Genomic DNA, 57,671 nt, shown 5'->3' with positions numbered 1-57,671 from the left:
TGCGTGTTACTGACAGTCAGCTCGAAGTATTGCCTAAGGGCAGATTCTGGGTGCGCAGTATTTGCGCCTGTTTTGACGCCTACCTGCAGCAAGGACAAATGCGCTACTCCAAGGTGGTGTAACGGAATAACAATAATAACTAAGTCAACATCAGGAAAATTTCGGCCCGCATTGCGGGCCGCTTGTTTTTAGAAGGGCTGAATGCTGACTTGCTCACCCGTTGTGACATAACCGCGCTGTTGCTCCAGCACAATATAACAGTTGGCGTTGGCAATACTGGTCAGCACTCCAGAGCCCTGATTACCCGTACTTTTGACTAACAATTGGCCGTTTTCATCCTGCCAGTACCAACCGCGCTGCAAATCCATCCGACCTGGACGCTTTTTCAGATTATCCGCGGCTTTTGCCAGCAGTCTTACTTGCAAAGCTTGAGTTTGACCACGCAAGGTTGCCAGGGCAGGGCGAACCAATTGATCGAAGGTGACGTAAGCCGAGACGGGGTTGCCGGGCAGGCCGAAAAACACGCATTCACCTAAGTTACCGAAGGCAAAGGGTTTGCCTGGCTTAATGGCCAGCTTCCAAAAGCCAATTTGGCCAAGCTCAGCCAGAATGTCTTTGGTAAAATCGGCTTCGCCTACCGACACACCGCCTGAGCTAATCAGTACATCACACTCTGCGGCTGCCTGGCTTAATGCCAGACGCAGGGCCTGTTTGCTATCTGGCACTATGCCAAGATCCAGCACCTCAATGCCCAGTTGATTCAGCTGGGCACGAAGCACCGCACGATTGCTGTCAAATATCTGCCCTTCTTTGAGCTTGCCACCCGGTGCCACTAACTCATCGCCGGATGACATAATGGCCACCTTAAGTGGTGTATAGATGCTGACCTCTGCAATACCTAATGAGGCCAAAAGACCTAAGTCCACGGCGCGAATAAGATGACCTTTGGCCAACAGCACTTGTCCCTGACGGATATCTTCCCCAGCGCGGCGAATATTGCTGCCTGTGTCGGGAGTGCTTAAAAAACGTATGTTGGTATCGCTAGCTTGCACCTGCTCTTGCATCACCACCGCATCGGCACCAGTGGGAATGACTGCACCTGTCATAATGCGCACGGTTTCACCAGCCAGAAGTTCGCCTCTAAAAGGCGCGCCGGCAAAACTACTGCCGGTTAATGTCAGACTGTCAGTGGTTTGTAAATCCGCGGCACGAACGGCATAGCCATCCATCGACGAATTGTCATGGGGCGGAATATTCAGCTCGGCAATCACATCTTCTGCCAACACAGCGCCCAGGGCGCTCTCCAGCGCTACCTTTTGCACCTTTTGGCGGCAGGTCAGTGATGCATGCATCTGCGCTAGCGCCTGCTCAACGGGCAGCAAGGCAGGAGCCTTATCGGAAGGTGAGGGCTCCACAGGGTGATGTGACATAATGTTCTCCAACTATTCCAATGGCTTAAGGGTAACCAGTTAGCGCATTGAAGCCAATACAACCAAAGGAATAGAAGCTGGGATGGTGTTAAAAATGTCCGTTGCGTGTGGCTTTGCCGGGAATGTAAAAAGCCGGCGCTAGGCCGGCTTAATCATAGGCTTAGAATCGATAATCCACTTTGGCCCACAGGGTGCGGCCCGGCTCATGGACCCGGCCGCTAACCACATAACCAGGGATATCCGCGGCACTTTTACTCAAATATTCCTGATATTGTTTATCCAGTAAATTATCGATGCCCAGACTCACCTGCCACTGGCTATTGGGCTGCCACATGGCATTGGCTGACAGTACACCAAAGCCAGCGGTAGGCAGGGTATCCAGGCCTACAATGGTGCCCTGGTTTTGTGCCACCTTATCCTGACGTTGCACCAAGCGCCACAGCGCGCCAAATTGCCAGTCCTGCCACTGATAGGCGGTACTTAACCGCAACTCCACCGGCGGTTGCTGAGCAAGGGCAAGATTATCGCTATCATTGCTACCCCGACTGACCGCCAGGCTAGACTCTACTCGCCACTGGGTGGTGGCCAGCCAGGTCAGACTGGCTTCGCCACCAAAGGTATGGGCGTCGATATTACGCACGGTTTCCGGCAGCATGGGATTGTGTTTATCCAGCAAAATAAAATCACTGATGTCGGCGTAATAACCCGACAAACTCAGCCGTATGTCCTGCCAGTTTCGGATCCAACCCACATCCAGCTGATGGGTAATTTCTGCCTCGGTATTAAAGGCGGACGCGCTGTTTTCACCGCCGCGGTTATTACCCAGCAACTCCCAATAGTCTGGGAAGCGCGCTGCCCGGCCAATACCGGCATACCAGGTCTGATTGTCGCTTTGTTGCTCCATACGCACAAAGCCGCTGGTCAGCGTATCGGAACGTTTTTGCTCATAGCTGGGGTTAGGTATGGTCATCATCATGGTTTTACGCAAATTCAGGCGACTGTCCCAGGCTTGCCAGTCATCCACCCGCACACCGCCATGCAGGCTGAGGCTGTCTGAGTACGCGTAGCTAAGCTCGGTAAACAGACCCCATTGCTCAAAACGGCCATCTTCAACATAAGGCTTGTCCTTATAAGGCATCATCGGCTGATTCATGCTCATGCGGTTGCGATGGGTATTCTGGCTGGCATCCAGGCCGACTTTTGCCTGTAGCTTGCCAAAGGTCAGATCGGCCTGAATACGGCCGCCGCGGTTATAGCGATCCGGGTTCATGGCGGCTGGCGTTGGCATCATCATACTGGGGGTAAAGTCGCGCAGGCTGTAATTATCCATCACATGATCTACATGGTTGAAATACAACTGGCCTTCCAGACGGGTTAACCAATCGGCGAGGTTATCTTTACGGCCTTTTAAGCTTAACTGGCGACGGTCGAACAATGAGCCATCCATAGTGCGGTCCGCATAGGCAGCTTCGCCATCACTGCTACCCAGACTTAGCATCAACAGACTATCGGCATCCGGGGTCCAGGCCAGCTCAGCATTGGCGCTCCAGCGATCATAATGGCTGTTAATTTCATTACCTTCACCGTCCTTATAGTTGTCCGCTTTGGCTTTGGCGGCATTTACTCTGACAAAACCGGTGGTGTTGCCCAGGGTCATATCGGTGTTTATTTCGCGGCGCCCGGCACTGGCAAGGGTCAGGCTGGTGTCGGTGGTAAAGCCGCTTTCACTTAGCTGATAGCTGTTTCGCTCAAACAGCACAGTGGCATTGGCAGGCAGATGCAAAACCGATTGGGGGCCTTTGATCACGCGGATTTGGTCAAAACTTTGTGGCGATAAATAGGCCGTAGGCGGGTCCATACGGCTGCCACAGCCACCAAACAGCAGGTTGCCGTCGTTTAAAATGGTCAGGCGTGACGCAGCCATGCCTCTGAAGACCGGATCGCCGCTGGCCCCGCCTTTACGTACCATAGAAAAGCCCGGAATGGTTTTCAGATAATCGGCACCGTCGTGGGCTGGCAACGGCTGGCGCGGCTGCTTGGCATCGGTGATGACCTGGTTGGGTAGGCTAAGAGCTTCGCCACTGACGATAATCGTTTCTAACTCGTCATTTTGTTGTGTTTGTTCGCCGTAGGAAAGCGAGGAAAAAAGGGCCAGGCTCAGAGCGCTGGCTCGAAAAGTAGTGTGTTTGTTCATTGTTTGATTCCGTTTTACATAGGGGCACGCTGGCCTATGCCAAAGGCCCAAAGCTAAATATTGATTAACAGCAGGGGAATCAAACGGCCGGTGGGGCGCGGGATAAGGCTTTGGCGTATTGGGCTTGTAGGTAGGGCGCACTGAGGCGCTGGGCAATCAGGTCAGGGTAGTTTAGCTGCGCGGCAATCAGCTTTGCGCTAAAAGCAACGGTTTTTAGGTCCTGGGCAAATAAGTCGCCGCATTTAATGCTTTTGAGTTCTTGGGGAAGGTCTTCTGGTGCATCGACAAACACGAAAGTGCCAGCTTGCCAGGAGGCAGACATGGACACCCATTTCATATCCCGGCCGGTACAAATCAGTACCTTGTCTTCATCGCTGAAGCTGCGAGCCTGGGCCAAATGCTGGGACGTCGCAAACGCCAGGCTCAGGTTGTTGAGTATAAACAGCAACAACAGCAGCGGCGTAAACCAGATTTTGGTGCGGCGAATGAACAAGTGCCTGTCCAGGTTGGCAAAACTGACCTTAGTGTAAGGAAAGCTCCGGGGTACGGCAATATCCCTTTGGCGGTATTGCTTGCGCTGGATCAGGACGACGGCACTTTATCTGCGTAGTTGTTTCAACATCACATCCTGCCTGCTCGGCAAAATTACGATTTCTTTACGCCTGGTCCATCTTCATATCTAGAGACTTTACAGCCCTTATTTCTACAGTAGCCCGTCACTCACAAACAAAGGACAACAATCGTGAACTGGCTACTGCTGTGTTTATCTCTGGCGCTCTTCGCATATCTGGCCGTGGCAATGTTTGCCCCGGATAGATTCTAGGGGGCCGCATGCTGGATATTTTTATCATCTGTTTACTGGCGCTGGGCCTCGCCTGGCCCTTAGGTCACTATATGACCGGTATATTTTCCGGTCAGCGGCACTTTACCGATACCTTGTTCAACCCGTTTGAACGTCTTATCTACAAAGCCATTGGCGTTAATCCCAATCTGGGCATGACGTGGAAATCTTACGGTGCGGCGTTTTTACTCAGCAACCTGGTATTGGGGATTCTGGCCTTTTTGTTGCTGAAGTTTCAGCATTTACTGCCTATGAATCCCGATGGTATCGGGCCTTTATCCTGGGACTTGGCACTGCATACTGCGGTGTCGTTTCTGACCAATACCAACCAACAACACTATTCAGGCCAGGCGCAACTTAGTTATCTGTCTCAGGGCTTTTTGATTGTGACCTTGCAATTTGTCACGCCGGCAATGGCACTGGCGGTGTGTGTGGCCATCTTGAGGGGCATGCTGGGAGGCAGAAACAAACGCAGCGCGGCAGAAGGCGAGGCGCGGGACTTGGGTAACTACTATGTGGATCTGGTGCGCGGCGTGCTGCGCTTGCTGATCCCCCTGGCTACCATTGTCGCGCTGTTGCTGTCCTGGCAAGGGGTACCGAGCAGCTTCGAAGGGGCGCAAAAGGTACAGACCTTAGACCCGGCAGCGCCTATTGCTCAGCAGCAGGTACCTATTGGGCCTGTGGCGGCCATGGTCTCCATCAAACAGCTTGGCACCAATGGTGGCGGCTGGTATGGCCCCAACAGCAGCAATCCGCTGGAAAATCCAACCCCGGTCAGTAATGCCATTGAAACCATTGCCCTGGTGTTGGTGCCTATGGCCGTGGTGTTTATGGCCGGTGGTATGCTCAGACGTAAATCTTTCAGTTGGATGTCGTTGGCGGCCATGGGGGTACTGAGTGTGGTGTTTATTGCCGCCACTGTGTACAGCGAACTGCAGCCTAACGCGGCCTTTGCCGGTCAGGCCATGCACGGGCCCAATATGGAAGGCAAAGAAGTGCGCTTTGGCCCGGAACTGTCGGCCTTGTGGGGCACTTTTACCACCCAAACCTCCAATGGCTCGGTCAACGCCATGCACGACTCCTTTAACCCCATTGGCGGCCTGATGACTCGCTCCGGCATGCTGATCAGTGCCATCTGGGGCGGTATTGGCTGTGGTTTTGTCAATTTTATTGTGTATGTGTGGATTGCGGTGTTTTTATCCGGTTTGATGATCGGCCGCACCCCAGAGATCTTCGGCCGTAAAATTGAAACCCGGGAAATTACTTTGCTGGGTAGCCTTATTGTGCTGCCAACCCTGTGTGTTTTGGTACTGACGGCTATCACAGTGGCCATACCGGTCCTCACTGGCAACAGTAACCCCGGCTTTCATGGCATTTCTCAGGTTTTCTATGAATACACTTCGGCCTTTGCCAATAACGGCTCGGGTTTTGAGGGGCTGGGCGATAACACCCCCTGGTGGAATGTCAGTTGCGTGATTGCATTGCTCCTGGGCCGCTACTTGCCGCTGTTTATTCCACTGGTGATTGCCGGACGAATGGCTGCCAAGCGCGTCAGTCCTGTTGGTAATGGCAGCCTCAAGCTGGATAGCCCGACCTTTTGCATCACGCTGGTGGCCGTCATTCTGATCCTCAACTTCCTGTCTTTCTTACCTGCTGCGGTTATGGGGCCGATTGGCGAAGCCCTTGAACTGGCAACGGTCAGTGTGGAGCAATAATTATGAAGCATAAGACAACCCAGGCACTTGGCCAAAGCGCCTATCAACAAGCGGCGCTGGACGCCCTAGCCAAGCTGTCATTTAAAAGCATGGCGGGTAATCCGGTGATGTTTGTGGTGCTGATTGGCACCTTGTGTACGGCCTTAATTACCTTGCAAAAGCTGATAAGCGGTGCGGCTTTTGGCTTTGAGCTGATAACCACCTTGGTGCTGCTGTTTACGGTATGGTTTGCCAATTTTGCCGAGTCCGTGGCCGAAGCCAGAGGGCGGGGGCAGGCCGCCAGCCTGAAATCAGCCAGAAAGTCTTTGCAGGCCAGGCGTATTAATGGCGACAAAGAAGAGATGCTGGTGGCCACCAGGCTTGCCAAGGGCGATAGGGTCAAAGTGCTGGCCGGTGAATATATACCCGCTGACGGTGAGATTATCCAAGGGGTGGCCACGGTTAACGAGTCGGCAGTCACAGGTGAATCGGCCGCGGTGTTAAGAGAAGCCGGAACCGATCACTCCAGTGTGATCGGCGGCACTAAACTGCTTAGCGGTGAAATTGTGCTGCTCGTGGCCAATGATCCCGGCCATAGCTTTCTGGATAAGATGATTGGCCTGGTGGAAGGCGCTAAGCGCCAGAAAACCCCCAATGAAACGGCCCTGACTGTGCTGCTGGCAGCCCTGACCCTGGTGTTTTTACTGGTGGTGGTGACGCTGGTGCCTATGGCATCGTTTATGGGCGTAACGCTGAATATCACTATGCTGATTGCCTTACTGGTTTGCCTGATTCCCACCACCATAGGCGGCTTATTGCCGGCCATAGGTATTGCCGGTATGAACCGCGCCTTGGCAGCCAATGTAGTGGCAAAGTCTGGTAAAGCGGTGGAAGTGGCGGGGGATATTGATACTTTGCTGCTGGATAAAACCGGCACTATTACCTTTGGCGATCGCCAGGCAACTGCTTTTCTAAACGTACAGGGGGTATCCGAGCAGGCGCTGTTGAATGCCGCGGTGTTGTCGTCGCTGCAGGATCCCACCCCTGAGGGCAAATCTGTTATTCAACTGGCTGAGCAAAAGGGCTTTATTACTCCCGCCACGCCCAAAGAGGCTGAATTTCTGCCATTTTCGCCTAAAACCCGGGTGTCCGGCATTAAGTTGGGGGCGGGACAGTGCATTAAAGGCGCTAGTGACGCAGTGAAAGCCTGGGCCGGACAGCATCAGCTTACCTGGCCACATGATGCAGACGGCCTGGTACGCAGCGTGGCGCAAAAAGGCGGTACGCCGCTGGTGGTGGCTACCGAAACCCAAGTGCTGGGTGTAATTGCCCTAAGTGATGTAATTAAACCTGGGGTAGCGGCACGTTTTGCCAAACTGCGGGCACTGGGGGTACGCACTGTGATGGTTACCGGCGATAACCCGGTTACCGCCAGTGTGATAGCCGCAGAAGCCGGTGTGGATGACTTTATTGCCGAGGCCAAACCCGAAGACAAACTGGCACTGATTCGCGAGGAGCAAGGCAAAGGACGCTTGGTTGCCATGGTGGGTGACGGTACTAACGATGCCCCGGCACTGGCACAGGCCGATGTGGGCCTGGCCATGAACTCGGGCACTCAGGCCGCCAAAGAGGCCGGCAATATGGTGGATCTGGACTCGGATCCGGCTAAATTGCTGTCGGTGGTGGAAGTGGGTAAGCAGCTATTAATTACCCGCGGCGCCCTGACTACCTTCTCGCTAGCCAATGACGTGGCCAAGTATTTTGCCATTCTCCCGGCAGTATTTGCCGGTGCGTTACCGACCATCGCCGCCCTGGATTTTATGCAGTTGCATAGCCCGGTATCGGCGGTGATGTCAGCCCTTATTTTTAATGCCCTGATTATTCCCGCCCTGATTCCGCTTGCGCTTAAGGGCATCAAACTGCGCCCCATCAGTGCAGAAAAACTGCTGCGTAACAATATGTTGGTGTACGGCCTGGGTGGCTTGTTACTGCCTTTTGTCGCCATCAAGGTCCTGGATCTGCTGATTAGCACCTTAGTTTAGGAGAAAGCCATGAATGCCACTATTCAACATCCAACCTTTGCCCAGCATATGCTGACCGGTGTTCGGGCCGGGCTGACCTTACTGGTGCTGTGCGGCGGGGTATATACCGGCGTGGTCACCGGTGTTGGTAGCACTTTATTTAGCCATCAAGCCACCGGCAGTTTGCTTAATCAAGGCGAGCGGGTGATTGGCTCTGAATGGGTCGCGCAGCCCTTTGTTAGCGACAGCTATTTTCACAGTCGCCCCAGTGCGGTGGATTATGACCCTACCGCCACCGGCGGCAGTAACTTAGCTCCCAGTAACCCCGAGCTCAGAGCCCGGGTGATAGCACAAAGCGCCGACATTCAGCGCAAAGAGGGCGTAAGCGCCGAGCAGATCCCGGTGGATATGTTATCCACCTCGGGCGCGGGCCTGGACCCGCATATCAGCCCCGAGGCGGCCATGTTGCAGGCCCCCCGCGTAGCCAGGGCCAGACAGTTGCCGCTGGAGCAAGTGCAAAACCTGGTAGGGCAAGCTATTGAAGGACCGCAATGGGGCCTGTTTGGCCAGCATCGCGTCAATGTACTTAAGCTCAATCTGGTGCTGGATAAGCACCAAGCGTTTTAAACAAAGGAAGTATTATGTCTTGGATTAAATTTACACGTTTTTCGTTGCCGTTAAGCCTGACCTTGGCCTTTACCGCCCAGGCCCAGCAATGGCAAAGCCAGGCCAATCTGACCTTGGCCAGCGACTACCAATTTCGCGGCATTTCCCAAACCGACCAAGGCCCCGCCATTCAGGGCGGCATTGATATTAGCCACACCCAAGGCTGGTATCTGGGGGTATGGGGCTCCAATATCGAATTTGGTCAGGGCAGTATGGAGCTCGACTGGTATGCAGGCTGGTCCGGTACCTGGGAAAATGGTCTGCAAACGCGCCTTGGGCTGATTCACTACAGTTACCCACAAGGCAACGACGAGGGGGCTGAGCAGAACTACAGCGAGCTGCAAGGCACGCTGTCCTACGCCGGTTTCACAGCGGGGCTGGCAATCTCGCCTGATTACTTTGGCGCCGGGGTTGAAGATTATCAATACCTGCATTTGGGGTATGAAGCGGCCCTGACCGACTGGCTGGGGCTGGCTATGCATGTTGGCCACAATCAGTTTGAAAGTGCTGCTGAGATGGCACAGTTTTTAGGCGCAAGCGTCGCTGGCAGGGATGACAGCTATCTGGACTGGCAGGTGGCGCTAAGCACGGAGTTTGAACAGTTTGGCAGTGTGGCCCTAAGCTACGTGGATACTGACTTAAACGCCAACCAATGTCTGGACATTTGTGACAAACGCTGGATACTGAGCCTGTCCAGGAGCTTCTAAGTATGAATTCCCCCAATCCGACCCAGCAGGCCGACGCCATTCTTCATCGTATTCAGCAAAACGGCACAGGTAAACTGACCGTATTTCTTGGTGCTGCGCCCGGCGTAGGTAAGACCTACGCTATGCTCAGCGCCGCCCAGGAATCTATGCAGCGTGGCGTGGATGTGCTGGTCGGGTTGGTGGAAACCCACGACAGGGCCGATACCCAGGCCATGTTAGACGCGTTACCGCAACTGCCGCGTAAAGCGCTTGAATATCACCACACCAGCTTGTCGGAATTTGATTTAGACGGCGCACTGGCGCGTAAACCCGCCTTGATACTGGTGGACGAACTGGCGCATACCAATATGCCGGGCAGTCGCCATAAGCGGCGCTATCAGGATATTGAAGAGCTGTTGAACGCCGGCATTGACGTTTATACCACGGTCAATATTCAGCACTTGGTCAGCGTTAATGATCTGGTTTTACAGATCACCGGGGTGCGGGTGCGCGAAACCGTGCCCGATGATTTTTTTGATAACGCCTATGAAATTCGCTTTGTGGATTTGCCTCCGGCAACCCTTATAGAGCGCTTGCAACAAGGCAAAGTGTATCTTCCCGAGTATGCCAGAAGCGCCCTGGATGCCTTTTTCAGTGCCTCAAATCTCACGGCTTTGCGTGAACTGGCCATGAAGAAGGCCATAGAGCATGTTGATGCCAGCTTGCTTTGTGAGTTGGATGCCAGTGCCAAAGGCACAGATTATGTGCTCAAAGACAAGCTACTGGTGCTTATCAGCAACAATGCCGATCATCAGTATCTGGTGCGCATTGGCCGGCAAATTGCCGAGCGTCGTCAGGTGCCCTGGGCGGTGGTATGGGTGGACACCGGCAAACCTCAGACCCAGGCAAAACGCAAACGACTGAACGATACCCTGGCGCTGGCTGTTGAGTTGGGGGCAAAAACTGAAGTACTGCGTGGCAGTAATACCTACCAGAGCATTTTGCCTTATATTGAGGCGCGCAGGATAAATACGGTGCTAGTCGGGGCAGGGCAGCGACGACGGTTATTATGGTGGCAAAAACGCCTTTATCAGCGTCTGGTGGAGTGCGGCTTGCCGCTGGAAGTCACGGTTTATCACGCCCCTGGTACAAACATCTCGCCCTCACATAAGCCTGAGCAATTAGCCCGTTCTGGCTTGGGAGATTTTCGTGGCCATCTGTTTGGCTTACTGGCGGTGGCGCTGGCCAGTCCACTGGCCATTTTGCTGCAAAGCTGGCTAAGTAGCGGCAATTTAGTGCTGCTGTACGTGATGGCGGTACTGACCATAGGGCTAAAGTTTGGCGCCCGCCCGGCCATGGCCACCGCTATCTGGTCATTTCTAAGCTTTAACTTCTTTTTGACCGCACCCACTTACAGCCTGAATGTATATAGCCAGGATGATATCGCCACCCTGATATTTCTGGTTAGCATCGGTATCTTAAGCGGACCGGCCGCGTCGCGGATCCGCCATCAGTTCCTATTACTACGCGAGTCTAACCGTTTTGCAGAGACCTTGCGCGAGGTGGCCCAGGCGCTGTCGGTGGCCGATGATGCCAATGCTTTGTGGCGCACGGTGACCGGAAAAATTTCTGCCATAGTAGGGGTGCCTTGTTATGTGGTGTTACCGGGGCAAAACGGCGAAAAACACTATATCCCGGCGCTGGATACGCCTTTATCGGCGTTGGATGAAGGCGCGGTGGACTGGTCGCTAAAACAGGGCAAATCAGCAGGTCGGCACACTGACACCTTAAGCGGCGCGGCGCTTAGCACCTTTGTTGTGGAGCAGGATAACCAAGCCGCGGCGGTAATTATGTTGCAGTGGCGCGGCGCAGAGAGTCAGTTAAGCCCTTTTGATCGTGAGCTTATCCAGGCCATTTTACAGCAAAGCGCCAATACCTGGCGGCGGGTGCAACTGGTGTCTGATCTTGAATCGGCCAGGGTCAAAACCGAAATGGAGCAGTTACGCTCAGCCTTGTTATCTTCGGTGTCGCACGACCTCAAATCACCGCTTTCGGCCATGATGGGCGCCGCCGAGAGCCTTAAAGTGCTGAATAAACAGCTAACCGATGCGGACAGAGACGAGCTGCTCGACGCCATTATGCAAGAAAGCCGCAGACTGGATAGTTATATTCAAAACCTGCTGGATATGACCCGCCTGGGGCATGGCACATTGAAAATTGAGCGGGACTGGGTGTCTGTGGATGATATTATCGGCAGTGCCGTAAACCGCCTTAAACGCTATTTTCCTGCCGTGGTTACTGAATATCAGCGCCAGTTAGAAGAGCCACCGCTACTCTATGTGCATGCGGCGCTGGTTGAGCAGGCACTTTTTAATATTCTTGAAAATGCCGCGCGCTTCAGCCCCGAGGGCGAACCAATACGTATTAGTCTGACGGTTAACGAGCAGCGCAGTATCATTGCCATCGAAGACAGCGGGCCGGGGATCCCGCAAAACCAGCGAGAGCAAATCTTCGATATGTTCTATGTGGTGGCTGATGGCGATCAGAAAAAACAAAATACCGGCATGGGCCTGGCAATCTGCAAGGGCATGATAGGCGCGCATGGCGGCACAGTGCGGGTCGGGGAGCGCACTATGGGCACTGGCACTCGTTTTGAAGTGGAACTGCCGTTAGACTACCCGGCTTTGCAGATGTCTCAATAAGGTGTTTCCGTTGGCCAGCAAGATAGTTGTCATTGATGATGAAGTGCAAATTCGCAGGATGCTGCGTATTGCATTAGCCAGTGAAGGTTATGAGGTAACCGAAGCCGAAGACGGCAGCCGGGGTATCGCTGCAGTGGTGCGCCAGCAGCCGGACTTGGTGATCCTGGATTTAGGCTTGCCGGACAGAGATGGCCACAGCGTATTAGATGAGCTGCGAAGCTGGTCCACCGTGCCGGTTATTGTGCTCTCGGTCAGAAATCAGGATAAGGAAAAAGTCGCGGCACTGGACGCCGGGGCGCAGGATTACGTAACTAAGCCCTTTAGCGTGCAGGAATTACTGGCGAGGGTACGGGCCAACTTGCGCGATCATCTAAAACCAGACACCACGCCGGTACTTGATGATGGTGCTTTGTGTGTTGATTTGAGAAAGCGCCAGGTGTGGTTAAATCAACAGCCGGTAGACCTGACCCCCAAGGAATACGCGGTGCTGTCTAAGCTTGCCCATGCACCTAACTGCGTGATCACCCAAACCCAATTATTGAATGAAATCTGGGGACCGGCGCATCAGGAAGATACCCATTATCTGCGTATTGTGATCAGCCATTTGCGGCAAAAACTGGGGGATGATCCGGGAAATCCGCTTTATGTGCGCACCGAATCCGGGGTGGGTTACCGCTTTTGCATGGATGTGTAAGGTTGCATAAAAAAGCCCGCGAGATATGCGGACTTTTTCATAAACAACAGATAGCGTTATCAGGGCATTGAAAATGCCCCGGGCAGCAGCTCATCCACCCGCCAGCTCTGGCAGGACTCGCTATCACAAGCGGCAAAAATCTCAGCGTCAGGGGCAAAAAACTCCACTATTACCTGGCGACAGGCGCCGCACGGGGAATACAAAGTCTCACCCGGCATATAAATCAGTAAGCTGTCAAAATCCGCCGCTTGTTTACCCTGGGCTATCGCGCTGAAAATGGCCGTGCGTTCGGCGCAGTTGCATAAACCGTAGCTGGCATTTTCCACATTGCAGCCACTGATCAGACTGCCGTCTTTTAACCTCAGTGCCGCACCAACCGGAAAATGGCTGTAAGGCACATAGGCTCTGCTGGCGGCCTGTTTAGCGACGTTATACAGCGGCATAAATGCGCTTGGTAGTATTGGGGAAGGGCTCATAAGTACACCTCGTCGCCTTCATTTAAGATAAGCAAGGGCACCTGGCTGTCTAACTTATCGTACATGGCCAGTAATCGCAGCAGTGGTGAATGTGAGCTGATATCGCCCATGCCCCAACTGGCATTACCATAACCCCAGGGGATCATGCTTTTACAACCCAATTCCTCGGCGGCAATCAGCGCATCCTCCGGGGTGGTATGCACATAGCGATACCAAGCGCCGTTTTCTTCATGGTGGTAAGAGGCCACCGGAATCAAGCAGATATCTATATCGCCAAAACGCTGATGAATATCGCTAAGGTGTGGTGAATAGCCGGTGTCACCAGCAAAAAACAGGGTTTTGCCCTGATGCTCAATCAGCCAGGCACTCCAAAGCGCTTTTTCATTGTCGTCATATAAAAATGGTACCCAGATACGGCCATTGAAATGATGGGCTGGCACCGAATGTATCGTGGTTTCGCCCAGAGTTTTACTGGCGTACCAATCCATTTCATTGATGGTATAGCCGCCCTGGTCAAAATACTCGGCGCTGCCTAGGCCAACAAAGTATTCGGCCTGATTACCAATGGCCTCAATATCGGCTTTATTGAAATGGTCGTAGTGTAAATGCGAGTAAAGCACGGCACGGGTTTGGCTCAGCTGCTCGGCTTCAGGCCAAAATCCGGACTCCCGGCGGGCGTCGGCAAACCAATCGGCGGCCCAGTCTACCGGCCAGTCAAAGCCATCGCTGACAGGGTCGAACAGAATTTGCTGGCCATCTGGTGTTTGCACCACAAAGCTCGCATGGCCCAGCCAGCGCAGGGTAAAGCCTGTATCTGTGGTTACGGTTTGCGGGCCGGTATAACGACAATCTTGGCCCGGTGTTTCGCACAGCACCTGCTGATGGGCCGGATAGCAGTCTTCCTCACAGGTAACCGGATAGGTCTTTTTACCTGGATAAAGATTACCGTAACGGCCATCTGAGAGAAGTTTCGCAACTGGGGTGTCGCCGGTTATCTGTTGCACATGGTTGCTTGTGCAGGCCGACAGTAAGGCCGCCAAACCAATAAGAGACGTCTTATACTTCATTCATTGTTGTTTTAGTTTTTAACGGCCGGACAGTCTAAAAAGCATCCGGCGCGCTGCCAAGCAAGATGTTTAAAAAAGTGTAACAAGCAATGCAGGTAAAAAGAATCAGCCTTAACTGGCTTTGGGCCTGAAGGCATTAATCACTGACTCGTTGCATTGCAAGTAAGGGCCATCCATCAGATCCAGGCAATAGGGCACCGCAGGGAATACCGCATCCAGGCACTGGCGAATGGCCTTGGGTTTGCCGGGCAGATTGATAATCAAAGACTGGCCGCGTAAGCCTGCCGTCTGGCGTGACAAAATGGCGGTAGGCACATATTTTAGGCTTTCCATACGCATCAGTTCGCCAAAGCCCGGCATCATACGATCGCATACTGCTTCGGTGGCTTCGGGGGTGACATCCCGCTTGGCCGGGCCGGTACCACCGGTGGTCACCACTAAAGCACAACCTTCTACATCCACTAGGTTTTTTAGCGCATCTTCAATCAGCGGCTGCTCGTCTTGTACCAGGCGATACACTGGCTCCCAAGCGCTGGTTAAATAATCGTTTAAAGTGTCAATAATGGCAGGGCCGGATAAGTCCTCATACTGGCCGCGGCTGGCCCGGTCGCTGACAGTAAGTATGCCAATTTTGGCAGGTAGTGACATAAGATCTCCTTGAATATGCTTGCGAGCACTAAGCTTACCTGCACCGGCCACCCCTGCCAATATTGCGTTACTTGGACAATGCCATGGAGGTAATTTTGTTTGCCAACTGGGCGCTCGGAAAATCCTCGTCGTTGGACAATACCACCACAAAATAATCAAGGTCGTCGGAGCGGAGCAGGTAACTGCTAAATCCATCAATGCCGCCGCTATGCTGGTGGAATTCGTCACCCTTATTATTGGTGCTGATACTCCAACCTAGCGCATAGCCCGCCAGAAACGGAGTGAACATCAGGTGAGTTGATTGTTCTGAGATCAACTGTCGCTGGTTGAGGGCGATGTGCCACTTGTATAAATCTTCAGCGGTAGAGGCCAAGGCACCTGCAGCATATGGGATGGTCATATTGATCTTGTTAACCGGTTTTCCATCGCCATAACCCAAAGCAAACTCTGGATTAGTGGCCATATACCCATATCCGCTGTTAGCCATACCCAAGGGTAAAAAGATCTCTCGTTCTATAAACTCCGCATAAGATAGACCCGTAACGGACTCAATAATAAAACCCGCAATTACATAGTTTGAGTTGGAATACTGATACTTTGAACCGGGCTCAAATTCCAAATCATGATCACTGAATTTGGCAATCAATGCCTGCGGTGTCAGTTCGGTATATTTGTAATCTGCAAAGTTTGGCAGGGCTGTGTAATTAACAATACCACTGCTCATGTTGAGCAAATTCATCAGGGTTATTTTTTCTGCTTTGGGAAAATCCGGCAGATAAAGTGATAAGGGGTCATCAAGGGATAGTTGCCCACGTTCCTGTAAAATTAGCATGGCCATGGCGGTAAATTGCTTGGTAACAGACCCTATTAAGAAGCCGGTATTCGCACGATTTTCGGTGTTTTTCCCGCGGTCAGCTAAGCCAAAACCACGACTTAGCAGAATCTCACCGTTTTTGACCATCATCACAGAGCCAGAAAAAGGTTGAGACTCAACATAGTCTTCAATACTTTGTCCTTGCACTGGATCAGACAGGGTAAGGTGTTTATCACTGTTACAGGCAAATAAACTCAGACCAATGGCCAGAGCAGTGAAGATTTTAAAGATTGAATTGGTTTGCTTCATGTCATTCTGCATTAAGTAAATCAGTATGCTAGCAATCAAGACTGTACAGATTCTTGGGGGGATTTGTTAAAAGCTGTAAAACCATATGTAGTTAGCGCACTTGTTGGCGTTCTGTTGAGAATCTCCGGCGCGCAACGTAAGCTTAGGTCACATTTTTTCATAGCCCGAGACGCTGCCTGCCATGAGCAAAAGTGACAATATTAAAGCCTATTCGGCACCCGCTGCTGGTTGGGGGGCGCTGAAAAGTGTCACTAAAGCCTGGGTCAGCAGTGAGAAACCACTGAAAAATCTCAGGGCCATGCTCAAAACCAACCAGGATCAGGGTTTCGATTGTCCCGGCTGCGCCTGGGGTGAATCCCCAGACAAGCATATGGTCAAGTTTTGTGAAAACGGCGCCAAGGCGGTGAACTGGGAGTCTACCGGGCGGCTGGTAACCCCGACATTTTTTGCCAAATACAGTGTCAGCCAGTTACGTAAGCAAAGCGATTACTGGTTGGAGTACCAAGGCCGTATTACCCATCCCATGCGTTACGATGCGCTCACCGATCATTACATACCCACCAGCTGGGATGACGCCTTTGCTTTAATTGCCCGTCATTTAAACGGCTTGGAGTCGCCCAATCAGGCTGAGTTTTACACTTCAGGCCGGGCCAGTAATGAAGCGGCTTATTTGTATCAGCTATTTGTGCGAGCCTTTGGTACCAATAACTTTCCTGATTGCTCGAACATGTGCCACGAAGCCAGTGGCCAGGGTATGGCAAGTACCATAGGGATAGGCAAGGGCACGGTTGTATTTAGCGACTTTGCCCTGGCCGATGCCATTTTTGTTATAGGTCAGAATCCTGGCACCAATCATCCACGTATGCTTGAGCCTTTGCGTGAAGCGGTTGCCCGAGGTGCTCAGGTGGTGTGCTTTAATCCGTTAAAAGAACGTGGATTACAGCGATTTCAGCACCCGCAGCATCCTTTTGAAATGCTTAGCAACGGTTCAGAGCCGACGAATACCGCCTATTTTTGCCCGAAGTTAGGCGGTGATATGGCCGCGCTGCGCGGTATGGCCAAGTTTTTACTGCAGTGGGAGCGTGAGGCGCTAGCAGGTGGTCAACCTCCAGTATTTGACCATGACTTTATTCAAACTCATACCCAGGGGCTGGATGCGTATCTGGCCGAGGTGGATGGTACATCCTGGCAGCATATTGTTGAGCAGTCTGGGCTGTCTAAGGATGATATTGAACTGGCAGCCAGGATGTTTTGCCGCGCAGATAAGGTGATTATGTGCTGGGCCATGGGCATTACCCAACATAAGCACTCTGTGGCCACCGTACAGGAGATAGTTAACCTGCAGTTGCTGCGCGGTAATGTGGGTAAACCCGGTGCCGGATTATCGCCGGTGCGAGGGCATAGTAATGTGCAGGGTGACAGAACCATGGGCATCAATGAAGTGCCGCCCGCCTGGTTTTTGGATTCCATTGAACAACGTTTTCAGTTTCAGGTACCACGCCAGCGTGGCCACAATACGGTGCAGGCCATTCAGGCGATGGAGGCCAGGCAAGCCAAAGTGTTTATCGGGCTTGGCGGTAATTTTGCTCAGGCCACACCTGACACTCCCCGTACCCATGCGGCACTGCAAAACTGCGATCTAACCGTACAAATCAGTACTAAACTAAACCGCTCGCATCTGACAACCGGTCATGACGCCCTGATCCTGCCTTGTTTGGGCCGTACCGAAGTGGATATGCAAGCTGCGGGGCAGCAAGGTATTACCGTGGAAGACACTTTTTCCATGGTGCACCTATCATTCGGCCAATTACCGCCTTGTTCAGAGCAGCTTCGCTCAGAGCCCGCCATAGTAGCAGGTATGGCAAAAGCCACCTTGGGCAATCAGCCGGTGGACTGGGACTATCTGATTGCCGATTACAGCCGCATTCGCGATCTAATCGCCGATACCATTCCCGGCTTTGAGGACTTTAACGCCAGATTACAACACCCAGGCGGCTTTCATTTGGGTAATGCCGCGGCCGAGCGGCGCTGGAATACTCAAAGTGGTAAGGCCCAGTTTGGCCATAGCCTGTTACCCAGCCAATTGGTGAATGACAAAATCCTCGCCAGAGGCGATAAGCCGGATTTGATCCTGCAAACCTTGCGCTCGCACGATCAATACAACACCACCTTGTATGGGCTGGATGACCGTTATCGTGGTGTATTCGGCCTGCGTGAAGTGCTTTTCGTAAATGAGGAAGACATCCAGCGCCTGGGCTTTGCTGCTGGCGATAAAGTCGACATTATCTCGTTATGGGAAGATGGCCGGGAGCGGCGAATTTGCGGCTTTGAGTTGGTGGCTTACGATACGCCAAAGGGCCAGGCCGCCGCCTATTACCCGGAAACCAATCCATTGGTGCCGCTGGAAAGCTATGGCGATGGCACGTACACGCCGACCTCCAAATTTATCGCTATTAAACTGGAAAAAGCCTCACCCGATAAGCAAATCCCTGCAACCCAGTTATAAAGGGGAGCAGGGCGGGTAAAGGCCGTTGGCTCTAATGCTTACTCCTTTGGGGCCGGACTATACAGCCTGGGCGGACTACGACGGGGAAGATGGACAAAATTCAGCTGATGGCGGCGTGCCCAATCCACGGTTAACGCGGTGGGGGCTGACATTGTTACCAGGGTGCTAATGCCGGCGCGTATCGCCTTTTGCACTAGCTCCAGGCTACCGCGACTGGTCAGCACTACCATACCTTGCGTAGCAGAACGGTTTTGCCGTAGCAGCGCGCCAATCAGCTTATCCAGGGCATTGTGACGACCAATATCCTCCCGGCACAGCATAATATTTCCCCCAGCATCCAGATACAGTGCTGCATGCATGGCACCCGTGCTTTTTGTCGCCTGTTGAACCTCGGTAATCTTATCCCTAAGCCCGACAAAATGTTCCATGGGCGGCAGTGGTTGATGTGCGAGTGGCGGCAGCTCAGGCAGCGCTTGGGCTATAGCCTCAACACCACATAAACCACAGCTGCTGGTGCCGGCCATCTGGCGGCGGTATTTTTTCAGTTGCCAAAAGGCCCGGCTGGCAAGTTCCACCTCGGCAACTGCAGACTCATCCCCTGGTTGGATACTTATGGCATAGATTTGCCTGGCAGCATCAATAATGCCGCTGGTAAAGCTAAGGCCCAGCACAAAGTCGTCAAGATCTTGCGGCGATACCATCATCACCGCCTGACTGATGCCGTTGTAACTGATGGCAAGGGCAATTTCTGCCGCCAGAGGAAACTGGCTGCATTGTTTTTCGCCATTGAGCTCCTGGTAGCGATAAGGCGCTGGCAGCTCTGTTGTTTTAGTTAAATCCTGTGACATGTTTCACTTTAAAATTGGTTACTGAGCTTTGGGCCTTTTAGTTATTTATACCAATCACTGTGGCGACTGTCCTGTGGCTTGTTGCCACTGGGCTGGCGTATTCAGATTACGGAGTTGTGGGGCTAGATCAGCCGGGCAGGGTAGCGCTATGGCATTAATGTGGTGTAGCAGCGCTTTGACCCGCCCTTGTCCTTGCGTTGAAAGTAATTGTTGTAAAAAATCTCTGGCAGCCTGAGTAACTGGCAGATACATGGGCAAATAGCAGTCTGCAAGATAACAGGCACTAGCCTGGGCCTGGCCAGCATTGATTAAGTGTTGTAACAACTCAGGGCTGGCAAAAGGCATATCCACAGGCAGCACCACTAAACTGCTGCCTATCGTTTGGTGCATCAGCGCTGAATAAATGCCGCCAAGAGGCCCCGCATCTGGATAAATATCAGCCAAGAAGCCAGGCTGATTTCGACTCACCAGCACCTCTTCGCAACCACTTTGGCGCAGCAACGCCTCAGCCCTCCTCAATAAAGACGTTCCAGCAAACGCCAGAAGTGCTTTATCTTGTTGCATACGGCTAGATTTGCCGCCAGCCAGGACTAACCCCGATAACATCTGTCCCCCAATAAACATGGCAATGCGAACATAATGCCTGCCAGTGTCTATTATTTTGCGTCGATTTGCAGTCTCGAAATAAATTACCGGTGAGGTCTTACATGCCGGTCAGCTTCTCCAAGACCTCAATAAGGTAGTCGGTGGATGCCGGGGCAAAATCAAAACCGTCACCAGATGAAGATTTCATCACATTTGAAACAATGCCAACCAATTGCATATTCTTATCAACAACCGGACTACCACTCAGCCCTCTTAACTTGCTGGGCTCCATATCAGCCATATGTATACGCAAGTTGTTGTTTTCCTTGGTAAGGAAATGACCAGTGTAAGTATCTTGCTGGCATGTTGCTTGGTTTGAGTATGTACAACCATAGGCGCTCAGCTCTTCTCCAGCTTCAATGGGGGTCTGTCTAAGCGTTAAAGGGGTTAAGAAAGTGGGGCGTTGAAGTACCTCAAACACCAGCCAGTCTTTTTCCAATACCGCTATATCCAGTTTCTCGCTGGTGTCTTCATTGAGCAGCTTGCCTAAAACAATAGGCTCATAATTAGCGTTGTTGGCGCGAATCTGCCACTGAGCAACATGTTCTTTGACTGAAACACTTTGCATCTCTGCGATCCTCGCTTCAAGTAAGACATGTTTCACGGTTAACGCATAGATATTGTCTTGGTATTGAAGCAAGAATGCGTTACCGACAAATGTTTTGGTGACCTTGTCTTTAAGGAAGGTTAGTTGGTTTACCCCTGACAGTTGCTGAGCGGATAAAAGCAATGGGGTAAAAAGTAAAAAGGTAAACAATAAAAACTGCAGGGAAAGTTGATTATTTTTCACAGTATCTCCGGGTCCAAATGAGTAGAGAAAGCTTTTAACGGTATTGCTTGTATGGCGTTGTTCTTACTGCACACTCAAGCATGACGGCATAGCGAGGACGTTAAGCTAGCTTGAGCATTACTGGTTTTGTTAAATGGCAGATTCTTATCTCCTTAAATAACAGGCAATAATGGTTTCCATCTCAACGATTGGATCCAATCCAGGGTTTCCTCACCAATGCGAGGATCAAAGTGTTTACTAGCATCCATTGGATTAAATTCACCTTGTTCCCGGGCAGCGCCATACTGCTGAGCGCTCTGATAGCGCAACAACGCATGTTCAGCGCCATCAATGACTTGAGCAGTGCTTTGTGGTGAGCTACTCGCCTTTACAATGTCGAATGCCCATTGACTATCTATGGCCTGAATATCGAGACTGCCGTGCAGCATCAGCACTGGTGTAGCCACTTGGCGCCACAGCGTAGCAAAGTCATAGCGGTTCATGTCTCGGAAGAAGCTAAAATGGCGGCTGAACACTTGCTCGTTTTGCACAGGCAACAAGTCAGTCTCTAGCGCAGCTTGTGCATCCTCTGCCAGTAGCACCTCTGACCACGGGGTGTTGGAGTTTAACCACAGATCCAAAAAGGGCTGAACCAGGCGTGTATTACTTTCAGCTTGTTTGGGGGGAACTGAAAAGTGCCGGACGGATTGATGGCGATAGATATCCAGTAAATAGTCATACCAGGGTTTGAACACCCCACCATAGCCGATGATACCCGCGACTTTCTCCTGATTGGCTATGTTCACACTGTGCAATACTCCAAGAGAATGCCCCCAAAGATAGACTTTATTGGCATTGACGTTCTCTCGCCCTTTTAGCTCTCGTAGCGCTTGGATAAATGCATCTGATTCGGCAGTAAAATTTATCTCTGAGCAATGTTGTGGAGACTGGCTATCTCCGACACCTGGTTTTTCAACACGATAGACAATAAAGCCTGCTTCAGAAAACTGCTGTACCAGCTGGGTCAACGTACTGTTTGGAAACAATCCCATGTCGATGGAACCGCAGGTATATCCCTGAAGGTAAAAAATAGCCGGTGCTTTTTCACCCGGCTTGAGCGTTTTTGGCGTATGCACAATTGAGCGCAAGCGATGACCGTTAAACTTAACCTCTTCGTAGCTGACATAGGCGACCTCACTGACTTCATAAGGTTTGGGAAGCAGCTGGCCTTGCAGTGTCAGTGACTTGTTATTGCGGCGTATCTGTAATGTCAGCGGATCGCCGCTATTCATTGTGCTTAGCAGCGTTAGCAACTGGTCAAAATGCGTAATACTGACATTATTCAGGCTAAGCAACTTATCTTCTGGTAACAATCCCAGCGCCGCCGCAGTACTGTTGGGTGCGATGCTGCCTATGGTCACCAAGTCCTGTGACGAAGACGCCGGTGCAATGCCGAGAAGCGGCGAGCGCGACAATGCCAAGGCTCCAGAGGTTGATCCAAGCACCAAAGGTATTAACCCAAGTAATAAACGAAGAGAAAAACGCATATTTAGTACTCCATGGTTGTTTTTGGGGATGACATGAGTAGTTCAGGCAAGTATGAAAGTGCTGAAAGAGGGTAGTTACTCAGCCTTAAAATCAAACTGCGTACGGCTTTGCTTTCACTTTTACTACCAAGATTGACGTTCTCAAGGAGCGCTTTTTCAATCATATATTTACCGTAGACATAGGTAAGAGACTGAGCTGGCCAGCGCCTTACCCGCGCAATCTCTCTTTGCATTATTTGTATATCTTCATTTGGCAGATAGCGCTGCCACGTGGCTATCGCCTGGGTATCACTCCAGCCCTGGGTGTGAATACCTATGTCGACCAACACACGAATAGCCCGAAGTGCCCGCCACTTGAGTGCGTACAAGTGACTACTGGTTGAGGTGAACAGGCCTAGCTCCTCACCGATAGATTCAATATAAGCCGCCCAGCCTTCGGTGCTAACCAAGGGCATAGAAGAAGCATCTGGCCTGGGGCATAGGGCAAATTCACTTAGCTTAACGAGCTGAAAATGGTGACCTGGAACCCCTTCATGTAAAAACAGCCAATCCATATGCGTTTCAGACAGGCTTTGCCCTTGCAGGTGATAGAGGAAGGTTTGCCGGTCCGGATCATATATCCCAGGGGCAGGGAAGCTTTTGGGCAAGTCAGATTCGGCAATGCTGACTGGGGCGAGACGCGTGTCAAAATCAAAGAGGTATGGAAGACGCTTGTTGATCTGCAATTCTCTGTGCCTGAAAGCTGCGATAATCTGCTCTTGTTGTGCGGCGTCAAACTCCCTAAGTTTGGGTTGAAACTTAGTAGATTGAGTTTTTAGCTGCTGTGATAGCGCTATTGCCTCATTAAGTTCGCTATAGGCAATCTGCTGCAAGGTCGCTATTGGTACATCATCGATTAACCAGGACGCGCGCCAGTGTGAATACCACTTTTGCCCCGAGGGAAAACTGCTGAAGCTACCTTGATAGTCTGCAGACAATACCTCAGACAGTGCACGGCGCTGCGACATTAAGGAAAGCTGTGCAAGCACATGCTGTTTTATGAGCCGTTGGCAAAGGTTTTGCGGTTGCAGCGTATCCGCCTCTTGCTGCATGCTGAGCAGTTGCTTTTCAGTGTGTTGTGGATGCTCGCGTAACAAAATCAAAAACTGTTGGAAATCCAGTTGCAACGGCAACAGGGGTTTCTTGTTTATATCCTTTAACAGTTGTTGGCTGGCCAGCTCAAAAGCCGTGTCGGGCGACTCAGAAGCGAGACTACCCCAAGACAGCCCGAAAAAAATCAGCAAGCCTAAAGGGGCTAGTAGAAGTCTTAAACTATGCTGGGCGATGGCATGGCGTGTTTTGTTTTGATTATTTAAGCCCTTATCGCCAGTGTTTTGCGGTAGTTCTTGTAAGAGGCGTGGAGGGGGAATTACCCCGCTGTCTATAATGTGCTTCATTTTTCATACATGGCGGTGTTTGTTCGGCACAATCTACCGGCGAGCGGCGCACATTGTGTTAACTTAACCTGAGATTTACAGCAGTTATGACACCTTTACTTACACTGTCATTTGACCTGCATGATGGATTTGTTAATGAATCACACCTTATTAGGGCTTATTTATTTTATTGCCTTTAGTCACAGCTTAATGCTGGCTGTTGCCCTGTGGCGTAAGTCCCCTAAACAGGGCTCTGGTCGTTGGCTGGCAATATTAGCTTTGGTCGTCAGTTACAAGTTGTTTGAAGGCGGTGCCCTTTATAGCGGTTTGTACACTTCTTTAGCTCACAGCATGGACTTATTGCCCGGCGAGATACTGGTGATTGGGCCACTACTTTATATCTATAGCCTTGTTGTCGTTGGCAAACGGCCTGATAAGAAGGTGCTGCTAAGTTTACATTTTATCCCTGCTCTGGCTATTTGGCTGTATAACTCACCTGCCGTATTTCGAGGAACCGATGCAAAAATTGCTATGTGGCAGGGGGTAGCTGCATCTTCTGGTGGCGGATCCCTGCCACTTTATTTGGTTATTTTACTGCTTGGTATGAAAGTGCATCTGAGTGTGTATCTGTATCTAAGTTGGCGAGAAATACAGGTTTTTGAACATGTCTCAGCCAATCTTCGTTCCGACAACAGCCAGCAGGTGTTAGCCAATATCAGAAACCTGGTCAGCGCTTTCTTTGTGCTAGAAATGATCTGGGTAGGGCTGTTTGTTGGTCAGCAATATTTTGGCTTGGATAGTCTTACCAAGGTTGGGGAAATCTGGCTGCTTTTGGTGGCGGCGTTAATGCTGGGCATTGGCTATATGGGTTTGCAAAAGCCTGATCTTATTTTCACCAAGGAAGAATACACCCTGGCGCAATCGCGCACCGACAACAGCCAGCAGAACGCCAACAACATTAAGTATTTTCACTCAGCACTGCCGGAGGAAGCCGCAGAGCTCCTAGCCAAAGAGCTGGAACATAACCTTCAGCTAAAGCAGTTATATCTGGATGAAAAGTTAAGCCTGACAGACCTGGCTAAGGCCACAGGCATTAAAGCCCATACGCTGTCACAGGTGATTAATTTAACCATGAAAACCAGCTTTTATAAGCTGATTAATACCTACAGAATTCAGCATGCTATCGAATTAATCGACAATCCTGCTTTAAACTGGACGCTGGAGCGTATTGCCTATGAGTCTGGATTTAGCAATAGAGTCACTTTCAGTAAAGCCTTTAAGGAAGTAATGCAGTGCACGCCTTCCGCGTACAAGAAAGAGAAGCTCCGCGTTTCATAACATCTATTTTTAACGGCTTATCCCTGAGATCAACCACACAGTAAAAATAAGGGTAGGGGACAGATTTTCTTTGTGCTGTCTTAGCTTTGACTATTCTTCTACTGGGTTAAGCGGCTTGACTTAAGTTTCCCGTTCGCCGGGTATTTTTATAACGTCTTTTTACGGGCGAATCTTAAGGGAAGTGAATTTGAGGAGAGTGTGACAGGTCACATGTTAAAGGGGAGTTACTTTAAACCAAGGAACTGCGTCATAATTTGGGGAGAGGTTTAGCCTGAGGATTTAGTCTTTCGTAGAGGTTGTTTGGGATTAACCAACCTGATGGTCTCTCGTTTCAGGATATCATACAAATCTTGCACGACTGGCGAGGTATTCGAACAACAAAGCAGCCTCAGAGCAATGGAAGGAAGTGCTGGTAGACTACATTCATTATCAATACACCTTATATCCTCAGGCAATCCGTGTTCGGTCCGTATCGCACAGCCTAACTGAGAGCGGAGGGCGGCCCAAATGCCGGGTAGACTTGGAGTGGTAACTGACACTCGCCAACGTTTATTCGCTTGTTCCAATGATTTGAGCGCAGACTGCCGGAACAGGCAATGATGCTCGAACAACACTAAGGGGAGGGGCTCCACCAGGGGAGAGAGCACAACATTTTTATGCGCCAACCATCGCATTGGCAAACTTCCCAAAAGCTCGCCGTGATTTGCAGCTGAATTTTCTGCAAAGAAAACGATTGCCACGTCAAGGCGCCCGGTTCTGATCTCCTCTGCGAGAATATGATTTGGTCCCGCTTGAACCTCCACATGAACGCCCGGATGTAAGCGAGCATATTCCAACATCGTGGCAGGCATCACATCTTCAAAGAAATCCTGGGGCAGACCTAGTCGCACTGTCGCAGTTGTTGATATCGCCCCAAGTTTTAGCGCTGCTTCATCGTTAAGTGCAATGATCTGGCGTGCGTAGGCAATCAATGCTTCGCCCGCATTGGTAGGCACAAGTCCTCTGCCTTTGCGAACAAAAAGTGGCGTGCCAGCCTGCTGTTCCAACTTCTTTAATTGCATGCTAACCGCGGACTGAGTGCGCCCCAGTTGGGCAGCCGCACGGGCGAAACTGTGTAATTCTACACCAGCTACTATGGTACGTAGTGCATCAATATCAAAAGCAATATTCACTTCAAAATACCGAAACTATTACTTCAAATGTATTCGTTATTCAAAAGTTTAGGCGGCTGCTAGCATAAGTGTCAATACCCTGAGATCTGGCAACTATTGTGACGATATCTACACAGCAGCGAGGTACTGATTACTGATGGAACAACAAAAAGCAGCTTTTGACAGGGGGATGATGCCGATAGTGATGGCGGGAGGAATAATACTGGCGTTAGCTTTTGGAGTAAGGTCCATATTCGGCGGTGTAGTTGAACCGTTATCAGAAAGTTTGTTTGACGGCCGAATAGAGATATTTTCAATATCTATCGCCATTCAGAATCTGGTCTGGGGAATAGCTCAACCTGCGTTTGGTGCGATAGCAGACAAGTTTGGCGATCGGCGCGCATTGTGGATCGGATTTGTATGTTATGTGCTAGGAATGCTGATCTGTGCCAGTGGTTCGACGCCATTTGCTCAACACCTTGGTGCAGGTGTGCTAGTTGGTATGGGTGTATCAGGCACTGCTTTTGGTATTGTACTGGCTGTCGTTGGAAGAGCGTCTCCGGAGAATAAGCGCAACCATTATCTGGGGATCACGTCTGCTATTGGGTCTGTAGGGCAAGTTGTAATGCCGCTACTCGCGTCGTGGCTAACGGAGTGGCTTGATTGGAGGCTAATGTTAGTGGTTATTACAGCTGCACTTTTACCTATGCTTGTGTGTATTCCTCAGCTTCGGGTGGCCTCAAATTCCCATCTGTTGTCCGGTAATAGTGCAGAAGTCCCCGTCTCGATAGCAGTCAAAAGTGCTTTTGGACATAACAGTTACTTGTTGCTCAATATGGGCTTCTTTGTTTGTGGCTTTCATTTGGCATTTATTACGGCACATCTACCTAACTATGTGCAGTATTTCTGCGTTTCTTCTGCAACAGCTGATGAATTGCGTGCTTTAGGCCTCCAAGCATTGGCCTTAGCAGGGTTCGCTAATATCTTTGGCACATTAATAGCCACGAGATTGGGCTCATTATTTCCAAAACCCTATGTACTGGCGTCAATCTATGCGCTCAGAGCAGTGGTTATTGTCATCTTTATTTCTCAGCCAGTTACACCTACATCGCTGATGATCTTCGCACTGATAATGGGTGTATTGTGGCTTTCCACCGTACCTTTAACCAGCGCTTTAGTTCTTACCATGTTTGGGTCACGCAGCATGGGAACGTTGTTCGGGTTTGTATTTTTAAGCCATCAATTAGGCAGTTTTTTTGGTGTGTGGTTGGGCGGGGCATCGTTCGACCGTTATGCCAGTTATGATCAGGTCTGGTATTTATCTATTTTCCTTGGGTTAATCTCTGCCATTGCTCATCTTTTCGTGATTGAGAAACCAGCACCTGAGGTTCTGGAAAAAACAGCTTGAGCCTTTAATGAAGGAATTGGTTGAGACCATTCCATCTTATGGTTACTGCCAGGAAGGCATTTACTCTGATGATAGCTCGGAGGAATTGCTTGCGGAGATACCGCTGGAACTTCAACACAGTGCGTTAGATTTTTTAATCTATCCGGTACCAGGTGCCGCGCTTCGAGATGATGAGATCCCATATCAGTTACACAGCTTATTGCCGAACGTCTTTGCACATCCAGACCAGGTATCTGACAGGTCACAATACCAAACGCAAATAAACACCTGGCTGCAAACAATCCACCCAAACTAATCCATATAAAGGGGCCAAGGCGCCCCTTACTCTTACAACACTATTGTTCCTATAATGTATATTATGTTAAATAACATTTATTGCGAAATATGGCCTCTCCTTTATGCAGGTGTTCACTTCGTTTTACCTTCTTTGGGTATTTTGGTGTTTTTGTTTGTTTGCTTATCCAGGTTTATGGATAAGGATTAATGCAGATGGCCTGCTAGATTGGCTATCAATTGGTGGGATTTGTTTTGGCGTCGCTACGTGAAATCTGCGCGTGTTTGGCTGGCATTACCTTGCAGATTTCACCACGGCGTGTCGTTGAAATTTGTTCTTTTGCCGTGCTTAAAACTGATTGCTTGATAAGAACTTGCGTTAGTTTAGCTAATGCAAACTGGCCGTCCGTGGCCAGCTATTTAGATGGAATATTCGCTGCGATCACTACCCTTTAATGTTCTGCATAAAGTCTTCGCAAGCCTGGTCGCGGTGTTTATCGCTGCGCTGTTTTGCTGCTTTACAGGCCAGCCAACCATGGCCAAAAGCATGCTCCAACTGGCTGTGAAAATAGCGCTGGCTACTGGGTCTTAGTTTAAGTTTGGCTTGCAGTAACTGGCCCTGATCCTGTGTATTAAGACCACTTGGCAATTCAGCTACCGCTTGTTTGGCGCTATCCAAATCTTCTTCCGGGTCCAGCAAGTATTCCAAAACCAGGTCGTAGTTATCCCCATCTAGCCTTGCCTTCGCCGCAAAGGCTCTAAGCCTGTCCAGGGTTTCGGCCTTAATGGTTAAGCTGGTGAGATTGCTTAAATGGCGCTGCTTATACTTACGCCATTTGGCATTTAGGCGCTTATAGCAATCCGCCACTATGCTGTGCTTCAGTAGCTGCATGGCCTCGTTGGCACTTAGCTGAGTAAAATCCGGCAATACGCTATCCGGCTCAATCATATCTAACGGCTTAATGGCTTTTTCAATCAACCCGTTTTGCACAAAATTCTGCCAGAGTGCTTGGTTGGTATCCTGGGTGGATGAATTTGATGTGTTTTGTTTTGAACTCAATTGTGTGACCTGTCACAAGTGGAATGTATGCACCCCACTCTATTCGAGTTATTGGTTGGTTGCAATATTGTCGATGTGACATGTCACTATCTATTGTTAGTTACTTTGACTTTCCCTTGCGACAATCCGCTGCATGCTTTGCATTAGCGACGACTTAAATGCTTCATCGCCAGCAAACAGCTTGTAGAACTCCAAATCATCTTTACGCCGCTGTAGCATGATTTCTTTAAACAGCTTTTCAAAAGCGAGGTTCTGGCTGTGTGGGTCGGCATTGTTTTGATATTTGTCCTTAAAATCGGGATGTGCTTTGATTGACTCGGCCATACTTAGCAATCGCACCCGTTGTTCTTCAGGTGTTGCGCTCCAACCTTGGAACCAGCGCTCGTTGAAGCTTCTTACAATTTCGTCCAATGGATCTTTTTGCTTATCACCGCCATGCGCACCACGTGGGTTAGGGTTCTGCGGGTCCAACTCAGTTTCTGCGCCATCCAGTTCTATTGTATGACTCAGTTTCACCCGCTGTAGGCCATATGAACTCAGGTCAACCGAATCCAGCAGTTCATCCAATAGTTCGGCATCTGGATCTTCCACTTTAAGCTTGGGAATGAGGAATTTCAGGAACCAGAATAGCTTTTCCCATGCCGCTATTTCATACGGCATGATTGATGCCATCTGGCTGTAGATCTTCACAAATTGCTTAGCTTTAATTTTAAAATCAGCCTTCGCATCGTTTTCCAATTCAAGTTCGATGTTAAAACGGGCTGCGGCAATGTCGATGATTGGGCTGAGACGCTGGGCATCTTCGTTGTTGAAATAGCGCTTCACGAACTCTTCAACTTCCGTCCATTCGTATACACCCACATCATCCATCTCGTCTTTCAGCTCGTGTAAGACGTTAATATCTGTGGCCTCAGATAGAGAGGTGGCAGTATAGAAAGGATCAAATGCTGTTTTGATGTCATCAACAGAGTTGAAAAAGTCCAGCACGAACAGATCTTCAGTTTTCTTGCCCCACTTAGGTGCTGCGCGATTTAGCCGGGACAGGGTTTGCACACAGAGTACACTGGCCAACTTTTTATCTACGTACATCGCAGACAGTTTCGGTTGGTCAAAGCCTGTGAGGTATTTATTGGCGACTATTAACAAACGATATTCGTCGGTATCAAACTTGTCTTTGGTATCAGCCTCGGAAAATCCGTTTACATCAGCTTCGGTATACTCAATACCGTCCACTTCTTTCGTGCCTGAGAAAGCAACGACAGCTTTAAACGGGTTACCTTGCTCAGCCAAAATCCGGGTGATGGCTTTGTAATACCGAATAGCCGTTTCTATGTTTTGTGTAACCACCATCCCTTTGGCTTTGCCTTTCAGTTTCTTGGCGTTGACCACGTGGGGTATAAAATGATCCAGCATTATTTCGGCTTTGATATCGATAGTTTGCTGGCTTCGTTCTACATAAGCGCGAAGCTTCTTTTGCGCCTTTTTCGTATCGAATTCCGGGTTATCTTCGATAGACTTTTCAATCTCGTAATAGCTTTTATAGGTGGTGTAATTAGCCAACACATCAAGGATAAATCCTTCCTCGATTGCCTGCTTCATTGAGTAAAGATGGAAAGGCCTGTAACTACCGTCAGCCTGACGTTGGCCAAATTTTTCCAATGTGGTGTTCTTGGGGGTCGCTGTAAATGCCAGATATGACGCATTACCACGCATTTTGCGCGATTTCATGGCCTGTAAAATTTTATCTTGTGCGTCTTCAGCTTCTTCCACTTCAGCACGCCCCATTGCTCTGTTCATATTGTCATGAGCGGAACCTGACTGTGAACTGTGCGCCTCGTCAATGATCACCGCAAACCGTTTGTCACTTAAATCGGCAATCCCATCAATGATGAACGGGAACTTTTGAATAGTGGTGATGATGATCTTTTTGCCGTTTTCCAATGCAGACTTAAGTTCAGAGGACTTGTGTGCAGGCGCGACAATGTTCTTCACCTCAGAAAACTCTTTAATGTTGTCGCGAAGCTGTTTGTCTAACAGGCGTCTGTCGGTGACCACAATAACAGAATCAAACAGCGGCTGATCCAAGCCCCGGCTGCCGGGAACTTTATCGGAAACAGGGTAAGTTTCAATTAGCTGGTAAGCCGCCCATGTAATCGAGTTTGATTTGCCTGAACCTGCTGAGTGTTGAATTAGGTAAGTTTGCCCCACACCGTTTTCAGCGGCATGACCTACCAATCGCCTGACCACATCCATTTGATGGTAACGAGGGAAAAACAAAGTACGTTTATTCAGTGGGCCTTTGCTGGTGCCGTCCAGTCTGACGAAGTGCTGGATAATGTTAGCCAAGCTCTCTTTCTGGAACACTTCTTCCCATAAATAAGCAGTTTTATGTCCCCCTGTACCATTTGAAGAGTGATTTGGCGGATTGCCTTGCCCTAAGTTATGCCCCTTGTTAAACGGCAGGAAGAAGGTACTTTTTCCTGCCAATTTGGTGGTCATATACACTTCATCGGTATCTACCGCCATATGCACCAAGCAGCGACCAAAGTTTAACAGTGGCTGGTTGGTATCCCTGTCTTCACGATATTGCTTCTGACCATGATACCGAGCCGTTTGGTTAGTCCACGCATTTTTAAGCTCCAGCGTTATCAATGGTATACCATTGATAAACAACACCATGTCAATTTCTTGTAGTGGATTGGCTAAGGAGTAACGCAGTTGACGGGTACAGCTAAACATGTTGGCGGCAAAGTTTTGTCTAACCTTATCGCTGCTGCTGGCAAGTGGTGCCGGATACATCAGGTTAAAGTGGGCATCATCGACGCTTAGGCCTTTTTTTAGCAAATGTAGAATGCCGTGCTTTTTAATCAGTCTGTCAAAGCGCTCATAAATTTTGCGCTGCCAGTCATTGGGGTTATTGCGCTTAACTTTGTCGAGTTCATCTTCCTGTGTTTTTTCCAGAAATGCCCAAAAGAATCGCTCATCCAGCGCAAACTGCATATTAAAGTCGGATGGTTGGCCAATACGATAAAGCCGATTGTTAAAATCTGGACTGGCCTCCTGCACGCCAGCTTTTAGCTCTTCCAAGCAATTGCCTGTTAGATGCTTTTCAATCGCCGATTCCAGTGCTTGTTCGTTTGTTTGGCTTACCATCTTACCTCCTTGTTAAGCCACTTTGATTTTGCCTGTAACAGCACTATTGATCAGTGTGGCTTTGTATTCTTTTAGTTTTTCGATTTGTGACTGCTGAAGCATGATTGCCTCATCTAACTTTCGAGATGCGGAATTCACAAATCTAGCAATTTCAATCTGTTCAGATAAGCTAGGCAGCAATACAAACATTTTCGATAAATGTGAAGGCCCATAATGGCTGATTGTACTTCCAGTTTTTTGCAAATCTATTTGTGTGAAAAATAATTTTGTACCTAAAAATATTTTAAGATAGTCCTTCAATACAGATTTTCTTTGCGGAGTAACTCTAATCAATCCGGTGTACAGAATGGCTCCCTCGGCTTCTTTACCTACTTCACTTACTAGTTCTGTGGATGCACTCCCGCTAATAACAAGATCTCCTTGGTTGAGTCTAAAATGGTTCCACTTTTGCCTAACTTTCGAAGGTTTAAGATAATTACATCCTTCCAAACTCACAAGGTCAGATTTCACTCCAGATATTCGCACCAAAGGAACACCACTCTCATGAAAATCGACAGCCATTATTCCCGGTCCTTCCTGCACAAAAACTTCCTTGGTAAGAGGTTTGATATTCCAATGCTCAGGAATTTTACCAATCCAATCAACTCCTGAGTCTTTCATTGGCACGTTGGGATCAAGGCCTTGGGTAACTGCTTGTTGGATAATGATCTGCTTGCGTTCTTTTAACAGCGCTATTTGTTGTTCTTTAATAGCAATTGCTTCGTCAATCTGAGCGGTTTTTTGATCTAGATAATTCGAAATATAAATTTGTTCAACTTCATCTGGAATTGGTAAAAAAGAATACCGTAGTTCTTCGTAGCTAATATTCTTCCCTTCTCTGATACCGACTATTGAGGTCTGTAACTCTGAGATAAATATTTGACTCTTAAAAAGATACTTATAGTACCGATCATGGAGAAAATCCTTGGTTGATTTTAGAACTGTGTACGCAGGACTTATAATCCCATCGTGATGACAATATTCTAAGCCGCCCTCAAATGATCTTAGGCTGATTGCAAAATCACCTTTTTCTATAAACTTAAAACTCTCTAAGTTGCCAGACGGCATTACCATTCTATTTTCTACCCAATCTCTGGGGACAACTCCCCTATCTTGAGTTACTGAAAGCAAAGTCTCTGTTGGCTTGTTTTTTAATGAGAAATCTTTATAGAGGAATTTCATCCTTATGATCAACCAGTGGCTCGGCAACTTCCCAAGCCAATCAACACCTGAATCTTTGTAATATTCATATTTAGGCATTGGGTCCATTACGCCTCTCCCTGAATGTCAGCCACATCGATTCCCAGTATTTGTGCGATTAGACCTTCGGCCTTTTGTTCAAGTCCAATAATATCCTTGGCGACTTCTTCCAGTGAACGAAGTGGTTTGTGCTGATAGAAGTACTTATTAAAGCTGATCTCGTAGCCTATTTTGGTACTGTCCAGATTGATCCACGCCTCCTCCACATGCGGCTTCACTTCGGCGAGGAAATAGCGATAGATACTATCCTTTAGGGGGATAGACTCTGCATCTCGTAAATCTGAGCTGGCTTCATAGGTAACATACTCGGCGGCTTTGCCTGTAGGGTAATAGCCATAGTCAGGTAGCTGTTCTTTACTACAACCAAGGTGGTCGAGCAGCTCATCCAGTTTACTACCTGAAAGTTTTACTACCTTTTTCACGACTTTCTCAGCGCTTTCGTCGTACCAGCTAACGGCATTCAAAATGGCATTTTTTTCTGGGCCTGTGAGTTTAAACTTGCTGGGTTTAAGTACCGCATCTACTTTATCTTTAAACAGGTTAAAGTCGTTGAATTCTTCTGAACCAATCTCCGCCATCAATAGCATTGCGGCTTCTAAAATTTCACGCAGTTTTTGCCAGTATTTTTCATCCAGCAATTTGGCCTTTGCTTTGGCATTGATGCTGATGTCGTTATCTTCACACCATTGCAAAATAGCTTTGTCATTAGCCTTCAAGTAGCCCTTTTCATACACGATATCCCCGTGTACTGCATAAATATGTTCCATCACCTCTGTTAGTGATTTGTCGAAACGTAGCGGTGCTATAGCTTCTGGCGTGAATTTGGCTCTACGGCGGTCGGGACGTTCAATCGTAACTTTGTAGTAGCCAAAATCACTGTTATCGAATACTTGGCTGGCGATGCCGGTAGGGTCGTTGTTGTCGTCTAACTTACTCTCTATGGCTGCACAATCCAGATAGGTTTGGGTGATTTCTTCAATATGCTCCGGGGCAAATTCACAGTTTTTATTACCCAGATTCTTACGCAGTTTACGATACAACAAGCTGGCGTCGATAAGCTGCACTTTACCTTTGCGGTTGGCTGGCTTTTTGTTATTTAACAACCAGATGTAGGTAGTAATGCCCGTGTTGTAGAACAGGTTGTTAGGTAATTGCACAATTGCGTCGAGCATATCGTTTTCGATGATATAGCGGCGAATATTGCTCTCACCACCACCTGCATCGCCAGTAAACAAACTGGAACCATTATGAACGGACGCAATACGGCTACCCAGAGGACTAACCTCTGGAGACTTCATCTTGCTGACCATTTCCATCAGGAACAACAACTGCCCATCACTAGAACGAGGCGTAGCATCCACTGTTTCTTTGTTGCCCCAGTAATCTTTCAGATCAACTTTGAAACGGGGATCAATAATTTCGCCGTTATCCTTAATGTTTTTCTGCTCCGACGCCCAGCTTTTGCCATAAGGGGGGTTGGATAACATAAAGTCGAATCGATCTGAGGCAAATTCATCGGTAGACAGGGTAGAACCCACTTTGATGTTTTCCGGGTTGTTACCCTTGATCATCATATCCGACTTACAGATGGCGTAAGTCTCGTCGTTGATTTCTTTACCGAATAAATAAATATCGCGATTGGACGCTGGGTATTTTTCTTCAATAAAGTTTTGCGATTCCGTAAGCATGCCGCCGCTACCGCATGCGGGGTCGTAAATACTGATGGTTAGTGGTAGTGAATCCTTTATTGGATCAAACACAAGGTGAGTCATCAGCTCTATTACTTCACGGGGAGTGAAGTGTTCACCAGCTTCCTCGTTGTTTTCCTCGTTAAACTTGCGGATAAGCTCTTCGAAAACATAGCCCATGCCCAAGTTGGTCAGTGCAGGCAGTTTGTTCCCATCGGGGTCTTCTGCCGGGTTAGGTGTGAGGTTGATATAGGGCGAGACAAACTTTTCCAACACATCCAAAAGCACATCTTTTCCAGTCATATGGCGGATTTTGGATTTCAGTTCGAATCGCTCAATGATTTCCTTAACATTAGCGCTGAAACCGTTGAGATAATCTTCAAAATTTGCCAGCAGAATCTGTTGATTATTGGTGGCTGTGGAATGCAGGCTTTTCAAGGTCCATTTCGAAATATTGTAGAACACTTGCCCAGATGCATTTTCCAGAGCTGCATCATCCAATTCGGTAGCTTGCATCTCAGTTTTTTGAAAGCGAACCTCTTCAAGTACCTTTTCCTTTGTAGGTTCCAGTAAAGTATCAAGACGACGCAATACCACCATCGGCAGAATAACGTCCCGGTACTTACCGCGAACATAAACGTCGCGCAGACAATCATCTGCAATCGACCAGATAAAAGAAACTAATTTATTGTGTACGCTGTGATCCATTGCAATTCCAATTAACAAAAACTTCTAAATTTAATGCGGCTTGGCATCACTGACCAAATGGCCAAACACCAGTTCTACCGCTTTGCTTTGTTGCATACCCTCGGCCATCAGTGACTCCACTTTGTCCACCATGGCTTTTTGGCCTTCTATATCCGGGCTGTTGGCGAGCACAATACTTAAAACGTCGGCTAAATCCAGTTCAAACATGCGGTTTCCTCGTTATTTGGCTACTTTGCCAGCAGTGGTAAACAGGCTTGATAACGCTGCTCTGGCGGCATACTGGCGTAAAAGTCATTGGCGTTGTTATTGAGTAAGATGGCCTTTTGACTATTACTGCGTGGATCGGCAATTTGGGTTTTGATCTCTTTGGGCTTGGCTGGGTTCTCGTGCCAACGAATATTAAAAGCGCAGAGATTCCGATAAAAGGTCATTTTCTGATAGCCGGGAATATGGTGATGTATCCACCAAGCCAAGGATGTCCAATCGCCACTTTGCTGGTAATAATCCACATAGGCCGGGATCACGATGCAAGCCATGGCCCCCATAAAACCGTCTTTATCGCGCCTATCCCAAATGTGGGCGGCATAGTTTTTCTCGTTGGTAGCGCAATTCGCCCCCAACTCATTGCCAGCCTGATTCACAACACAATTACGATAGGCCGAACGGATATGAATACGGCCCCAAGCGGCTTGGATAGGCTCCAATACTTGCTCGCAAAGCTGCTTTCCTGCCTGTATCGCCAGTTCCTCATCGTCAGGTATATTAGCCAATCCCTGCGCTACGGCAGTTTCGGAATACAAAAAGTCACGTATAAAAAAGTGCTTGGATAAGCGTGTTCTGCTGAGGGTGTCCAATTTGTCGATAGTGGCCTTACTCACATTTTATCCTTACTGCTTTTTTCAGCTTTTATACCCAGGGGCGATAGCCAGATTCTCAGCGCCATACAGGCTTTGCTGATTTTCCAGCCAGAGTTGGTATTCCCCTCCCCTTAGGCTGGCTTTTTCGGTGCAATCCACATTCCAGCGCCTGAGCAGATAGCCAGCCAGGGCGGCGCGTACGTTGAGCTCCAGTGCACCGTTTTGCATACCGTAGTCCAGTTCAATGGCGGTGGGATGTTTAACATTATGCGGATGTGGCACCAGTTTGATCGGCATCTGGCGCTGCCACTGATGATCTTCGCTTTGCTCTTCATTGGGCTGCGGCGCTTTGTCTAACAGTGTCACTGAGCTTAAGCGGGTCAGCACAAAGTCGCGAAAGGTCTGGGTTTTACGGTCAAAGCCACGCACATGCCAGCGCAAGCCGTTATCGATAATGCTATGCGGTACTATTTCCCGGGCCGCCGAACCGCTGGATAGCGAGGTGTAGATCACCTTGACCGCCCGGCCATTTAAAATCGCCTGAATAATACGCGCAACGACAAAAATATCCGGCACATTAAGCTGGCTTGGGGCTTCGACCGGAAAGCTGAGATCGCCAATGGCGTCAAAGCCGTCGCTGATATCAGCGGCAAGCTTGGCCAGGGTCTTTTTGGCGTCATGGGCAAACAAGGGTTTAAAGCCCGGGGTTTGAAAATACTGCTTTAAACGGGTGTCGTAGTGGATATTGTTGGGAGCCAGCTCTTTATACAGATTAAAGTCGCGGGTGCCGGCAGATAAGCCCACCTCAAAGCGGTTAATCAGATCCTGGCGGGTCAGATGGCCCTTAAATAACAGCACAAAGTCGATATAGGCCAGGCGCTGGCGCTGGGCGAAAGGAATGTCCTTTAAGTTCATGTAACACCTTGATTAGGCTTTTATACTTTTCGAGTGTGCTTCATTTTGAATTGGATGGCAAGGCGTATTTTTATGCGTTTTTTTGGCAAGCCCTGCATGCCGCTTCTATGCTCAAGTGAGCCATGTTTTATCTTACTTAGACAGCGGTCATCTTGGTGGCAACAAGTCGATCCTTAAGGGCCGCCCGTTAATAAGTGTGCGTTTTTGCCCAAGCTTGTCAGCGAACAGGAGTTGCTATGAAAAAGCCGACACGGAGCACGTTAGTCAAAACCCCTGGTGTGTATATCAAGGAAATAAATCTACCGCCTGTGGTGGTGGGTGTACCTACTGCTATACCGGCCTTTATTGGTTATACCCGCAATAGCAGTTGGGATGGCCAGTCATGGTTGAATCAACCAGTAAAAATTGGCAGCTATCAGGACTTCATTGCCCATTTTGGTGCCGGCCAGCCGCCCTACTTTTTCTTTAACCCTAAACCCGGCGCGGCGAGTAATACGGTGCAGGTAGCTAATCAACACCTTAGCCTGCTACCAAGTGCAGATAGCCGTTATTATTTGGCCGATGCGGTAAAGCTGTTTTTTCAAAACGGTGGTCGGCAGGCTTATATCGTTAGTGTCGGGGAATTCGGTAAAGCCTCAAATCAGCTCCTTGGCCTTGAGCCTAACCGGCATATTCAGCTTAGCAGCCTGATGCAAGGGTTGGCGGCCCTTAAGCACTGTCCTGAACCCAGCTTATATTTATGCCCGGATGCCATTGCCCTTAGCGACTCCGATTATGCCAACCTAGTGCAAGCGATGCTGGCGCAGGCCGCAGAGCTAGATTCTGCGTTTTGTGTTCTCGATGTACCAGGCGCCGGTGGTTATGACGCCATACAGATTGATGATGTGGCCAGTCGTTTTCGCCCTTTAGTAGGCCTGCAGCACCTTAGCTATGGCGCCGCTTATTTGCCGTTTATCAATACGGCGTTATATGGGCAGGATGACATTACCTATCGCCAGTTTCAGGGGGGGAACAGTAAAGGCTTAGGAGAGTGGCTGAATCCAGATGGTGAACCTAAGCTTCAGGCTCTGATTGACAAGCTTCCCTATGCGGATAAATCCGAACAACTAAGTTATCATCGGGCCCTGCTGGTACTGAGCCCAATTTACCACCGCTGTATTGAGCTGGCGCGTCAATGGGCCAATTTACAACCTGCCTGTGGGGCTATTTGTGGTTGTTATACAGTGCAGGACAATAACTACGGTGTGTGGAAGGCCCCTGCCAATATTTCTCTTAGCAATGTGGTCAGCCTGCCGATCAATATTACTCACCAGCAGCAAGAAACCCTGAATGTAGATGCGGTAAGTGGCATTTCTATTAATGCCCTTAGGATTTTCGTTGGTCAAGGCGTGCTTATTTGGGGAGCTCGTACTTTGGCCGGTAACTCTGAATGGCGCTACGTGCCGGTTCGGCGCACCGCTATTTATGTGAAGCAAAGTCTGCAAACGGCTCTTAAAGCCTTTGTATTTGAGAATAATGACGCCAATACCTGGATCAGCATACGCGGCATGATAGACAGTTTTTTGCAAGGGATGTGGCGCCAAGGCGGCCTATGTGGGGCGAAAGCTGAGGATGCCTACTACGTTCAGGTGGGCCTCGGCCAGACCATGAGCGCCCAGGATATCCTGGATAAGCGCCTGGTTGTGCAAGTGGGGCTGGCGCTGACCCGACCCGCGGAGTTTTTGCTTATCAAGGTTGAACAACAGCAGGTCAATTGATTATGTTACGTAATCAGGTTTTAACCCGGGTTTTCAGGGAGAGGAGAATGTCGCGGTTGTCTAAATCCTGAATGTGCAGAGTAGACTCGAGTTGCGGGCAGTCACGCTGCTCGTCCAGATGTGCAATGAGCGTATCTATGGCTTCGGCGTATTGCAGCGGGATACGTTTTACCAAGGTTTTTCCGCGTTTTGCCGGTCGCCCTGCTCCAGGCCTGGCGCCGCCTCTGGGGGCTTTTTGTTCCAGCCAATCGAGCTGAATTTCTTTTCGAATCGGTCGTCGCATCCAGTTGATTCCGTTACATAATCATGATGTTATCAGTTTGCTATTAGTCATGAATTACGTAACAAAATCAACTTTTTCTTAGCGGATGCTTGTTCTTTATTTTGTTACAGAATCAAAATTAGACCTGTGGCGGCACTCTTACCCAGCCTTCCATCAGCACCCGTGCGCTGCGACTCATGATGGCTTTAGTGACTAGCCACTGGCCATCCAGCTGTTTCGCTTCTGCGCCGACGCGCAAGGTGCCGGAAGGATGCCCAAATACCACACTTTGTCGTTCTTTACCGCCCGCGGCAATATTCACTAAGGTGCCGGGTATAGCCGCCGCCGTGCCAATAGCCACCGCCGCTGTGCCCATCATGGCATGATGCAGTTTGCCCATAGACAAGGCGCGGACCAGCAGGTCGATATCGCTGGCATGCACCGCTTTACCGCTAGACGCCATATAGTTGAGTGGTGGTGCAACAAAGGCAATTTTTGGTGTATGGGCTCGGATTACGGCTTCACTTATATCGCTAATCAAACCCATTTTCAGCGCACCATAAGCGCGGATCTGTTCAAAGCGTGCCAGCGCTGCAGGGTTGCTATTAATGTCATCCTGAAGTTCAGCCCCGGTATAGCCAATGTCTTTGGCATTGACGAAGATGGTGGGAATACCCGCATTGATCAGTGTGGCTGGAAAGCTGCCCACGTCGGGTACATCAAGGGTATCCACCAAATTTCCGGTGGGAAACATTGCCCCGCCCTCACCGTCTTCATCGGCGGCTGGGTCAAGAAACTCAATCTGCACTTCGGCGGCGGGAAAGGTCACGCCATCCAGCTCAAAATCGCCGGTTTCCTGAACCTGACCAGAGGTAATAGGCACATGGGCGATAATGGTTTTTTGAATATTGGCCTGCCAAATACGAACTATGCAGTGCCCATCTTGCGGGATCCGACTGCTATCCACCAAACCGTTACTGATGGCAAAGGCCCCCACCGCGGCAGTCAGATTGCCGCAGTTACCGCTCCAATCAATAAAAGGCTTATCAATGGCGACCTGGCCAAACAGATAATCCACATCATGATCCGCCTGGCTGCTTTTACTTAAGATCACGGTTTTTGAGGTTGAGGAGGTTGCCCCGCCCATACCGTCGGTATGCTTGGCGTAAGGATCCGGACTGCCAATAACCCGCAGCAAAATCGCATCGCGGGCGGCGCCCGCTACCTGCGCCGCCTCAGGCAAATCATCCAGCTTAAAAAACACACCCTTAGAGGTACCGCCACGCATATAAGTGGCTGGAATACGAATCTGAGGTTTAAACATAAATCTTCTCCAATGATGCAGTGATGCTAACTGGCGGTACCTCTGTTGCCCAAGGAAGGGCAACCAAGCATGGCAATGCTTGCGAGCAAGGGAAAATCACATTTTCCTGCTGCGACGGGTTTGAATTTAAGGAGAAATTCAAACCCTAAAGAGCGCCATCCGCCGCGCATTTAAGTGGCTGGAATACGAATCTGAGGTTTAACATAAATCTTCTCCAATGATGCAGTGATGCTAACTGGCGGTACCTCTGTTGCCCAGCAATGGACAACTAATAGGTGATGCCAATCCTCCGCAACGAACACCGAGTAGAAGAACTTTGGTAAACCGGTGTTGTTGCGGCGGGATTAGGCTTTTATCAGGCGTTGCTTGCTTCCAGGAAGTCCTGGGCAAAGCGTTGCAACACGCCACCGGCCTCGTAGATAGACACCTCTTCGGCGGTATCCAGGCGGCATTTCACCGACACGCGCTGTGACTGGCCATCCTGACGATGGATGACCAGGGTCAGGATAGCGCCAGGCTCACGCTGGCCTTGTACATCAAAGGTTTCGGTGCCATCAATGCCCAGGGTGTTACGGTTAGTGCCGGGTAAAAACTCTAGCGGCAATACGCCCATACCAATCAGATTGGTACGGTGAATACGCTCAAAGCCTTCGGCCACTATCACTTCAACACCGGCCAGGCGCACCCCTTTGGCCGCCCAGTCCCGGGACGAGCCCTGGCCGTAATCGGCACCGGCAATAATGCACAAGGGCTGTTTGCGCTGCATATAGGTTTCAATGGCCTCCCACATGCGGGTTACTTGCCCTTCTGGCTCAATGCGCGCCAGTGAACCTTGTCTGACCTTGCCTGCATCGTCTTTGACCATTTCGTTAAACAGCTTGGGATTGGCAAAAGTAGCGCGCTGGGCAGTCAGGTGATCGCCCCTGTGGGTGGCGTAGGAGTTAAAATCTTCCTCAGGCAAGCCCATCTTGGCCAGGTATTCACCGGCGGCGCTATCCAGCAATATGGCGTTGGATGGTGACAAGTGGTCGGTGGTGATGTTATCGCCAAGTACCGCCAACGGACGCATACCAGATAAGCTGCGTTCACCCGCCAGCGCCCCTTCCCAGTAGGGTGGACGGCGAATATAAGTGCTCATTTCGCGCCAGTTATACAGCGGGTCGATATGACTGCCATAGTCGACGGTCAAATCGAACATGGGGTCATAGACCTTGCGGAAATGTTCGGGTTTAACCGAGGTAGCGATAACCGCATCAATCTCTTCATCCGTGGGCCAGATATCTTTGAGGGTAACCGGATTACCCTGGGCATCCACACCCAGCGGGTCTTTTTCAATATCAAAGCGCACCGAGCCGGCGATGGCATAAGCAATGACCAGGGGCGGCGAGGCTAAAAATGCTTGTTTGGCATAAGGGTGAATACGGCCATCAAAGTTACGGTTGCCCGACAGTACCGCGGTGGCGTAGAGATCCCGGTCGATGATTTCCTGCTGAATAACCGGATCCAGCGCCCCGCTCATGCCATTACAGGTGGTACAGGCAAAAGCCACAATACCAAAGCCAAGCTTTTCCAGCTCTGGCAGCAGCCCGGCTTCTTCCAGATACAGCTGCACCGCCTTTGAGCCCGGCGCTAATGAGGTTTTTACCCAGGGTTTTCTGAGCAAACCTTTGGCGTTGGCATTTCGGGCTAATAAACCGGCAGCAATCACGTTGCGCGGATTACTGGTATTGGTACAGCTGGTGATGGCAGCAATGATAACCGCGCCATCCGGCATCAGCCCTGGTTGCTCCTGATAGTCGGCGGCAATGCCTTTGGCGGACAAATCCGCTGTGGCGACCCGGGCATGAGGGTTAGACGGCCCGGCCATATTGCGCACCACAGATGAAAGGTCAAACTTAAGTACCCGCTCGTACTCAGCGCCTTGCATTTGGTCAGCCCAAAGGCCGGTGGCCTTGGCATAGCTTTCTACCAGGCTCACCTGCTTGTCTTCACGACCAGTTAAGCGCAGATAATCTATGGTTTGCTTGTCGATATAGAACATGGCTGCCGTGGCGCCGTATTCCGGGGTCATATTGGAAATGGTGGCACGATCGCCAAGGGTTAAGCTGGATGCGCCCTCACCGAAGAATTCCAGATAGGCCCCGACGACTTTTTCCTTACGCAGAAACTCGGTAATAGCCAGCACAATGTCAGTGGCGGTAATGCCGGGGTGAGGCTTGCCGGTCAGCTCTACACCGACAATATCGGGCAGGCGCATCCAGGAGGCACGGCCCAGCATCACGCTTTCCGCCTCTAACCCCCCCACACCAATGGCAATTACGCCCAGGGCATCTACATGGGGAGTGTGGCTGTCGGTGCCCACGCAGGTATCGGGAAAGGCCACGCCGTCTTTTACTTGGATAACCGGCGACATTTTCTCCAGGTTGATCTGGTGCATAATGCCGTTGCCTGGTGGGATCACATCAACGTTTTTAAACGCAGTTTTGGTCCAGTTAATAAAATGGAAACGGTCATCGTTACGTCTGTCTTCAATGGCGCGGTTTTTGGCAAAGGCGTCTTTTTCAAAACCAGCATGTTCCACCGCCAGACTGTGGTCCACAATCAATTGGGTTGGTACCACTGGGTTAACCTTGGCCGGATCGCCGCCTTTATCGGCAATGGCATCACGCAAACCCGCCAGGTCAACCAGCGCGGTTTGGCCTAAGATGTCGTGGCATACCACGCGCGCCGGGAACCAAGGAAAGTCCAGCTCACGTTTACGGTGGATCAACTGGCCAAGAAAGTCGTTAAGCCTGGTTGGCTCGGCGCGCCTGACCAGGTTTTCGGCCAGCACTTTGGCGGTATAAGGTAATTTGGCGTAGGCACCAGGCTCTATGGCATCCACGGCGGATTGGGTATCAAAATACTCAAGATTGGTACCCGCTAGCTGCTTTTTAAATTCGGTATTCATATTTGCACCACAGTTACAGCGCACAGAGAAATTGAGATGAGTGAAACTGGTCTTAGTGCGCTGAAGTTATTTGCTGCTTGTTTTGCCACTGAAGCAGAGGGTGAGAGACTTATGTATCTTTCAGCCCCGCTTTCAGTGGTACTTATCTAACGCTGCGCGATGGGTGTGACTTTGCGCAGTTCTTCGCCGGTATATTCGGCAGAAGGACGAATAATACGGTTGTCGGCGCGCTGCTCCATCACGTGAGCGGCCCAGCCGGTCAGACGCGACATCACAAAAATGGGCGTAAACAACTTAGTGGGAATGCCCATAAAGTGATACGCCGAGGCATGGAAAAAGTCAGCGTTGCAGAAGAGTTTCTTCTCGCGCCACATTACTTCTTCACAGCGAACCGAGACCGGATACAACACTTTGTCACCCACATCATCCGCCAGTCTGGCAGCCCATGCCTTGATAATGGCATTGCGTGGGTCAGACTCGGAATATATAGCATGACCAAAGCCCATGATTTTCTCTTTGCGCGCCAGTTTGCCCATCATTTCCTGTTCGGCATGCTCGGCAGAGGTAAAGCCTTCAATCATCTCCATGGCAGCCTCGTTGGCACCACCATGCAGTGGACCACGCAGCGAGCCGATTGCACCCGTGATGCATGAATGCATATCTGACAAGGTGGACGCACAGACGCGTGCGGTAAAGGTCGAGGCATTAAATTCATGCTCTGCGTAGAGGATCAGCGAAACATGCATCACCTGTTCATGCAGGCTCTTAGGCGCTTCACCATGCAAAAGGTGCAGGAAGTGACCGCCAATGCTGTCATCATCGGTTTCTACCTCAATGCGCACACCATCGTGGCTGAAGCGATACCAGTAGCAGATAATGCTGGGGAAACAGGCCAGCATGCGCTCGGTGGCAGCTTGCTGCTGAGAAAAATCCTGTTCCATTTCCAGGTTGCCTAACATTGAGCAACCGGTACGCAGCACATCCATGGGATGGGCATCAGCAGGAATACGTTCCAATACGTCTTTCAATGCTTGTGGCAATCCACGCAAGGACTTGAGCTTTGCCTTGTAGGCATCCAGTTCGGCCTGATTAGGCAGTTTGCCTTGCAGAATCAAATAGGCGACTTCTTCAAACTGGCAATGCTCGGCCAGATCCTTGACGTCATAGCCACGGTAGGTCAGGCCTGAGCCGGATTTACCTACAGTGGAAAGGGCTGTTTTTCCTGCGACCTGGCCGCGCAGGCCAGCGCCGGACAATACTTTACCTTGTGCCATTAGTCATTCTCCTGATCGTATGGGGTTCGTATAAGTTATTGTTCATCAAATATAGAAATGCCGCGTTTATATGACGAATGTATGACAGCATTTCTGTTTGCCCATCGTCCGCCTTGAAGTGCTTACCCATGGGCCTGGTGGTTATTTGTTTTTACCTTCGGCAAAGAGTGCATCAAGCTTTTGTTCATAGGCGTGGTAGCCAAGATAATCATAAAGCTCCATTCGGGTTTGCATGGTATCCACTACGTTACGCTGATGGCCGTCAACGAGCAGATGACGATAGACATTCTCGGCAGCCTTATTCATGGCTCTGAAGGCTGACAACGGATAAAGCACCATTTCCGCGCCCCACTCTGCCAATTGTTCTTTGCTCCACAGCTCGGTTTTGCCAAACTCGGTCATATTGGCCAGGATGGGTACATTCAGCGCCTGGCTGAATTCACGGTAGTGGGCTTCGGTTTGAATGGCTTCGGCAAAGATACCGTCAGCACCGGCTTTAACATACGCCTTGGCCCTGGCGATGGCGGCATCCAGACCTTCGATAGCAAAGGCATCGGTACGGGCCATAATGAAAAAGTCATCGTCGGTACGAGCATCCACCGCCGCCTTAATGCGATCCTGCATTTCCTCTACGGAAACCACTTCTTTATTGGGGCGGTGACCACAACGCTTCTGCGCCACCTGGTCTTCCATATGCACGGCTGCAGCGCCAGCTTTTTGCATGTCTTTGATGGTTTTGGCGATATTGAAAGCGCCGCCCCAACCGGTATCTATATCCACCAACAGAGGCACCTCGGTTGCGGCGGTAATCCGCTGCACATCCACCAGCACATCATTGAGCGAGGTCATGCCCAAATCCGGCAGACCGTAAGAGGCATTGGCTACCCCGCCGCCAGACAGGTAAATCGCCTGGTGGCCAATTTTCTCGGCCATCATCGCGGTGTACGCATTGATGGTGCCGACAATTTGCAGAGGCTTATTGTTGATTAGCGCCTGACGGAATTTTTTACCTGCACTCATGCTTGTTGTCTCCTGTTGCTGCCGGCCTCAACAGCCAGCTTTTGCTCAATGTTCTTTCTTGAATAGGTGATGTGCCTGCGCATCAGCATTTCGGCCAGCTCTTCATCACGATTGCAAATGGCTTGCACTATATGGCGGTGCTCATCAAAGGCCGTGGTCACCCGAGGACCCGCCATGCCCAGTTGCACCCGATACATACGGACTAAATGATAGATACCGTTGGTCAGCATATTGGTCAGGTGCTGATTTTTACTGCCCTGAATAATGCGGTAATGAAAATCCACATCACCGGCTTCCTGATAATAGGACTCGCCGCCCTTAACTTCCTGAAAATGTTGATTCAACAAGGCATTCAGATCGGCAATTTCCTGATCTGTCATATTGCGCGCGGCTAACCGGGCTGCCATGCCTTCCAACGCTTCACGCACCTCATAGAGTTCAACCAAGCCCTGCGGCGTTAGTGCAACCACTCGCGCACCTATATTGGCTTTGCGCTCCACCAAGCGGCAGGACTCTAATCTATTAATGGCTTCACGGATGACGGCCCGACTTACGGCATACTTTGTCGACAATTCGGTTTCACTTAGTTTTGCGCCAGACGGGATCTCGCCTTCCACTATGTCTCTGCGTAGCAGGAAAAACGTTTTATCCGCGGAAGTAATAGCTTGTTCGTTGATCATTTATGGAAATTTACCAGGCTGTTTGCCGAGGGAAAGTGTCGACAATATAGACATCAACTAACAGAAGATCAAATAAAAAGCGGTAGATTGTCGACAATAGTCTAATAGGTAGGGCCGATTTAAACCCAAAGCAAGAATCGAACGCTGGGTTACTGACTCAATGCCATCGACTTGATTTGCGCATACAGGGCCTGGCCGCTATGTAATTGCAGATGCTCGGCTGAGCGTAAGCTTATCTTGGCCCAAAGTGGCCCAGCTTCACTATGCAGTTTCACCAGTATACCGTCAGCTTGACTATGAATATCATCCACCCTGGCTGGCACGATATTAAGTATGCTGGAGTCCTGGTGGGCTGAAATACTGAGACTCACGTCCTTAGCCTGCACCATTAAACGCACTTTCGTTTTGACAGCAAGACCGGTATCCGGCAACCACAGGCTGGCCTTGTGAGATTTCACGCAAACCAGCTTCCAGTGTGGGTGAACTTCGCTTACCTGCGCTGGCAAAATACTAAAGGGATGCAAAGGATCAGACAGCCCAAGTATCTCACTGACCTGGGTTATATCGCCCTGCGCTTTGACTCGTCCCTTATCCAGAATAAGTACACTATCGGCCAGGCGGCTGAGCTCTGATACCGAGTGGGTAACATACAGCATGGGGATGGCGATGTGTGCGGCCAATGAATGCAGATAAGGCAGGATTTCTTGCTTACGCGCCTCATCCAGTGCCGCTAGCGGCTCGTCCATCAACAGTATGCTTGGGTTAATAAGCAACGCCCTGGCAATGGCTAAACGTTGGCGTTCGCCGCCGGATAGTTGATGCGGATAACGGTTTAGCAATGATCCGATGCCCAGTAATTCAATGATGTCAGTTTTTAGTGGCGAGGATCCTGGCCAGGCACGCTTGCTGGCGTAATCGAGATTACCTTTAGCACTTAGGTGGGGAAACAAGCTGGCTTCCTGAAAAACATAGCCTACAGACCGTTTATGGGGAGCCAAATACTGCTTACCTGACTGCCATGGCTGACCGCCCACCATTAAGGTGGCGCCTTTACATGGCTGAAGACCAGCGATGAACCTCAGTAAGGTGGTTTTACCTGAACCGGAATGGCCAAAGATACCTGTTATACCCCGGCCTGGTAACTGGCTGGCTACGACCAGACGAAAGCTGCTACCAAGGGGCAAATCAAGATCAAGTTCAATCTTTGTCATGCTGCCCTCCCACAGACTTTTTGGCTGCAGTCAGGCTGTAAAGCGCGAGCAGCACCACAAATGAAAACACCAGCATAGTGGCAGACAGCCAGTGGGCCTGACTGTAGTTCAGTGCTTCTACATGGTCGTAAATTTGCACCGATACCAAGCGGGTTTCTTGTGGAATATTGCCGCCTATCATCAGCACCACACCGAATTCCCCCACGGTATGGGCGAACCCCAATACGGCGGCGGTTAAAAAACCGGTTTTACACAAGGGTAGAACTACAGTAAAAAAGCGTTGCCAAGGTCCTGCTCTTAAGGTTGCCGCTACTTCCAGTGGGCGTGCGCCCACGGCACTCATGGCGTTATACAGTGGCTGCACCACAAAGGGCAGCGAATAACATACCGACCCCACCACTAATCCCCAAAAGGTAAAAGGTAATAAGCCAATGCCAGCAGCCTGGGTAAACTGCCCAACAGGCCCATTTGGCCCCATCAGCATCAACAAATAAAATCCGATGACGGTTGGCGGTAACACCAAGGGCAAAGCGACAATTACCGTAATCGGGCCCTTTAGCCAACTTCGGGTTTGGCTCAGCCACCAGGCTAGTGGCGTACCTATGATAAGCAGTATCAAGGTGACCACGCTGGCCAGTTTTAAGGTCAGCCAAATGGCGCCCATATCCTCTGGGTTAAAGGGCATTTTTAACCTCGCCAGGTAACGCGTAACCATGTTTTGTGATTATCTGCCGGGGTTGCGCCTGCTGCAAATGGTCCAGAAATGCCTTTACGGCGGGCTTTTGCGCACTTTTCTTTAAAACCACCCTGTCCTGACGGATAGCAGGGTAAAGGTTGGTCGGGATAATCCACAGATTACGGGCATTTTGCACTTTGCCGATAAGTTGTGAGAGCGCGACAAAGCCTAATTCCGCATTACCACTTTGTACAAACTGAAAGGTTTGGGCAATGTTCTCACCTTGCACCCATTTGCTTTGTGTAGCGTCGACTAAATTCAGCTGTTGCAGCACCGAAACGGCAGCACTGCCATAGGGTGCCAGTTTGGGGTTGGCCAGGGCCAGTTTCCTGAAGCTTGCTTGTTGTAGTTGCTGTTGCACATCGGTATTCGGATTGGCAGACCACAGCGCTAAACTACCGATAGCATAAGTTTCAACCGTGTCTGGCGCGCCATAGCCGGCCTCAAGTAACGCTAGAGGTTTAGCCTGATCGGCACTAAAGAAGATATCAAATGGTGCACCATGATGGATTTGCGCCACAAATTTACCTGAAGCACCAAGGCTCATTCGTACCTGCTGGCCGGTCTTTTCCTCAAAGCCTTTGATAATCGCCTGCATAGGGGCGGCAAAATTTGAGGCCACGGCCAGATTCAATGGCTCAGCGGCCAGGGGCAATGACATCAGGGCCAAAATGCCCATCATGCTGATTTTCATGCTGACTCCTTGTTGCCTTCAGCATACCAGCTTAACAGCTTGAAGCAGATAGGCTTTCCACCTTTCGGCTATGTCACATTAATTACACGAAGCCTTGCTAGGGTTTGAGCACTTTTTGTCTCAATTAGGTTCTGAGAGCCCAGTGAACAGCCTTACTAATCTGATGTCGGCACCACAACGGTCAACTCCCTACTCCAAGCTCAGCCTGCTCTTCATTGTCCTGATGTTCGCCACCTCTGGCTATTTCCTGTATTGGGGGCTGGACTATACCCAACATAGTTACCCCATGTTATTTATGTTGGCCACCCTGTTTGGGTTGTTTATGGCCTTTAATATTGGCGGTAACGATGTTGCCAATTCTTTTGGTACCAGTGTCGGTGCCGGCACTCTGACGATTAAGCAGGCCCTGTTTATTGCTGCCATTTTTGAAGTGAGCGGCGCCGTGATTGCCGGTGGTCAGGTTACCGAAACTATCCGCAAAGGCATTGTGGATATGAGCCAGCTGCATATGGAGCCCATGCAGTTTGTTTACATTATGATGTCCGCCTTGCTTGCGGCAGCGCTTTGGTTGTTATTTGCCTCTAAACGCGGCTACCCGGTATCAACCACTCATGCCATTATCGGCGGCATAGTAGGCAGCTCCATTACCTTAGGCTTTATTTTGAATGGCAGTGAGTCGGCCTTCTCTCTGGTGCACTGGCAACAGGTGGGGGAAATCGCCATTTCCTGGGTGCTGTCGCCTCTGTTAGGTGGTCTTGTTTCCTATTTGCTGTTTGCCGCTATCAAAAAACATGTGCTGCATTACAACGACGAGGCAGAAAGCCGCCTCAAACAAATCAAAAAAGAGAAGAAAAAGCTGAAAGCCAAACACAAGCAGGCTTTTGAGCGCTTAAGTGAATTACAGCAAATCGCCTACACAGGCGCCATGGCCAGAGATGCCCATGTGTATGTGGAAGGTGACTTTGGTCCGGACGATCTGGAGTCGGATTATTACCGCAGCCTGCATGAGATCGATCAGAAAAAGCAGGACGTTGAAGCACACCGGGCCTTGGAGCATTGGGTGCCGCTTATTGCTGCACTGGGCGCCATGATTATCTCAGCCATGTTGCTATTCAAAGGTCTCAAGCATATGAACCTGGGACTGACCACACTGCACAATTATCTAATCATGCTAATGATTGGTGCGGTGGTTTGGATGGCAACCTTTATCTATGCAAAAACCCTGAAGGGAAACTCGTTATCACAATCCACTTACCTGATGTTCAGTTGGATGCAGGTCTTTACGGCGTCTGGCTTTGCCTTTAGTCATGGTTCAAACGATATTGCCAATGCCATTGGACCATTTGCTGCCATTTTGGATGTACTGCGTACCGGTGAAATTGGTGCTACTGCAGCTGTGCCTACTGTGGCCATGATTTCCTTTGGCATCGCGCTGATCGTGGGCTTGTGGTTTATTGGCAAGGAAGTGATTCAAACCGTCGGCCACAATCTGACTCGCATGCACCCGGCGTCGGGTTTTGCCGCTGAATTGGCCGCCGCCGCCGTGGTCATGATTGCCTCCCTAATGGGGCTGCCTGTCTCCAGCACACATATCCTGATTGGCGCGGTTTTGGGAATAGGCCTGGTGAACCGCCAGACCAATTGGACGTTAATGAAACCCATTGGTCTTGCCTGGATCATCACCCTCCCCGCTGCGGCGATACTCAGCGCAATTAGCTTTATGGCACTGCGTGCCTTGTTTTAACTAGCGGGCGGCATACCAGTGCCGCCCCTTTCCTGTCAGTTATCGCAGTAATTATCTCTTTCATATCAAGTTATTGCCTTTTACTGGCAAATCCCCTGTTCGCTTATCTAGGCTTATCTAATAAGCCCATAAACACTTAATGTTATACTCAAGGTTGATTTAATTCCATTTTGGAATATGCAAGCCATTTCAGGACTTGGACTGTGATCATCGCCTTGATTAGAGTCCGCCCTACACACAAAAGCACATACGCAGGAGCGATTATGCACATTTCCACACTTGCTACTTATATTGGCCGCGTACTCGGCACCGGCCTGCTTTCTCTTCCTTTGCTGGTCATCGGCAACAAAACTGCGTTGGCCCAAGAAGGGGTAAACGAGCAACTTGAGCAAATTATTGTAACCGGCACAAGACGAAGCGACCGAACCGTCGCACAGAGCAACGTGCCTATTGATATTCTCGATGCCGACCAGCTGACTTCTTCCGGTCAACTGGAAATCAGCCAATTGCTGACCAACCTGGCGCCTAGCTTTAACTACCCCCACGCTACTGTTACTGACGGCACTGACCATGCCCGCCCGGCGGTACTGCGCGGTCTTGCGCCTGATCACACCCTGGTTTTAGTTAATGGCAAACGCCGCCACGCGGGGGCGTTGCTTAACCTGAATGGCTCAGTTGGCCGGGGCTCAAGTGCGGTGGATATGAACATGATCCCCGCAGCCTCAATCAAACGCATAGAAATTCTTCGCGACGGTGCGGCATCACAATATGGCTCTGATGCTATCGCTGGTGTGATTAATATTGTTCTTAAAGACAGCGCAGAAGACGGCGCTGTTACCCTGACTTACGGTCAGCACGATACCCAAATGGCTGGTGTACCTCAGCTAACCGGAGTCTCAGACAACGGTAATGGCGGTTTGCAATTTGCTACCGGTGAGGATCGTAAACGTAGCGACGGGGAAACCTGGAATCTTTCGGTCAACAAAGGGTTCAACCTAAGTGATAACGGCTTTATTAACCTGACGTACGAGTATCGAGACCGTGAGCCAACCAATCGTTCTGGCTTTGATCCCCGTCGGCAGTATGCTTTACAAGCCGATGGTAGTTTTGATCCCCGCGAGTTCGACATTGACCGTTACAACCACAGATTTGGTAAAGCTTCGCTTGAAGAGCACAGTTTGATTGCCAACGGAGGGTACACTGTTGGCGAAGTCGAGTTATATGGCTATGCCAGCTATGGCGTGCGCGATGGTGAAAGCGGCGGGTTTTATCGTCGTGCCAGTGACAGCAGAAACGTGCCAGCTATCTATCCTGACGGCTTCTTACCTTACATCGTTTCCGACATTGAGGATTTCGGCGGTACCTTTGGTGCCAAAGGTCTGGCCGGAGAATGGCAATGGGATGCCAGCCTGACCCATGGCTGGGACAGCTTTAACTTTAATGTAGAAAACAGCCTGAATACCTCCATGGGCACCAATAGCCCAACCCGTTTTGATGCGGGCACCCTGGAGTATTCACAAAGCCTGTTGAACCTGGATTTTTCCCGCTATTACACACCCAGCTGGTTACCGGATAGTTTGCTGGTTGCTGTGGGAGCTGAATATCGTAGCGAAAATTACCAGATTAAAGCCGGAGAAGAAGCCTCTTACCTAGCGGTGTTAGATGCCAATGGTAATCCAGTGGCTGCTGGCGGTTCACAGGTGTTTCCCGGTTTCTCACCACTTAGCGCCACAGACCGCAGTCGTCATAACTGGTCGCTGTATGTTGACCTGGATACCAACCTGACAGATCGTTGGAACATTGCACTGGCAAGCCGCTTTGAGGATTACAGCGATTTTGGGTCGGATGTCTCCGGCAAGCTGGCCAGCCGTTATCAGTTGACCGACAGCTTGGCAATACGTGGTTCACTAAGTAATGGTTTCCGCGCTCCCAGTTTAGCCCAGTCTGCCTTTACGACTGTCAGCACCCAGTTTGTTAATGGTGTGCCTTTTGAAGTGGGTACCTATACGGCAGATCATCCAGCGGCCTTGGCCCTGGGCTCTCAGCCACTTCAGGAGGAACAATCCGTCAGCCGCTCACTAGGGCTGGCGTATCAAGCCGGTAATCTTAGCTTGACCTTAGATTGGTATCGTATCGACATTGACGACCGCATTGTGTTGAGCGAAAGCCTAAGTGGCCCGGAGGTGATTCAGATCCTGGCTGACGCCGGCATTAACGGAGTACAGCAGGTGCGTTACTTTACTAATGCCATCGACACCCGCACCCGCGGTGTTGATGTAACGGCCAGTTACAATCTGTCCTTGGCTGACTATGGTAGCTTGAATCTGACGGCAGCGTATAACCGCAATGACACGGATGTTGAACGTATTGCGCCGAATCCACCTGAACTGGATGCGCTGGATCCAGAGCAGTACACCTTATTTGGCCGATTGGAAACCAAGCGCTTTGAGCTGGGCACACCTGACTCCAAACTCAACCTGGCTGCTACCTGGCAATATGACCGTACTAAGGTAACCCTGCGTGCTGTGCGCTATGGTGAAGTGGTAGATGCCGGCAGCACAGAAGCCAATGATGAAGTGCTGGATGCTAAGTGGATCACCGATCTGGATGTGGCTTATGAGCTAACGGATAACTGGCAACTGGCGGTTGGTGCCAATAACCTCTTTGACCAGTATCCCCGCGATACTATCAGTACCAGAGGACAGACCGACTTTAACCAGATCTTCCCCTACTCTGGGTTCTCGGCCTACAGCATTGACGGCCGCTATTGGTATGCCAAGGCGACCTATCGTTTCTGATTGTAAGTTTAACGGACAGAGCGCTGAATACAGCGCTCTGTTTATCTCACTTAGGGCAATTGCACCAGTTTTTTAAACCCGCCCCAAAACATCCGCATGCCATCAAATGGCATAGTGCTTGGGTCCATCATGTCGCTTAAACGCGGATCGGCCATAACCTGCTCGTTAATTCTGTCTCTGTCCTCTCTGGACTTATAAGTGATCCAGGCAAAAATCACGACTTCATCTTCTTTCAAATCAACGGCCTGCGGAAAGGATGTGACCTTACCGTCTTTAACATCATCAGCCACCCATTCCCGATAAGCGAGAGCGCCATACTCAACCCATATTTTTCCAGCCCGTTCAGCCATCTGGCGATAGGCGTCTAGTTTGTCCTTAGGGACGGGCACAACAAAGCCATCGACATAGTTTTCCATCTTGATTCTCCTGTTAACGGGCCTCTTCGCCCTGGATTACGCTCCTATGAGCCTATGACAAAACCTTCAAAATCGCCTGCCCCCCAGAGAGCAGGCTTAACTGTGGTCGTTTTTAAAACAGAGGTTTCGACAGGTTAGCGAAAAATAGGCAGAAAAAAGGCCAACTTTTGTTGGCCCTGGGGAGAGGTAGAGAAGGTTATTGCGGGTTAGCGGCTAGCTCCACCATCACCGCTGTGTACATTTTCAGGTTAAGTATAAATTGCTCCATGCTGATGAACTCATGTTCAGAGTGGCCGGTGTACTCAACCCCAGGCATAGAAGGGCCGAAACTGACGGCATTGGGGAACAGTCTGGAATTGGTACCACCACCAATGGCAATAGGTTTGGCATCTTTGATACCGGTAAAGTGGGAAAATACCCTCAGCAACGTATCAATATGCGGTGCACTTGTTTGCACGAAAGGCTCGCCTATGTACAGATTTCTGTCGGCAATGACGGCGCCATTTTGCGACTGCCAATTGTCCACGGCCTGGTTAATCTGCTGTTCAAGCTGCCCGGCAGTTTTACCTACTGGTCTGCGAATATTGATATTCAGTTGCAGCCCCTGGTCACTAGTTTTTATTACCGTAGGAGACACTGTCATGGGCCCCATAAAATTATCGCTGTAAGCAATCTCACCGAACTGCTTGCCATACAACCCGGTTCCAAGCTGGCTGTTAACAAAGTTTACCAGTGCACCCGCGCTGTTGCTCGGCCATAACCTGTCGCCCAATAAAGCGGCCAGATAGGATATGGCATTCACACCGTCTTGTGGCTTGGATGAGTGTGCTGATTTACCTCTGGCCTGAACTCGTAAATTGTCACCGTCTCGGCTGAACTGGTAGTGCATACCATCATGTTGCGTGGCTTTGCTTTCTAGCAAGGCTTCAAAGTCGGCACTGGCATCTTGAATGATGGCCACGGCATCTTCCGGGATCTGACTACCAAAAAAGCCACCAGAAAATTCGCTTAATGCCATTTGCCCATCTTTAATCGGCTTATCTGCAAATGTCAGGCTAATGGTGCCGTAGCCCTTTTCTGCGGTTACCACTGGATATTCTGCATCTATGGTTATATTGAGCTCCGGCAGGCTATTTTCCTTTACATAGGCTTGCAAAGGACCCCAGTCTGACTCTTCGGCCATATACACATAAAGCTCGATACGTCGATTAAGGGCAATGCCTTTATCTTTAATGGCTTTCATGGCATACAGTGCGGTTGATATCGGCCCTTTGTCGTCTTCGGTGCCACGGCCAATCAGGCGACCCGGCTCAGAAGTTTCATCCAAATCAAAAGGTGACTTTGCCCACTTTGACGAGTCTACCGGCTGTATATCGCCATGGGTGATAATGCCAAAGCGCTCTTTGGCGTCGCCTAAGCCAATCACCACCAGATAGCCATGGTCGGTAAAATCCAGCCCAAGGGCTTGAGCCTGCTTAGCTAGTTCGGCCTTAAATCCAATATGGGCTGGATTATCAAGGCCAGATATTCCTTCTACCGCGACAGTGTTGTATCTGACCAATTCACGCAGGCTGTCCACCATGGCTTGGGAGTAGGTATTAACCGCGTAATTCGCGGTACTTTGGGCCAATTCACTGGGTGTTGAAGCAAAACTAATCGCTGAATAAAGCAGTGGCACAATTGCCAGAGGGGTACGCATAACCGGCTCCTTGAAAAATGGAGCCTCACGCTAGCAATAAAACCATTTGGTAACAACAGCTTATACGTTGCAAAATATAAACAGAAAGACCAGCTCATACATAGCGGTTCTGCTAAGATAAATCCTAGGTAATAACTGGCGGTGGTCATCACTTGCGCGGAACAATCAAACTATTTTGGCGGGTTCTCGCCTTATGCTTGGTCGGCGTGGGGCTCGTTGGGGTAATACTTCCCGGCTTGCCAACCGTGGTGTTTTTATTGATGGCCGCCTGGTGTGCAGGCAAAGGTTGGCCAGAACTTGAAGAATGGCTACTCAATCACCCTAACTACGGACTGGCCATTCGCAACTGGCGTGAATTTGGCTCAGTGCCTCGCAAAGCTAAGGTATTAGCCAGTGTAATGATATCTTCAAGTTGTATGCTGCTCTGGCTCTCCGGTTTGGATTACTACATTAAACTTTCTCTTAGCATTGTGCTTGGCTTTGTCGTTGTGTGGCTATGGTGCAGACCTGAGCTCAGCCTGGATAGTTAAGTTCTTGCTGTTTCTTTCTGAGTTTCATTTGATTTAGATTAATTTCCGTTCCATGAAGCTGGGCTAACCTTCAAGCTGTAATGTTCGGAGTCCATTTCATGCACAAATTCATTACCCGATATTTTAGCGCCAACCAGCAACGCCTTGAGTTGTTATACATAGCTTTTCGAAAGCAAAGAAAACCGGATCCCGAATGGTCTAAGCGTTTGTTCAAACTTTTTTGGTCTGGTTTGTTGCAACACATTGAGTGGAACCAAAGCTTATTGTTCCCTGCCTTGCAAACTCATGATGATCCGCAACTTAATGAGCTCATGGATAAAGCAACGGAAGAGCATAAGCAGCTTAAAGAACAAATTCAGTGGGTGTTTAATCTGACCGAAAACAGTCTTGATAGCCATGACGAGGAGCAGAGATTAGAGTATTTGCTGTCTGACCACTTTGAGAACCAGGAATTTAACCTTTACCCCGCTTGCGATAGGTTATTTGACGTCAATGCCGTCACTTGCTTGATAGAAAAGTTGGCTCAATCAACTACGCCGCCTTCTGATTAGTTTTGTGCCGCAGAAATTGAGCACAAGTTTTTGATTCTGCGGCATTACCTCTATTATTCTATTGTCCCTCCTTTTGCTACGGATCTAATTGCTGATGGATTTTATTTGGGTGTTATTCGCCTTTGTGTGCGGACTGGGTGTGAAGATGCTGAATCTTCCACCCCTGATAGGTTTTCTGGCTGCTGGCTTCTTACTTAATTTTA

General features: G+C 49.9%; 49 protein-coding genes (2 of these 49 running past the window's edge). 18 read left to right on the top strand and 31 right to left on the bottom strand.

Going from position 1 to position 57,671, the window contains the following annotated elements:
- On the top strand, positions 1–122 hold the end of the coding sequence (hemN, locus tag KJY73_RS09220; RefSeq protein ID WP_214343065.1) for an oxygen-independent coproporphyrinogen III oxidase. Its footprint begins 1,234 nt before the window's first position; 122 of the gene's 1,356 nt are visible here — the last part of the coding sequence; its start codon lies off the left edge, out of view; the stop codon is at positions 120–122.
- Positions 123–188: 66 nt separating this feature from the next.
- Here the strand turns inward: hemN and moeA are convergent, their stop codons facing one another.
- From moeA to KJY73_RS09205, 3 genes are all read right to left on the bottom strand, one after another.
- Positions 189–1,430 (bottom strand): molybdopterin molybdotransferase MoeA, encoded by a 1,242-nt coding sequence (gene moeA / locus KJY73_RS09215; protein WP_214343063.1) that lies wholly within the window; start codon positions 1,428–1,430, stop codon positions 189–191.
- Between the two features lie 160 nt (positions 1,431–1,590).
- Positions 1,591–3,624 carry a TonB-dependent copper receptor gene (locus KJY73_RS09210; protein ID WP_214343061.1) on the bottom strand — a complete coding sequence of 678 codons (2,034 nt, stop codon included), beginning with the start codon at positions 3,622–3,624 and terminating at the stop codon, positions 1,591–1,593.
- Between the two features lie 79 nt (positions 3,625–3,703).
- Positions 3,704–4,117, bottom strand: a complete 414-nt coding sequence (locus tag KJY73_RS09205; RefSeq protein ID WP_214343060.1) for a hypothetical protein — start codon at positions 4,115–4,117, stop codon at positions 3,704–3,706.
- A 249-nt stretch (positions 4,118–4,366) separates the two neighbouring features.
- Between KJY73_RS09205 and kdpF the strand changes: the two genes are divergently transcribed.
- The 7 genes from kdpF to KJY73_RS09170 are packed head-to-tail and all read left to right on the top strand — an operon-like array spanning position 4,367 to position 12,928.
- Positions 4,367–4,447 carry a K(+)-transporting ATPase subunit F gene (gene kdpF / locus KJY73_RS22040; RefSeq protein WP_373285001.1) on the top strand — a complete coding sequence of 27 codons (81 nt, stop codon included), beginning with the start codon at positions 4,367–4,369 and terminating at the stop codon, positions 4,445–4,447.
- 8 nt (positions 4,448–4,455) lie between these two features.
- On the top strand, positions 4,456–6,180 hold the full coding sequence (kdpA, locus tag KJY73_RS09195) for a potassium-transporting ATPase subunit KdpA (RefSeq protein ID WP_214343057.1): 1,725 nt from the start codon (positions 4,456–4,458) through the stop codon (positions 6,178–6,180).
- A 2-nt stretch (positions 6,181–6,182) separates the two neighbouring features.
- Complete coding sequence (gene kdpB / locus KJY73_RS09190) at positions 6,183–8,201, top strand: potassium-transporting ATPase subunit KdpB (RefSeq protein WP_214343055.1); 2,019 nt, start codon at positions 6,183–6,185, stop codon at positions 8,199–8,201.
- Positions 8,202–8,210: 9 nt separating this feature from the next.
- Positions 8,211–8,807 (top strand): potassium-transporting ATPase subunit KdpC, encoded by a 597-nt coding sequence (gene kdpC / locus KJY73_RS09185; protein ID WP_214343053.1) that lies wholly within the window; start codon positions 8,211–8,213, stop codon positions 8,805–8,807.
- A gap of 14 nt (positions 8,808–8,821) precedes the next feature.
- Positions 8,822–9,553 carry a TorF family putative porin gene (locus KJY73_RS09180; RefSeq protein ID WP_214343051.1) on the top strand — a complete coding sequence of 244 codons (732 nt, stop codon included), beginning with the start codon at positions 8,822–8,824 and terminating at the stop codon, positions 9,551–9,553.
- Between the two features lie 2 nt (positions 9,554–9,555).
- On the top strand, positions 9,556–12,234 hold the full coding sequence (locus KJY73_RS09175; protein ID WP_214343049.1) for an ATP-binding protein: 2,679 nt from the start codon (positions 9,556–9,558) through the stop codon (positions 12,232–12,234).
- A gap of 10 nt (positions 12,235–12,244) precedes the next feature.
- Positions 12,245–12,928 (top strand): response regulator, encoded by a 684-nt coding sequence (locus KJY73_RS09170; protein ID WP_214343047.1) that lies wholly within the window; start codon positions 12,245–12,247, stop codon positions 12,926–12,928.
- 59 nt (positions 12,929–12,987) lie between these two features.
- Here the strand turns inward: KJY73_RS09170 and KJY73_RS09165 are convergent, their stop codons facing one another.
- From KJY73_RS09165 to KJY73_RS09150, 4 genes are all read right to left on the bottom strand, one after another.
- Positions 12,988–13,404: a cytidine deaminase gene (locus KJY73_RS09165; protein WP_232848437.1), complete on the bottom strand. Its 417-nt coding sequence runs from the start codon at positions 13,402–13,404 to the stop codon at positions 12,988–12,990.
- Positions 13,401–14,471 carry an MBL fold metallo-hydrolase gene (locus KJY73_RS09160; protein WP_214343045.1) on the bottom strand — a complete coding sequence of 357 codons (1,071 nt, stop codon included), beginning with the start codon at positions 14,469–14,471 and terminating at the stop codon, positions 13,401–13,403. The genes KJY73_RS09165 and KJY73_RS09160 overlap by 4 nt, the downstream gene beginning before the upstream one ends.
- Before the next feature lie 111 nt (positions 14,472–14,582).
- Positions 14,583–15,119 carry a molybdopterin adenylyltransferase gene (mog, locus tag KJY73_RS09155; protein WP_214343043.1) on the bottom strand — a complete coding sequence of 179 codons (537 nt, stop codon included), beginning with the start codon at positions 15,117–15,119 and terminating at the stop codon, positions 14,583–14,585.
- Positions 15,120–15,186: 67 nt separating this feature from the next.
- Positions 15,187–16,242, bottom strand: coding sequence for a serine hydrolase domain-containing protein (locus KJY73_RS09150; RefSeq protein ID WP_214343040.1), 1,056 nt, complete (start codon positions 16,240–16,242; stop codon positions 15,187–15,189).
- Positions 16,243–16,423: 181 nt separating this feature from the next.
- Between KJY73_RS09150 and KJY73_RS09145 the strand changes: the two genes are divergently transcribed.
- Positions 16,424–18,748, top strand: a complete 2,325-nt coding sequence (locus KJY73_RS09145) for an FdhF/YdeP family oxidoreductase (RefSeq protein WP_214343038.1) — start codon at positions 16,424–16,426, stop codon at positions 18,746–18,748.
- Positions 18,749–18,786: 38 nt separating this feature from the next.
- Here KJY73_RS09145 and fdhD read toward each other — a convergent pair whose 3' ends face one another.
- The 5 genes from fdhD to KJY73_RS09120 all read right to left on the bottom strand — a co-directional run bounded on the left by fdhD (position 18,787) and on the right by KJY73_RS09120 (position 23,993).
- The gene (gene fdhD / locus KJY73_RS09140) at positions 18,787–19,596 is read right to left on the bottom strand and encodes a formate dehydrogenase accessory sulfurtransferase FdhD (RefSeq protein ID WP_214343036.1); all 810 of its coding nucleotides are present in this window, start codon (positions 19,594–19,596) and stop codon (positions 18,787–18,789) included.
- Positions 19,597–19,650: 54 nt separating this feature from the next.
- The gene (gene mobA / locus KJY73_RS09135; RefSeq protein WP_214343034.1) at positions 19,651–20,202 is read right to left on the bottom strand and encodes a molybdenum cofactor guanylyltransferase; all 552 of its coding nucleotides are present in this window, start codon (positions 20,200–20,202) and stop codon (positions 19,651–19,653) included.
- Positions 20,203–20,299: 97 nt separating this feature from the next.
- Positions 20,300–21,031 (bottom strand): trypsin-like peptidase domain-containing protein, encoded by a 732-nt coding sequence (locus KJY73_RS09130; protein WP_214343032.1) that lies wholly within the window; start codon positions 21,029–21,031, stop codon positions 20,300–20,302.
- Positions 21,032–21,183: 152 nt separating this feature from the next.
- Positions 21,184–22,557 carry an alpha/beta hydrolase gene (locus KJY73_RS09125; RefSeq protein WP_214343031.1) on the bottom strand — a complete coding sequence of 458 codons (1,374 nt, stop codon included), beginning with the start codon at positions 22,555–22,557 and terminating at the stop codon, positions 21,184–21,186.
- 2 nt (positions 22,558–22,559) lie between these two features.
- Positions 22,560–23,993, bottom strand: coding sequence for a DUF885 family protein (locus KJY73_RS09120; RefSeq protein WP_214343029.1), 1,434 nt, complete (start codon positions 23,991–23,993; stop codon positions 22,560–22,562).
- A 135-nt stretch (positions 23,994–24,128) separates the two neighbouring features.
- On the opposite strand from KJY73_RS09120, the gene KJY73_RS09115 reads away from it, so the two are divergent.
- The gene (locus tag KJY73_RS09115; protein WP_214343027.1) at positions 24,129–25,310 is read left to right on the top strand and encodes a helix-turn-helix domain-containing protein; all 1,182 of its coding nucleotides are present in this window, start codon (positions 24,129–24,131) and stop codon (positions 25,308–25,310) included.
- A gap of 266 nt (positions 25,311–25,576) precedes the next feature.
- On the opposite strand, the gene KJY73_RS21765 is transcribed toward KJY73_RS09115, so the two are convergent.
- Positions 25,577–26,482, bottom strand: a complete 906-nt coding sequence (locus tag KJY73_RS21765) for a LysR substrate-binding domain-containing protein (RefSeq protein ID WP_214343025.1) — start codon at positions 26,480–26,482, stop codon at positions 25,577–25,579.
- Positions 26,483–26,618: 136 nt separating this feature from the next.
- Between KJY73_RS21765 and KJY73_RS09105 the strand changes: the two genes are divergently transcribed.
- Positions 26,619–27,869, top strand: coding sequence for an MFS transporter (locus tag KJY73_RS09105; RefSeq protein ID WP_214343023.1), 1,251 nt, complete (start codon positions 26,619–26,621; stop codon positions 27,867–27,869).
- 7 nt (positions 27,870–27,876) lie between these two features.
- On the top strand, positions 27,877–28,164 hold the full coding sequence (locus KJY73_RS09100) for a hypothetical protein (RefSeq protein WP_214343021.1): 288 nt from the start codon (positions 27,877–27,879) through the stop codon (positions 28,162–28,164).
- 423 nt (positions 28,165–28,587) lie between these two features.
- Here KJY73_RS09100 and KJY73_RS09095 read toward each other — a convergent pair whose 3' ends face one another.
- The 7 genes from KJY73_RS09095 to KJY73_RS09065 all read right to left on the bottom strand — a co-directional run bounded on the left by KJY73_RS09095 (position 28,588) and on the right by KJY73_RS09065 (position 37,822).
- Entirely contained in the window at positions 28,588–29,202 is a 615-nt protein-coding gene (locus KJY73_RS09095) for a hypothetical protein (RefSeq protein ID WP_214343019.1), read from the bottom strand.
- A 96-nt stretch (positions 29,203–29,298) separates the two neighbouring features.
- Positions 29,299–32,355: a type I restriction endonuclease subunit R gene (locus tag KJY73_RS09090; protein ID WP_214343017.1), complete on the bottom strand. Its 3,057-nt coding sequence runs from the start codon at positions 32,353–32,355 to the stop codon at positions 29,299–29,301.
- Positions 32,356–32,367: 12 nt separating this feature from the next.
- Positions 32,368–33,663 (bottom strand): restriction endonuclease subunit S, encoded by a 1,296-nt coding sequence (locus KJY73_RS09085; protein ID WP_214343015.1) that lies wholly within the window; start codon positions 33,661–33,663, stop codon positions 32,368–32,370.
- A complete protein-coding gene (locus KJY73_RS09080) occupies positions 33,663–36,050 on the bottom strand; it encodes a type I restriction-modification system subunit M (protein WP_214343014.1) in 2,388 nt (795 codons plus the stop codon). The genes KJY73_RS09085 and KJY73_RS09080 overlap by 1 nt, the downstream gene beginning before the upstream one ends.
- Positions 36,051–36,080: 30 nt before the next feature.
- Entirely contained in the window at positions 36,081–36,257 is a 177-nt protein-coding gene (locus tag KJY73_RS09075; protein ID WP_214343013.1) for a hypothetical protein, read from the bottom strand.
- A 20-nt stretch (positions 36,258–36,277) separates the two neighbouring features.
- Entirely contained in the window at positions 36,278–36,928 is a 651-nt protein-coding gene (locus tag KJY73_RS09070) for a peptidase M15 (RefSeq protein WP_214343009.1), read from the bottom strand.
- 21 nt (positions 36,929–36,949) lie between these two features.
- On the bottom strand, positions 36,950–37,822 hold the full coding sequence (locus KJY73_RS09065; RefSeq protein WP_214343007.1) for a helix-turn-helix transcriptional regulator: 873 nt from the start codon (positions 37,820–37,822) through the stop codon (positions 36,950–36,952).
- 236 nt (positions 37,823–38,058) lie between these two features.
- On the opposite strand from KJY73_RS09065, the gene KJY73_RS09060 reads away from it, so the two are divergent.
- Entirely contained in the window at positions 38,059–39,579 is a 1,521-nt protein-coding gene (locus KJY73_RS09060; protein WP_214343005.1) for a phage tail sheath family protein, read from the top strand.
- A gap of 13 nt (positions 39,580–39,592) precedes the next feature.
- Here the strand turns inward: KJY73_RS09060 and KJY73_RS09055 are convergent, their stop codons facing one another.
- From KJY73_RS09055 to modA, 9 genes are all read right to left on the bottom strand, one after another.
- The gene (locus KJY73_RS09055; RefSeq protein ID WP_214343003.1) at positions 39,593–39,862 is read right to left on the bottom strand and encodes a hypothetical protein; all 270 of its coding nucleotides are present in this window, start codon (positions 39,860–39,862) and stop codon (positions 39,593–39,595) included.
- A 118-nt stretch (positions 39,863–39,980) separates the two neighbouring features.
- On the bottom strand, positions 39,981–41,165 hold the full coding sequence (gene prpF / locus KJY73_RS09050) for a 2-methylaconitate cis-trans isomerase PrpF (RefSeq protein ID WP_214343001.1): 1,185 nt from the start codon (positions 41,163–41,165) through the stop codon (positions 39,981–39,983).
- Positions 41,166–41,520: 355 nt separating this feature from the next.
- Positions 41,521–44,115, bottom strand: a complete 2,595-nt coding sequence (gene acnD / locus KJY73_RS09045; RefSeq protein ID WP_214342999.1) for a Fe/S-dependent 2-methylisocitrate dehydratase AcnD — start codon at positions 44,113–44,115, stop codon at positions 41,521–41,523.
- A gap of 146 nt (positions 44,116–44,261) precedes the next feature.
- Positions 44,262–45,389, bottom strand: coding sequence for a bifunctional 2-methylcitrate synthase/citrate synthase (prpC, locus tag KJY73_RS09040; RefSeq protein WP_206596104.1), 1,128 nt, complete (start codon positions 45,387–45,389; stop codon positions 44,262–44,264).
- Between the two features lie 141 nt (positions 45,390–45,530).
- Positions 45,531–46,409, bottom strand: coding sequence for a methylisocitrate lyase (prpB, locus tag KJY73_RS09035; RefSeq protein WP_214342997.1), 879 nt, complete (start codon positions 46,407–46,409; stop codon positions 45,531–45,533).
- The gene (locus KJY73_RS09030; protein WP_214342995.1) at positions 46,406–47,089 is read right to left on the bottom strand and encodes a GntR family transcriptional regulator; all 684 of its coding nucleotides are present in this window, start codon (positions 47,087–47,089) and stop codon (positions 46,406–46,408) included. The genes prpB and KJY73_RS09030 overlap by 4 nt, the downstream gene beginning before the upstream one ends.
- Positions 47,090–47,238: 149 nt before the next feature.
- Positions 47,239–48,300: a molybdenum ABC transporter ATP-binding protein gene (gene modC / locus KJY73_RS09025; protein WP_214342993.1), complete on the bottom strand. Its 1,062-nt coding sequence runs from the start codon at positions 48,298–48,300 to the stop codon at positions 47,239–47,241.
- Positions 48,287–48,985, bottom strand: a complete 699-nt coding sequence (gene modB / locus KJY73_RS09020; RefSeq protein ID WP_214342991.1) for a molybdate ABC transporter permease subunit — start codon at positions 48,983–48,985, stop codon at positions 48,287–48,289. The genes modC and modB overlap by 14 nt, the downstream gene beginning before the upstream one ends.
- The gene (modA, locus tag KJY73_RS09015) at positions 48,975–49,730 is read right to left on the bottom strand and encodes a molybdate ABC transporter substrate-binding protein (protein ID WP_214342982.1); all 756 of its coding nucleotides are present in this window, start codon (positions 49,728–49,730) and stop codon (positions 48,975–48,977) included. The genes modB and modA overlap by 11 nt, the downstream gene beginning before the upstream one ends.
- Before the next feature lie 142 nt (positions 49,731–49,872).
- On the opposite strand from modA, the gene KJY73_RS09010 reads away from it, so the two are divergent.
- Positions 49,873–51,474 (top strand): inorganic phosphate transporter, encoded by a 1,602-nt coding sequence (locus tag KJY73_RS09010; protein WP_214342980.1) that lies wholly within the window; start codon positions 49,873–49,875, stop codon positions 51,472–51,474.
- Between the two features lie 263 nt (positions 51,475–51,737).
- A complete protein-coding gene (locus KJY73_RS09005) occupies positions 51,738–54,272 on the top strand; it encodes a TonB-dependent receptor plug domain-containing protein (RefSeq protein ID WP_214342978.1) in 2,535 nt (844 codons plus the stop codon).
- A gap of 50 nt (positions 54,273–54,322) precedes the next feature.
- Here KJY73_RS09005 and KJY73_RS09000 read toward each other — a convergent pair whose 3' ends face one another.
- Positions 54,323–54,688: a DUF1428 domain-containing protein gene (locus KJY73_RS09000; RefSeq protein WP_214342976.1), complete on the bottom strand. Its 366-nt coding sequence runs from the start codon at positions 54,686–54,688 to the stop codon at positions 54,323–54,325.
- 196 nt (positions 54,689–54,884) lie between these two features.
- The gene (locus KJY73_RS08995) at positions 54,885–56,387 is read right to left on the bottom strand and encodes a dipeptidase (protein ID WP_214342974.1); all 1,503 of its coding nucleotides are present in this window, start codon (positions 56,385–56,387) and stop codon (positions 54,885–54,887) included.
- A gap of 152 nt (positions 56,388–56,539) precedes the next feature.
- On the opposite strand from KJY73_RS08995, the gene KJY73_RS08990 reads away from it, so the two are divergent.
- The 3 genes from KJY73_RS08990 to KJY73_RS08980 all read left to right on the top strand — a co-directional run.
- Entirely contained in the window at positions 56,540–56,917 is a 378-nt protein-coding gene (locus KJY73_RS08990) for a YbaN family protein (protein WP_232848436.1), read from the top strand.
- Positions 56,918–57,015: 98 nt separating this feature from the next.
- Complete coding sequence (locus KJY73_RS08985; protein ID WP_214342972.1) at positions 57,016–57,468, top strand: hemerythrin domain-containing protein; 453 nt, start codon at positions 57,016–57,018, stop codon at positions 57,466–57,468.
- A gap of 94 nt (positions 57,469–57,562) precedes the next feature.
- On the top strand, positions 57,563–57,671 hold the beginning of the coding sequence (locus tag KJY73_RS08980; RefSeq protein WP_214342970.1) for a cation:proton antiporter domain-containing protein. 1,463 nt of this gene lie beyond the right edge of the window; 109 of the gene's 1,572 nt are visible here — the first part of the coding sequence; it begins with the start codon at positions 57,563–57,565; the stop codon falls past the right edge of the window.

Source organism: Bowmanella yangjiangensis (assembly GCF_018531185.1).
GTDB classification, from domain to species: Bacteria; Pseudomonadota; Gammaproteobacteria; order Enterobacterales; family Alteromonadaceae; genus Bowmanella; species Bowmanella yangjiangensis.
Note: the sequence above shows the minus strand (reverse complement) of the source record. Positions and strands in the feature narration are given on the sequence as shown.

Excerpts from the sequence above, each read along its gene's own strand:
- moeA (WP_214343063.1), bottom strand. The coding sequence starts at position 1,430 with ATGTCACATCACCCTGTGGAGCCCTCACCTTCCGATAAGGCTCCTGCC.
- KJY73_RS09210 (WP_214343061.1), bottom strand. The coding sequence starts at position 3,624 with ATGAACAAACACACTACTTTTCGAGCCAGCGCTCTGAGCCTGGCCCTT.
- kdpA (WP_214343057.1), top strand. The coding sequence starts at position 4,456 with ATGCTGGATATTTTTATCATCTGTTTACTGGCGCTGGGCCTCGCCTGG.
- kdpB (WP_214343055.1), top strand. The coding sequence starts at position 6,183 with ATGAAGCATAAGACAACCCAGGCACTTGGCCAAAGCGCCTATCAACAA.
- kdpC (WP_214343053.1), top strand. The coding sequence starts at position 8,211 with ATGAATGCCACTATTCAACATCCAACCTTTGCCCAGCATATGCTGACC.
- KJY73_RS09180 (WP_214343051.1), top strand. The coding sequence starts at position 8,822 with ATGTCTTGGATTAAATTTACACGTTTTTCGTTGCCGTTAAGCCTGACC.
- KJY73_RS09175 (WP_214343049.1), top strand. The coding sequence starts at position 9,556 with ATGAATTCCCCCAATCCGACCCAGCAGGCCGACGCCATTCTTCATCGT.
- KJY73_RS09165 (WP_232848437.1), bottom strand. The coding sequence starts at position 13,404 with ATGAGCCCTTCCCCAATACTACCAAGCGCATTTATGCCGCTGTATAAC.
- KJY73_RS09160 (WP_214343045.1), bottom strand. The coding sequence starts at position 14,471 with ATGAAGTATAAGACGTCTCTTATTGGTTTGGCGGCCTTACTGTCGGCC.
- mog (WP_214343043.1), bottom strand. The coding sequence starts at position 15,119 with ATGTCACTACCTGCCAAAATTGGCATACTTACTGTCAGCGACCGGGCC.
- KJY73_RS09150 (WP_214343040.1), bottom strand. The coding sequence starts at position 16,242 with ATGAAGCAAACCAATTCAATCTTTAAAATCTTCACTGCTCTGGCCATT.
- KJY73_RS09145 (WP_214343038.1), top strand. The coding sequence starts at position 16,424 with ATGAGCAAAAGTGACAATATTAAAGCCTATTCGGCACCCGCTGCTGGT.
- fdhD (WP_214343036.1), bottom strand. The coding sequence starts at position 19,596 with ATGTCACAGGATTTAACTAAAACAACAGAGCTGCCAGCGCCTTATCGC.
- mobA (WP_214343034.1), bottom strand. The coding sequence starts at position 20,202 with ATGTTATCGGGGTTAGTCCTGGCTGGCGGCAAATCTAGCCGTATGCAA.
- KJY73_RS09125 (WP_214343031.1), bottom strand. The coding sequence starts at position 22,557 with ATGCGTTTTTCTCTTCGTTTATTACTTGGGTTAATACCTTTGGTGCTT.
- KJY73_RS09120 (WP_214343029.1), bottom strand. The coding sequence starts at position 23,993 with ATGAAGCACATTATAGACAGCGGGGTAATTCCCCCTCCACGCCTCTTA.
- KJY73_RS09115 (WP_214343027.1), top strand. The coding sequence starts at position 24,129 with ATGAATCACACCTTATTAGGGCTTATTTATTTTATTGCCTTTAGTCAC.
- KJY73_RS09105 (WP_214343023.1), top strand. The coding sequence starts at position 26,619 with ATGGAACAACAAAAAGCAGCTTTTGACAGGGGGATGATGCCGATAGTG.
- KJY73_RS09100 (WP_214343021.1), top strand. The coding sequence starts at position 27,877 with ATGAAGGAATTGGTTGAGACCATTCCATCTTATGGTTACTGCCAGGAA.
- KJY73_RS09090 (WP_214343017.1), bottom strand. The coding sequence starts at position 32,355 with ATGGTAAGCCAAACAAACGAACAAGCACTGGAATCGGCGATTGAAAAG.
- KJY73_RS09085 (WP_214343015.1), bottom strand. The coding sequence starts at position 33,663 with ATGGACCCAATGCCTAAATATGAATATTACAAAGATTCAGGTGTTGAT.
- KJY73_RS09080 (WP_214343014.1), bottom strand. The coding sequence starts at position 36,050 with ATGGATCACAGCGTACACAATAAATTAGTTTCTTTTATCTGGTCGATT.
- KJY73_RS09075 (WP_214343013.1), bottom strand. The coding sequence starts at position 36,257 with ATGTTTGAACTGGATTTAGCCGACGTTTTAAGTATTGTGCTCGCCAAC.
- KJY73_RS09065 (WP_214343007.1), bottom strand. The coding sequence starts at position 37,822 with ATGAACTTAAAGGACATTCCTTTCGCCCAGCGCCAGCGCCTGGCCTAT.
- KJY73_RS09060 (WP_214343005.1), top strand. The coding sequence starts at position 38,059 with ATGAAAAAGCCGACACGGAGCACGTTAGTCAAAACCCCTGGTGTGTAT.
- KJY73_RS09055 (WP_214343003.1), bottom strand. The coding sequence starts at position 39,862 with ATGCGACGACCGATTCGAAAAGAAATTCAGCTCGATTGGCTGGAACAA.
- prpF (WP_214343001.1), bottom strand. The coding sequence starts at position 41,165 with ATGTTTAAACCTCAGATTCGTATTCCAGCCACTTATATGCGTGGCGGT.
- acnD (WP_214342999.1), bottom strand. The coding sequence starts at position 44,115 with ATGAATACCGAATTTAAAAAGCAGCTAGCGGGTACCAATCTTGAGTAT.
- prpC (WP_206596104.1), bottom strand. The coding sequence starts at position 45,389 with ATGGCACAAGGTAAAGTATTGTCCGGCGCTGGCCTGCGCGGCCAGGTC.
- prpB (WP_214342997.1), bottom strand. The coding sequence starts at position 46,409 with ATGAGTGCAGGTAAAAAATTCCGTCAGGCGCTAATCAACAATAAGCCT.
- KJY73_RS09030 (WP_214342995.1), bottom strand. The coding sequence starts at position 47,089 with ATGATCAACGAACAAGCTATTACTTCCGCGGATAAAACGTTTTTCCTG.
- modC (WP_214342993.1), bottom strand. The coding sequence starts at position 48,300 with ATGACAAAGATTGAACTTGATCTTGATTTGCCCCTTGGTAGCAGCTTT.
- modB (WP_214342991.1), bottom strand. The coding sequence starts at position 48,985 with ATGCCCTTTAACCCAGAGGATATGGGCGCCATTTGGCTGACCTTAAAA.
- modA (WP_214342982.1), bottom strand. The coding sequence starts at position 49,730 with ATGAAAATCAGCATGATGGGCATTTTGGCCCTGATGTCATTGCCCCTG.
- KJY73_RS09005 (WP_214342978.1), top strand. The coding sequence starts at position 51,738 with ATGCACATTTCCACACTTGCTACTTATATTGGCCGCGTACTCGGCACC.
- KJY73_RS09000 (WP_214342976.1), bottom strand. The coding sequence starts at position 54,688 with ATGGAAAACTATGTCGATGGCTTTGTTGTGCCCGTCCCTAAGGACAAA.
- KJY73_RS08995 (WP_214342974.1), bottom strand. The coding sequence starts at position 56,387 with ATGCGTACCCCTCTGGCAATTGTGCCACTGCTTTATTCAGCGATTAGT.
- KJY73_RS08985 (WP_214342972.1), top strand. The coding sequence starts at position 57,016 with ATGCACAAATTCATTACCCGATATTTTAGCGCCAACCAGCAACGCCTT.